The following is a 57,671-nucleotide window of genomic DNA, read 5'->3' as shown; positions in this document are numbered from 1 at the left end:
GGACGCGGGCTGATATCCAGCCTGCCGTCGTCCAGCCAAGCTTCAATATCGCTGTCGCACAGTCTCATCGTTATTTCTCCATAAGCGTTCTGGGGGTCGTAGCGCCGGCGGCGCCGTGAACCCTACCCGCCTGCGTTAGGGGGGTTATTCAAAAAACTGACTGATTTTTGCCTTCAGGATATCGATGGCAATACGGTTCTTTCCCCCGCGGGGTACAATAATATCGGCGTATTGCTTGGAAGGCTCGATAAACTGCAGGAACATCGGGCGTACCGTTTTCTGATACTGCTCCATCACCGAATCCATGGCGCGGCCCCGTTCATTGACGTCGCGCTTCATGCGCCGCAACAGGCAGATATCCAGCGGCGTATCGACGAAAATAGAAAAATTCATTTCCGTGCGCAGCCGCAGGTCGGTCAGCAGCAGTATGCCTTCCAGGATAATCACCTTCTTGGGACGCAGATGGATGGTCTCAGGCCGGCGGGTGTGCTCGACATAGCTGTAGACCGGCATTTCGATGGCCTGGCCCGCCTTGAGCATCTGCAGATGCTGGAACAGCAGGCTGTGATCCATGGCGCTGGGATGATCATAATTGGTCTTGACCCGCTCGCTCATGGTCAGGTGGCTTTGATCCTGATAATAGCTGTCTTCTGGGATAATGCCGATATGTTCGTCGCCGACCTGCTCACAAAGTTCCTGGTACAACGTGCTGGCTATCAGGCTTTTCCCGGAGGCGGAGGCGCCGGCGATGCCGATAATGACGCACTGGTGAGGCTTGTCAGTCATACAATAAATGGCCTGGTGTTATAAAGATGAAGGGCTGCGCCGGGGCGCATTTGACGCGGCAATTATAGAGTGCGGGAGAAACGGATGCCAGCAATAGCGTTTATCTGACGTGGCTTTACGCGGTTTAGGCCGATAATTACCGCGATTTATGTCACACTTTTAAGATAATTCATGCTGGAGAGGGGCCGGAAGTTTGCGTAAGGTATATACAGCGGCATTTTTAATCTACTTTTGAGCGGTATTGGATGAATTGGCATTGGTTGACGTTTTTTGGCGATAGCATGCTGTTGCTGCCCTGCGCGGTTATTATCGTTATGTTGCTGCTGTGGAAAGCCGATACCCGGCGCACCAGCCTGCAGTGGCTGCTGCTGTTCGCTACCGCGGGCGCCGTGGTCGTGATATCGAAACTGGCTTTTATGGGCTGGGGCGTCGGCAGCAGAATGTATGATTTTACCGGTTTCAGCGGCCATTCGGCGCTCTCCGCCAGTATCTGGCCGGTGATGATCTGGATTTTGACCAGCCGCGCCTCCCGCGGCTGGCGGCTGGCGGCGGTGTGTTTCGGTTATCTGCTGGCGCTGGCCGTGGGATTTTCCCGCGTGGTTATTCATGCCCATTCGGTTTCCGAAGTGATCGCCGGGCTGGCCCTGGGTTTTACCATCAGTACCTCGTTCCTGCTGATGCAGTATTCCCGCCGGACCGCTATCCGCCCCCTCTCCTACGGGCAACTGAGCGCGGTTCTGCTGCTGCCGCTGCTGCTGGTCGTCCAGGGGAAAAAAGCGCCGACCCAGGGATTGCTGGAGCAGATAGCCTTGACGGTGGCGCCCATCGAGCGGGTGTATACGCGCGCGGATTTGCACGGCAAGGGGCGGCTGGCGTTGCCGGATACCGTGCAGATCACCCCGCAGTAAGCCCTTTATCCGCTATGAAGCCCATGGCCGCATCGCCCTGGGCGGCCTGTTGCAATGCCGTTTATTCCACGTGTTCTCAGCATGAAATGCGGCTTTCATGCCACCTCGCCCGCCGGCGCTGCAGCGGCGGCAGGGTATTTCACGTTCCCTTCTGGGGTATCGGCGCGCCGTTTCATTCTTCTTCCCTGTTTATGCCTGTTCGCATCCCAGGAATTCCCCGCTGGTAATTAAATCGTGATCCGCTTCAAATTTTTATCATGAGGTGATAGATCGCCGATGGAACCGGTTCCATACTCTTCTCAGCGTATTAGCCGCGCCGGCTGCCAGGTTAGCCCTGTCCGCGCCCGCCCGGATGCCACCCTGTATTGATGTCTTGAGGAGTATCTTTTATGTCCAGCAACCCTATCCCTACTGACTACGACCAGACCCTGGACGTGGTGACCTTCGGCGAAGCGATGGCCATGTTTGTCGCCACCGCCGGCGGCGAATTGCACACGGTGAGCCAATATGTCCGCCGCGCGGCCGGCGCCGAACTGAATGTCGCTATCGGCCTGGCGCGCCTGGGGCTGAAATCCGGCTGGGTGAGCCGTCTGGGCAACGATTCTTTCGGACGTTTTATTCTGGATACCCTTGATGCGGAGCAGGTGGACCGCCGTGCGGTCACCCTGGATGCGGCCTACCCTACCGGCTTTCAGCTGAAATCCAAAGCGGAGGATGGAACCGATCCCACCGTTGAGTACTTCCGTAAGGGCTCGGCCGCCAGCCGGCTCTCCATGGCGGATTTTGATGAGCAATACTTCGGCGGCGCCCGGCATCTGCATCTCAGCGGCGTGGCGGCGGCGCTGTCGCCGGAATCTTATCAGCTGGCCGCCCATGCGGCGCAGTGGATGAGGCAGCGCGGCAAGACTATCTCCTTTGACCCCAACCTGCGCCCGGTGTTATGGCGCTCGCGGGAAGAGATGGTATCCCGCCTGAATGCGCTGGCGTTCAGCGCGGATTATGTGCTGCCGGGAATTAAGGAAGGCCTGATCCTGACCGGCCACGAAAGTCCTGAGGCGATTGCGGATTTTTACCTGGCGCACGGTGTGCGGGCGGTGGTGATCAAGACCGGCGCGGACGGCGCGTATTATAAAACCGACGCCGGTGCTGAGGGCGTGGTGCCTGCGGTGCGGGTGGTTAACGTGGTGGATACCGTGGGCGCCGGCGACGGTTTTGCGGTGGGCGTGGTTAGCGCCCTGCTGGAGGGGCTGACGCTTGATAAGGCGATTGTGCGCGGCAACCATATCGGCGCGCTGGCCATCCAGGTTATCGGCGACAGCGAAGGATTGCCGGATCGCCGGCAGCTGGCGCGGGCCATGGCAGATAGTACCGCCGGCGCACTGACGGCGTAAAGGACGTCACCAGACCGCGCGACACGCCGTGCGGCTGCCGGAGGTAATGCACCTGCGGGTCAAACCGGCCCCACCGTCGCGCCCCTGCCGCCGGGCAGGCGCCGCTGTGCCCCGGGAGCTGCCCGGGGCACAGACATACGGCTCCGTCCGGCAATCCGGGCGCGGCTGATAACCAATTGCAAAAGGAATCGTTATGAAACCCAACGTCGTCCTGTATAAAACCATTCCCGCCGATCAACTGGCGCGGCTGCAGGCTGCTTTTAACTTGACCCGATTCGACAGCATCACCGACGCCAACCGGCAAGAGGTCATAGCCGCCCTGCGCCATGCGCAGGGCCTGATTGGCGCCAGCCATCCCATCGGCAACGAATTGCTTGATGCCGCGCCCGGATTGCGCGCCATTTCCACCATTTCGGTGGGCTATGATCAGTTCAGCGTGCCGGAACTGACGCGCCGGGGCATTACCCTGATGCATACCCCGGGCGTATTGACCGAAACCACCGCCGACACCATTTTCACCCTGATCCTGACCAGCGCCCGGCGCGCCGTGGAGTTGGCGGAGCTGGTGAAGCGCGGGGAATGGCGGCGCAGCATCGGCGAGGAATATTACGGCACCGACGTCAACGGCAAGACCATCGGCATCCTCGGCATGGGCCGTATCGGGTATGCGGTGGCCAAACGCGCGCATCTGGGATTCGGCATGCCGGTGATGTATTACAATGATAAGGTGAACGAACAGGCGGAGAGCCTGCTCCATGCCCGCCGCGCTACCCTGGATCAGGTGCTGGCCGAGGCGGATTTTGTCTGCGTGGTGCTGCCGCTATTGCCGGAAACCGAGAAATTGATCGGTTACGCCGAAATCAGCAAGATGAAGCCGGGCGCCATCCTGATTAACGGTTCGCGCGGTAAAATCATCAATGAGCCGGAGCTGATACGCGCCCTGCAAGACGGCGTGATACGCGGCGCCGGGCTGGATGTGTTCGAGCAGGAGCCGCTGCCGGCCACCTCGCCGCTCCTGGCGCTGCCCAACGTGGTGGCGCTGCCGCATATCGGTTCGGCAACGCATGAAACACGCCACGCCATGGTGGCCTGCGCGGTGGACAACCTGATTGCCGCGCTGTCGGGCGATGTGACTCAAAACTGCGTTAATCCTGGGGCGTTGCGCAACGTGGCAGCTACTGGCAATGAATTTAAGGGAATGTAACGACAATCCCGATCAATCCCCGCCCCTGGCGGCGGGGCAACTGGCCGTCACAGCCAGGGATTTAATAACGTTACGCCGGTTAATCCGAAATCTTTCGTGTTGCGGGTAACAAGTGTAAGACGGTTCGTTATGGCGGTTGCTGCGATTAATGAGTCTGTCATACATTTAGGGTCAGGGACATGCATTTTGGCACAGCATAGCGCTACAGCGGCATCAACTGCCAGGATCCTGTCATGAAAACCTTTTATTACTGTATGCTCAAACCAAGACCGCAATTTGACCGCTTGCGTTAAATCTTTCCTTTCTTTTAGTAAGATACCTTTTTCAATTTCCATAATAACTAATGCGGAAGTATACATTTCATAGTGTTCGTTACTTGCCGCCCATTCCCTGACGTTGGGATCAGCTTTATCCCCCTTAAAAAGCTCGGATATCACATTGGTATCTAACAGAAACATATTAAAACTCAACAGGCCTTGCTTGAATGTGCGCGCGTTCCGTTTCTAGATCGAACGATTCACCATCGGGGGGAGACAGCGCGTCAAGAATACTTTTACGCCCCCCCGTGATACTGCGGTAGGCTTCTTCGCTCAGCAGAACATGGGTTATTTTGTTGCGGGATTTTATAAACACCGGACCTTTGACAGCATCCCGTTTTGCTTTGGTAATGTTTTGATTGAGTTCCCGACTTGATATGTAGGTTACGCTCATCTTATCACCCCCTCATAACACAGCGTATGTAGTAACATTACTACATTACCGTTACCCGGGCAAGTAAGGAAGATAGCCTCACCGGCGACGTCAAGGGCAGGAACCGTGGGTCCGGCACGTCATCCATTTTTATCACCCCGTGCCGGCCATAACACATAAGCAGGATTATTCTGCCCTTATAATGCCTTAAACGATATCTCGGTGGGGATAACCTCGCCCTGCCAGTACAGCTGCGCCGCCACCTGTCCCGCCAGTTGGCGGTAGAGCTCGGTGAACTCGCTGTCCGGCCGGCTGACCACCGTCGGCTGGCCACGGTCCAGATCTTCGCGTAGGCTGATATGCAGCGGCAGTTGCCCCAGCAGCGCGCAGTGGTACTGCTCGGCGAGTTTTTCGGCGCCGCCGGTACCGAAGATGGCCTCCAGATGGCCGCAGTGGCTGCAGATATGCACGCTCATGTTTTCCACGATGCCGAGCACCGGCACGCCGACCTTTTCAAACATCACGATACCCTTGCGCGCGTCGGCCAGCGCGATATCCTGCGGCGTGGTCACCACCAGCGCGCCGGTGACCGGGATATTCTGCGCCAGCGTCAGTTGGATATCGCCGGTGCCCGGAGGCATATCCAGCACCAGGTAATCCAGCTCCGGCCACAAGGTGTCGTTAAGCAGTTGCAGCAGCGCCTTGCTGGCCATCGGCCCGCGCCAGACCATGGCGTTATCTTCCGTTACCATATACCCGATGGAGTTGGTGGCCAGGCCGTGCGCCATGATGGGGGCCATATGCTGGCCGTCCGGCGACGTGGGGCGTTCCTCGGTGGTGCCGAGCATGGCGGGAATCGACGGGCCGTAGATATCCGCGTCCAGCAGGCCGACGCGGGCGCCCTCGGCGGCCAGCGCCAGCGCCAGGTTAACCGCGGTGCTGGATTTGCCGACGCCGCCCTTGCCGGAGCTGACGGCAATCAGGTTGCGCACGTTTTTTACCCCGGGTTGATCCTTGACCCGCTTGAGCGTGGCGATATTGTGGGCCAGCGTCCAGTCGATGGCCCGCGCCCCGGTGACGCGCAGCAGGTCCGCGCTGGCGGATTCCTTCAGCTCCTCAAAGGCGCTGTGCCAGGCGAAGGGCATGATAAGTTCGATATGCAGCGTGCCGTCCAGCAGCGCGCAGTGGTTCAGCGCCTTGAGTTCGGCCAGGCCGCGTTTGAGCGTGGGGTGCTTGAAGCGGGCGAGCACCTTGGCGACCTGGGCGCGCAGCACCTCGGGAGTAGACTGTTCGGGTGATGGAGGATTCATCACGGCTCCTTAATTTCTCATTCTGGGGGTGGTAACCGATGCCCATAGCATAACAGAACTGGCGGCGCTTGTTTACGTGAGGTGTCGCTATCGGTTACCATCGAAACTCTTTATTTCATCTGATAAAAGCACATTCCCAACATGACTCAAGTCGCGAAAAAAATATTGGTAACCTGTGCGTTACCATACGCTAACGGTTCAATTCATCTCGGCCATATGCTGGAGCATATCCAGGCAGATATTTGGGTCCGTTTTCAGCGAATGCGCGGCAATCAGGTTTATTTCATCTGCGCCGATGACGCGCACGGCACGCCGATCATGCTTAAGGCCCAGCAGCTCGGCATCGCGCCGGAAAAAATGATCGATGAAGTGAACCAGGAGCATCAGAAGGATTTTGCCGGTTTCGGCGTCAGCTATGATAACTACCACTCGACGCACAGTGATGAAAACCGCGAGCTGTCGACGCTGATTTACCATCGGCTGAAAGATAACGGCTATATCAAGACCCGCACCATTTCCCAGCTGTTCGACCCGGAAAAAGAAATGTTCCTGCCGGACCGGTTTGTCAAGGGCACCTGCCCGAAGTGCAAATCCCCCGATCAGTACGGCGACAACTGCGAAGTGTGCGGCGCCACCTACAGCCCGACCGATTTGATCGATCCTAAATCGGCGGTGTCCGGCGCCACGCCGGTGATGAAGGAGTCGGAACACTTCTTCTTCGACCTGCCGGCCTTCAGCGATATGCTGAAAGCCTGGACCCGCTCCGGCGCGCTGCAGGAGCAGGTGGCCAACAAAATGCAGGAATGGTTTGAATCCGGCCTGCAGCAGTGGGATATTTCCCGTGACGCCCCCTACTTCGGCTTTGAAGTGCCGGATGCGCCGGGCAAGTATTTCTACGTCTGGCTGGACGCGCCCATCGGTTATATGGGGTCGTTCAAGAACCTGTGCGACAAACGCGGCGACATTGATTTCAACGAATACTGGCGCGTGGGTTCCAATGCCGAGCTGTATCATTTTATCGGCAAGGATATCGTCTATTTCCATAGCCTGTTCTGGCCGGCGATGCTTGAAGGCAGCGATTTCCGCAAGCCGACCAATTTGTTTGTCCACGGCTATGTGACGGTGAACGGCGCCAAGATGTCGAAATCGCGCGGTACCTTTATCAAGGCCAGCACCTATCTTAAGCATCTTGACGCGGACTGCCTGCGTTATTATTACGCCGCCAAGCTGTCGTCGCATATCGACGACATCGACCTGAACCTGGAAGACTTCGTCCAGCGGGTTAACGCCGATATCGTCAATAAGGTGGTTAACCTGGCCTCGCGCAACGCCGGTTTTATCGCCAAGCGCTTTGACGGCCGTCTGGCCGATACCCTGGCCGACCCGGCGCTGTATCAGACCTTTACCGATGCCGCCGTCGGCATCGCCGAGGCGTTCAACGCCCGTGAATCATCGCGCGCCATCCGCGAAATCATGGCGCTGGCCGACCTGGCCAACCGCTATGTGGACGAGCAGGCGCCCTGGGTGGTGGCGAAAGCGGAGGGACGCGAAGGGGATCTGCAGGACATCTGCTCAATGGGCATTAACCTGTTCCGCGTGCTGATGACCTATCTCAAGCCGGTGCTGCCGTCGCTGGCGGAACGCGCCGAGGCGTTCCTGAACGTGCGGCTTGACTGGGACGGCATCCACACGCCGCTCACGGGCCATAGGGTTACGACCTTCAAGGCGCTGTTCAGCCGTATCGATCCCACGCACGTGGCGAATATGGTTAACGAATCCAGGGAAGAAGCGGATGCCGCCGGCGCCAAGGCCGCCGGCGCCGGTCCGCTGGCGGATGAGCCGCTGCTTGAGACCATCGCCTTTGACGATTTCGCCAAGGTGGATATGCGCATTGCGCTTATCAAGCGCGCCGAGCTGGTGGATGGATCGGATAAGCTGCTGAAGCTGACGTTGGATATCGGCGGCGAAACCCGCCAGGTGTTTTCCGGCATCCGCGCGGCCTATCCCGATCCGCAGGCGCTGGAGGGCCGCCTGACGGTGATGGTGGCCAACCTGGCGCCGCGCAAGATGCGGTTTGGCGTTTCCCAGGGCATGGTGATGGCGGCGGGACCGGGCGGCAGCGACATATTCCTGCTTAGCCCCGACGCCGGCGCCCTGCCGGGCATGGCGGTTAAATAATTCCTTAAGGCAAGGCGTATAACCGGGCCGCCAGAGTTTGCGGCGGCCCGGTAGGTTTTCCGTGTGAAAACCCCCTCTTGGCAGCAGCCTAATACCTTCATTTCGTTATCAATTTAACTCCACATGGTGCGCAATTTAGATTAAGGTTGGGTGTACGCCTTATTATTTATCATGAGAAAATTGGTCATGAAAGGATTCCCACCCATTATCCGGCTGTTGTTAATCACATCGTTAATATTAACCATCGGCCGCGGGCTGACGCTGCCGTTTATCGCCATCTACCTGTCCAGGCAGGGCGGCATGCCGCCGGGAAAAATCGGCCTGGTGCTGGGTATGGGGCTGACGCTGGGCATTATCTTTAGCCTGTATGGCGGCTATCTGGTGGACCGGTTTAATAAAAATCGCCTGATTATTTGCGCCATCATGGTATTTGCCCTGGCGTTTTTTCTGCTGCCGCTCGGCGGGGGCGCTTTGTTGCCGATGATTATACTGGTGGCGCTGATTAATTCGGCGTACAGCCTGTACTCCATTACCCTGAAGGCCAGTATTGCCGAATGGCTGACCGTTGAGCGGCGCATCAAGGCGTTTTCCGCTAATTACACCCTGATCAACGTCGGCTGGGCCATCGGCCCGCCGCTGAGCGTGTTATTGGCGAAAAGCAGCGCCGTGCTGCCGTTTTATTTATCCGGCGTCCTGGCCGCCGCGGCCACGCTGACCCTGGCAATGCTGCTGCCGCGCTATGGCCGCCCGCCGGCCCGGGCGGATGATAACGTGGCGGCGGTAACGGAAAAAATCAACTTCCGTACGACCCTGGACGTGCTGCGCCACGATAAGCGGCTGATCTTTTTTACTCTGGGCGGCGCACTCGGCAGCCTGGTATGCAGTCAGTTCGCCAGCTGTATTTCGCAATACCTGATGGTGGAGTTCGACGCTGTGTTTGCTTATCGGGTGGTGGGGATTATTCTGCCGGTCAACGCCGCTATCGTCATCACCCTGCAATATGCCGTCAGCCGTAATATCCGCCGCGAGACCCTGATGCCGTGGCTATTACTGGGCAGCCTGTTTTTTATTATTGGCCTGCTGGGCTTTATGCTGGCGGGCAATGCCCTGCCGCTATGGATGATCGCGGTTGCCCTGTTTTCGCTGGGGGAAATTATTATTATCCCGGTGGAATATATGTTTATCGACTTTATCGCGCCGGCGCATTTAAAAGGCAGTTATTACGGCATGCAAAACCTGGGTAATCTCGGGGGCGCAGCCAATCCGCTTCTCACCGGCGCTATCCTGACCTATGCACCGCCGGTCTCGCTGTTTATGGTCTTGATACTTGCCACGTTGCTTAGCCTGTGGTTATTCCACCGCGGGTTTCACCATACCCGCCGCGCCGCCGTAACAACACATTCTTTGTGATTGTGTCCCGGTCTTTGGCCGGGAGAGTGAAGAAAGCATGTGATTATCCGTCCGCCAGACCGCGCGGGCAGGCCGCAATTGAATGGTCCAGAGCTATAGCGCGGTTTTAAAGCCGGCATACAGCACGGCGACGACGGGGTTTTGTTTGCGGCATGATCTATGTCGCCCCGAGGGGCGTTTGCGCCATGGCCTATGTCGCCCCGAGGGGCGTTTGCGCCATGGCCTATGTCGCCCCGAGGGGCGTTTGCAGCATGGCCTATGTCGCCCCGAGGGGCGTTTGCAGCATGGCCTATGTCGCCCCGAGGGGCGTTTGCGCCATGGCCTATGTCGCCCCGAGGGGCGTTTGCGCCATGGCCTATGTCGCCCTGAGGGGCGTTTGCAGCATGGCCCATGTCGCCCCGAGGGGCGTTTGCAGCATGGCCCATGTCGCCCCGAGGGGGTTTCGCTTGCCATGCGTGAGGTGTTCATATGTAGCGCCGGGCGCCGGCAAGCGACAAAGAGGCCGTACCGCGACGGCCTCCTTGACCTCCGCGCGCCCGGCAGATCGCGCGTCGCTGCGCGATACCTTCCGACGCCAGTTCCCCCGTTATGCACCGGCCCGGTTAGCGCTCCCGGCGCCACCGGGCCTTTCGCCGCTCCCGGCGGCTCATGCCGGGGTCACAGGCGCCGTCAGCGCGCTTTATGCCGGTCCACATGTCGCTGTTGGCCATGCGTTTTATGAAGTGGCTGCGGCGCTGTTGCTTAGGATAGAGACTTGCGTCGGGATGGGATTGGCCATTATGGGAGGCAATGGCTATGGAATGCAGCTGACACAGAGAAAAGTTGGACATGCAGTCATGCAGTCATGCAGTCATGCAGTAAGGCGTTCATCATTCAACTTTATGCTTAAGTTTTAACAGTAAGCATTAAGCCATTAAGCCATTAGCCATTAGCCATCAAACTGTAAGCTTTAGCGCAAAATGAATACTGATACCTTTCCCGGTAAGTGCATGCCGCAAGAAACCCAAAAACGCTATTTTACTCACAGGCGATGGTGTTGACGTGGTGCCGGCATAGAGTGCGCCGGCGGCGCACATCGCGGCTGGATGAGCCGCCGGGAGCGGCGAAAGCTAAGGGCCGCGCCGGGAGCGCGTCCCGTGCGGTCCAAAAGCCGGGATGGGTGATGCCGGGAACCGCGCAGCGGCGCACGATCTGCCGGAAGCCCGGGGTCCCGGGGCGGGGGCGACTGCCCGCCCCGGGTCGATTGCCCGCACGGTGCGGCATAAAAATCCGCCTCGCATGGCAAGCGAAACCTTCTCCCATGCCAACAAACGCGCCCGCCCAAGCAAAACTTTCCCTAATGCCAACAAACGCACCCCGCCCAAGCGAAACCTTCCCCATGCCGATAAACGCGCCCGCCCAGGCAAAACCTTCTCCCATGCCAGTAAACACCCCTAGGCAAGCTCAACCCCCTGCCCAGCCGTAGTTCCACCAACCGCAATGCCCCTTAAATTACCCCGCTCCTGACCAGCGCGCTCCTTACCTTCTCCTTCAGCTCTTCCGTAAGCGGCGACGCCGGCCAAAGCGAATTCACCGAAATATCCACCCCGGTCAGCTTAATGGCGTATTTCACCACGTTATAGAACGGCAAATCATAATTATACAATTCCGGAATATACGACAGGCGCTGCTGCAGCTTGACCGCCTGGGCATAATCCTGTTCCTGCCAGGCCCGGTAGATGCCGCAGGTCAACTGCGGGGCAAAATTCGCGCTGGCCGGAATACAGCCGTCGCCGCCAAGTATCAGGGTGCCGAACAGATATTCGTCATAGCCGGAAAATACGGCAAAATCCGGACGCACGGGTTTAACCGCGTGGATGGTTTCCCGAATATGGTTAAGGGTATCCACCGTATCCTTGAGGCCGACGATATTCGCGCAGGTCTCCGCCAGGCGACGGATCACCGCCACCGGAATCGATTGGCCGGTCAGCCCCGGGAAGTTATAGATGATAATCGGCAGGCTTAGCGCGTCGGACAGATGCTTATAATGCAGATAGAGGTTTTCCTCGCTCAGCGGATTGTAAAACGGATTTACCGCCACCACCCCATCGGCGCCAATCTTCTGTGCGTGCAGGCCGTAACGGATGGCCTCGCGGGTACCGGAATGGGCAATGCCGATTAAAACCGGTTTACGCTTGTTGACGTAATTAACGCAGAACTCCGCCGTCTGCAGGCGCAACGCTTCCGACATATGGGCAAACTCACCGGCGCTTCCCAGGAAAAACAGGCCGTTGACGTCAGAGGCAATCAGACTGTCCAGCAGTTTCGCCATGCTGTCTTCATCGAGTTGCTCATCGGCGGTAAAAAGGGTGGGAACGGGCGGAATAACACCATAAAAACGTGGAATAGCCATAGTAAAAACCTCTTCTGATCGCAAACACGCCTGACGAGGATCCTTCGTCGGCAAATGAATCTACTTTGTTAACAGTTTGGCCGGGAGATTGCCGTGCGATAAGTCATACATTTAAATCCGCCTTGGTCACGGCACGATTTTTACCGGCATAGCTGATAAGCTGGCCCGGTCATTTCATCGGACGAACCGTGAGCGGTGGCACGGTGTCAGAATTAATTGTATGATAAACGCGATTAGAAATAAGGTTGAGATAATGCGCAATATCATCGTAAACGGCTGGGCCTTTATTCGCGCCTTTGCCTTGATTTACCTGTGCCTGTTCGTCGGTGATTTCCTTTCCACGCTGTTGCCGATTACCATTCCGGGCAGTATCCTGGGCATGCTGATCCTGTTTATCCTGCTCTGTCTGCAACTGCTGCCGCCGTTATGGCTCAAGCCCGGCTGTCATCTGCTGATCCGCTATATGGCGTTGTTGTTCGTGCCGATAGGCGTGGGCGTGATGAACTATTACCACGAGCTGTCGTCGCAGTTCGGCCCGCTGGTGGTGTCTTGCGTTATCAGTACCCTGATTGTCATGGTGGTGGTGGGCTATAGCTCGCATTACATCCACCGTGAACGTCCGGTGGCCGGCCAGCCGCGCCCCCCTGAGGATCAATAATGTTAGCCAATTTCTGGTGGTCGCTGCCGCTTACGCTTGCGGTATTTTTTGGCGCCAGGCGGCTGGCGGCGAAATTTCGCATGGCGCTGCTCAATCCGCTGCTGATTTCCATGGTGGTGATTATCCCGCTGCTGTTGCTCACCGGCATTCCCTACGCGCGTTATTTTGCCGGCAGTAAAATTCTCAACGACCTGCTGCAACCGGCGGTGGTGGCGTTGGCCTTCCCGCTGTATGAACAACTGCACCAGATCCGCGCGCGCTGGAAATCCATTATCAGCATCTGTTTTGTCGGCAGCGTTACCGCCATGGTCAGCGGCACCGCCATCGCGTTGTGGATGGGCGCCACGCCGGAGATTGCCGCCTCGATCCTGCCTAAATCGGTGACCACGCCGATTGCCATGGCGGTGGCGCAGTCCATTAACGGTATTCCGGCCATCAGCGCGGTATGCGTGATTTTTGTCGGTATCCTGGGCGCGGTATTCGGCCATACGCTGTTCAGGCTGCTGGGTATCACCACCAAAGCCTCCCGGGGCCTGGCCATGGGCACCGCGTCCCATGCGCTCGGCACCGCCCGCTGCGCCGAGATGGATTTTCAGGAAGGCGCGTTCAGTTCCCTGGCATTGGTGATCTGCGGCATTATCACCTCGCTTATCGCGCCGTTCCTGTTCCCGCTGCTGCTGCGGGCGTTCGGCTGATCTCGCCGCGCCGGCATCCGTCCGGGCTGATGCGATAATTTGCTTGACCCGCCGGCGACCCGTCCAGGCTGATGCGATAATGTGCTTGACCCGGTCGTCGCCGGCAACCGCCAGGCCGCACGATAAGATATTGATCATATTTATTTAAGCCTACAACGTCTAAAATGATCCCATAATAAATGCTCAGGGAATCATTATGCACGCACGGTTTACCCCCTCACTGGACGCCCTGGCACCGGCCCTGCGGTCCGCGCTGGCGCATGAACTGGACCAGGCCGATTTCAGCGGCTGGCTAAGTGCCGCCCAGGCCGCCAGCCTGATGCGGGCCGGCGGGATGGACGAAGACGCCTTATGCTTCGCGCTGCTGCCCCTGGCCGCCGCCTGCGCCCTGGCGCCGGTCTCGCGGTTTAATGTCGGGGCGGTAGCGCGCGGCGTTAGCGGTAACCTCTATTTCGGCGCCAATATGGAATTTATCGGCGCGCCGCTGCAGCAAACGGTGCATGCCGAGCAAAGCGCCATCAATCATGCCTGGCTGCGCGGTGAAAAACGCCTGCGCGGCATCAGCGTCAACTATACGCCATGCGGCCATTGCCGGCAGTTTATGAACGAGCTGAACAGCGGCACCGACCTGATGATTTACCTGCCCGACCGTTCGCCCGCCACGCTGGGCAATTATCTGCCCGACGCGTTCGGCCCGCGCGATCTGGCCATTCATACCCTGCTGATGGACGGCGTGGATCATCAGTACGGCATGATGGCGCCCAATGGGCGCGGCGCCAGGCCGGTGAAATCGCCAGGGGCGCGCGCGGATAGGCTTTACGCCGCGGCGCAAGGCGCGGACCCGGCCCAGGCGGCGTCCGGGCGGCCCGCAGCCGGCAGCCCGGGGAAAAGCGCCGATGGCGTCAACGATCCCCTGGCGCAGCAGGCGTTGCAGGCCGCAAACCAGAGCCACGCGCCTTATAGTCAGGCGCATAGTGCGGTGGCACTGCAAACGGCGGATGGGCGCATTTTTGCCGGCCGCTATGCGGAAAACGCAGCGTTTAATCCCAGCCTGCCGCCGCTGCAGTCGGCGCTGATATTACTGAATATGGCCGGCGCCGACTGCGCGACCCTGCAGCGCGCGGTACTGCTGGAGCGCGAAGGCGCGCCTTTTTCGCAATGGGACGCGACGCGATCGACGCTGACGGCGCTGGGCTGCGGCGAGATCTCCAGGTATTGGCTGACATAAGCCCCTTTCCCGCCGATAACGTCTTCGACGGCGGCGCTGCGTTGCCGCCGGGCGGCGCCGATCGGGGCCGGCTGGAGTATCCAATTATTTATAAGTTAATCATTAAATAACAAATTACCAATGAAAACATGCATCCTTCGCCACAATCTTTTATCCTTTTGGAATCTTTTGCGAAGCGATGGGAAAAGTCATGGAATTGGAACACGAAAGCAAGCGTCCCCTCTATATCCCCCATGCGGGTCCGGTACTGCTGGAATTTCCGCTACTGAATAAAGGCAGCGCGTTTACCATTGAGGAGCGCGATAACTTTAACCTGCATGGCCTGCTGCCGGAAGCGGTGGAGAGCATTGAGGAGCAAACCGAACGCGCCTGGCGGCAGTATCAGGACTTTACCAGCGATATCGATAAGCATATCTACCTGCGCAATATTCAGGATACCAATGAAACGCTGTTCTACCGTCTGCTGGACGGTCATCTGAGCGAGATGCTGCCGATTATCTACACGCCGACCGTGGGCGAGGCCTGCGAGCATTTTTCCGATATCTACCGTCGCGCCCGGGGGTTGTTCATCTCCTACGGTAACCGCGACAAAATCGATGATATGCTGCAAAACGCCACCAAACAGAATGTAAAAGTGATTGTGGTCACCGACGGCGAACGCATCCTGGGCCTGGGCGATCAGGGTATCGGCGGCATGGGCATTCCCATCGGCAAGCTGTCGCTGTACACCGCCTGCGGCGGCATCAGCCCGGCCTATACCCTGCCGGTGGTGCTGGATGCCGGCACCAACAATCCCCAGCGTCTTAACGATCCCCTATATATGGGCTGGCGCCATCCGCGCATTACCGGCGAGGAGTATGATCAGTTCGTCGACGCCTTTATCCAGGCGGTGAAGCGCCGCTGGCCCGATGTGCTGTTGCAGTTCGAGGATTTTGCCCAGAAAAACGCCACCCCCCTGCTTAACCGCTATCGCGACGAACTGTGCTGCTTTAACGATGATATCCAGGGCACCGCTGCGGTAACCCTGGGCTGCCTGCTGGCCGCCAGCCACGCCGCCGGCAGCCGTCTGCGCGATCAGACCGTGGTGTTCCTGGGCGCCGGCTCCGCCGGCTGCGGTATCGCCGAACAGATCGTCGCGGAGATGCGCACCGAGGGCCTGAGCGAGGACCAGGCGCGCGCGCGGGTGCTAATGGTCGACCGTTTCGGCTTGTTAACCGATAAGCTGGCCAACCTGCTGGATTTCCAGAGCCGCCTGGTGCAGCACAGCGACCAGATTGCCGATTGGCGACTGGACAGCGACACGATTTCGCTGATGGATGTGGTGCGCAACGCCAGGCCGACGGTGCTGATCGGTGTTTCCGGCCAGCCTGGCCTGTTCAGCGAGGAGATTATCCGCGAGATGCACGCTCACTGCCCGCGTCCCATCGTCATGCCGTTGTCCAATCCCACCTCCCGGGTAGAGGCCACGCCGGAAGACGTGATTCGCTGGACCGACGGCGCGGCGCTGGTGGCCACCGGCAGTCCGTTTGCGCCGGTGCGCTATAAAGACCGGGTTTATCCTATCGCCCAGTGCAACAACGCCTATATTTTTCCGGGCATCGGCCTGGGCGTCCTGGCCTCGGGCGCGACGCGGGTGACGGAAGCCATGCTTATCGCCGCCAGCCGCGCCCTGGCCGACTGTTCGCCGCTGGTTAACGGCGCCGATGGGGCGCTGTTGCCGGATATCAACGATATCCAGGGCGTGTCGAGAGTGATCGCCATGGAAGTCGGCAAGGCGGCGCAGGTGCACGGCGTGGCGATGGTCACGCCGGAGGAGGTGCTGTCCATCGCCATCGAGCACAATTTCTGGCATCCGCAGTATCGCCACTACCGGCGCACGCCGTTCTGACGCGCCTCAACAAATTGTCACATTGGGCGTATTCAGCCGCCACGCTCCTTGCTTCGGCCGGGCAGGTAAAGTAGCCTTGGGCAATGACTTTGCGGCAGGATAGGTTAAGGCTTACGGCATGTGGAAGCGCCTGATATATTCCCTGATTATTATCGCGGGCGTTTTGCTGTTAACGGCATTCGGACTGGATCGCTGGATCAGTTGGAAAACCGCGCCTTATATCTATGAAGATCTGCAACTGCTGCCCCACCGCCAGGTGGGCGTGGTGCTGGGTACCGCCAAATACTACCGCGCCGGCGTCATTAACCAGTATTATCTCTATCGCATCCAGGGCGCGCTTAACGTCTACAATAGCGGCAAGGCCAACTATCTGCTGCTAAGCGGCGACAACGCGCTGCAAAGCTATAACGAGCCGGTCACCATGCGCCGCGACCTGATTGCCCACGGCATGCCCGCCGGCGACATCGTGCTCGACTACGCCGGCTTTCGTACCCTTGATTCGATCATCCGCACGCGCAAGGTCTTCGACACCAACGATTTCACCATTATCACCCAGCGCTTTCATTGCGAAAGGGCGCTGTTTATCGCCATGCGCATGGGTATCCAGGCCCAGTGTTTCGCCGTGCCCTCGCCCAAGAATATGTTCTCGGTCCGGCTGCGGGAAATCGGCGCCCGCCTTGGCGCCCTGTCGGACTTGTACCTTATGAAACGCGAACCCCGCTTCCTGGGGCCGCAAATCCCCATTCCCGCGCCGCACGAAATTCCCGAGGGCACCCAAGGCTACCCGGCGGTATCACCGGAGCAACTGCTTGAAACCCAGCCCAAACCCGAACCGAACAACGATATCAGCGATCGTCTGCCGGATATGCGCTAACCGCACCAGACCCTACCTATTGGTGCGAAACGCACCTGACTGAGGGGTTGCCGCCCCGATAACGACCCGGTCCCTTGTCCTACCGCCGTAGGTTCCCGCCGGTAGGCCGATGGGTGGTTTAGCATTGAAAATGAACAAATAATCGCCAATATTCCTAAAATAAAGACCAATGGCACGGATACCTCATCAACCGGCTCGTAAACAGTCAACTCTCTGCTAGATTTTAAGATGAAAAATTCACAATCTAATTAACGTTCATCAGAGGAGATTATAATGATTAAAAATATAGTGGTTTCAGTGGTTTTCAGCTGCGCTTCGCTGTTTTTACTGACCGCCTGCTCATCCAATCAGGCGATAAAAACCACCGACGGCAGGACCATCGTCACCGATGGTAAACCACAGATTGATGATGATACCGGCCTCGTTTCTTACAAAAACGCCGAGACCGGCAAAACCGAGCAGATTAATCGCGATCAGGTTAAATCCATGGGCGAATTGGATAACTAATAGCGGAGCCGAGGTTTATATCGCCTGGGGAGGGTTTCGCGCTCGCCAGCGAAACTCTCACCGAGGGCCACAACAGCCCTTTTTGACAGCAAGCCCGGGCCGCCTTTGCCTTTTTATCATAAAATTCTGGTATTTCAGAACGACAATTCAACCGCTAAATGAACATTTCGGCAGGAATGTGAAAGCGCTCGGAGAGTGCTTTTATATGATGTACAGTCAATGCACGCCGTCCGTTCAGTATGTTGCTTACGTTGGATTTAGAACCTAATTCACTCTCAAGATCCGCCGCTTTGAGTCCAAGCTGATCCATAATCGTGCGCAAAACTGCAATTCCACCTGGTATCCCGTCAAGCGCTTTGTTTAATTCAGCGAACTCCGGCGCACTGCTCTCATATTCGGCGATTTTTGCCGCTAGCGGTTCAAACAACGGATTATCAAGCTCGTCGTGGTCGATCAGGTACTCAATCAACTCCAGCGCCTGGTGGTATTCCGTTTCACTTTTGTTGCCCGTCATCAGGGGGATAATTTTCACGACGTTCCCAAATGCGGAAATTATGCCTTCGGCACTGGCGGCATTGAGGTGATTTTTACCATAGAGCGTAGTCATTCTTTATGCTCCCGATAATATTTTGTCAATTTGTCATAGTCGGCATGACTGGCGATATGCTTGATGAAAACCTTTTGCAATTGAAAATCGATAAACGCGATGATCCGTAGCGTATTTCCTGATACATCAATCACCCACCACTTCTCCCGATACTTAAAATTGTCTAGAGAAGATATCGCCTTTTTCATCGACTCCGGGCTGCTGAAACTGCCTTTTTCCAATGTCATTAGCAGATCAACAAGTGCAGTAGCGCTATTGGGGAATTCCGCCCGCGCCTCGTTGAACGGCAGCCTGCTGATAACGTGCAATCGTTTTGCCTCCCAGCATGACGTTTTCAACTTGAAAACATTCTAGTCTCTTCGCTGTACGTTTTCAAGATGAAAATACGTAAGCGCGGGGCCATTGACAACCCCGCACCTACGCCTGAGGCTGCTATTTCTTCTTCGCGTATTTCAGTGAATCCAGCGCCACCGCAAAGATAATAATCGCCCCTTTAATAATGTACTGCCAATAAGGATTTACGCCGATATAGGTCAGCCCATAGTTGATAACCGTAAAGATAATTACCCCCGTCACCACCCCCGCCACCGTGCCGACCCCGCCGGCGAACGATACCCCGCCCACCACGCAGGCCGCAATGGCGTCCAGCTCGTACATAAAGCCCAGGTTATTGGTGGCGCTGCCGATACGCCCGGCTTCCAGCATACCGCCGAAGGCATAGAACACCCCGGACAGGGCATAAATCATAATCAGGTTCAGCGGCACATTGACGCCGGAAACCTTGGCCGCTTCCGGATTGCCGCCGATGGCGAAGATATTTTTACCGAAGCGGGTCTTGGTCCAGATCACCCAGACAAACAGAATGGCAAACACCGCGTAAAACGTAATATAGGAAAGCTTAAAATCGCCGAAGCGCAGGAACCCTTGGGTAAAGGTGGAAAAATGGGAATCAAAGCCGGCGATGGGCGAGGCGCCGACAATATCGTAATACAGCGAGTTGACGCCATACACGATGATCATAGTACCCAGAGTGGTAATAAAAGGCGTCACATTAAGATAAGCAATCACCACGCCGTTAATCAGGCCGATAAAAGCGCCGATCACGCATACCGTCAGGATAACCACCGGGATCGGCAGGGTTTGCATATCCGGAAAGACTTTATTGACGTTTTCCATTGATTGCAGCAGGGTCGCCGAGACCACCGCCGCCAGCCCCACCTGGCGCCCGGCCGACAGGTCGGTGCCCTGGGTAACAATCAGCCCCGCCACGCCGAGCGCGATAATAATACGCACCGATGATTGGGTCAGGATATTACTTAAGTTTATCAGGCTTAAAAAAGTCGGATCCTGAAAAATGATAATAGCCAGCAGTACCAATAACACCACATAAATGCCGCCCTCTTTTAAATAAGTGAGCATGCTTTTCTTATTCAACACATTCATAATAAGAACCCTATAAAATTAAAGATGCACGGAAGCAAGACGTAAAATTTCGTTTTGCGAAGTTTGTTTCGTTTCCACAATCCCCGCCATCAGACCGTTACTCATTACCAGTATCCGGTCGGTGATCCCCAGGAGTTCCGGCATCTCGGACGAAATAATAATAATGCCCTTACCGCGTTTCGCCAGCTCGGTAATTAATTGATAAATTTCAAATTTAGCCCCGACATCAATCCCGCGCGTCGGTTCGTCCAGCAGCAGGATTTCCGGTTGGGTCAATAACCAGCGGCCGATAATCACTTTTTGCTGGTTGCCGCCCGACAACGAACCGATATTGGTCTGATGGCCCGGCGTTTTTACCCGCATGGAATCGATAACCCATTGGATATCGCTTTTCATGCGCGAATTATCCAGCAGCCCGATTTTGTTTTTATAATTGCGGATATTGGAAATCAGCGAATTAAAGCCGACATCCAGATAGGCGTAGATACCGGTGGCCCGCCGCTCCTCGGTCACCAGGGCAAAACCGTTGTTGATCGCCTCGTTGGCGCTGTTGTTTTTGATGGTCTTGCCATGCAGGATGATGGTGCCGGTCACTTTTTCGCGAATGCCGAACAGGGTTTCGACAATATCGGTGCGCCGGGCGCCCACCAGGCCCGCGATGCCGAGAATCTCCCCTTTGCGCAAGTCGAAGGAGATATTGCGGATCGACGGCTGGCGCAGCGAGGTCAGGTTTTTCACCTCCAGGATCACCTCGCCCGGTTCGCCTTCGCGCGTGGGGAAGCGCTGGCTGAGCGAACGCCCCACCATCATGGAGATAATCTTGTCCATGGTCAGGCCTTCCACCTGTTGGGTGGCAATCCACTGGCCGTCGCGCAGGATGGTGATTTCATCGCACAGCTGGAAAATTTCCTCCAGCTTATGGGAAATATAAACAATGCCGCACCCGCGCGCCTTGAGCTTGCGGATAATACTGAACAGATGATTGACCTCGCGTTCGGTCAACGACGAGGTCGGTTCATCCATGATGACGATTTTGGCATTATAGGAAAACGCCTTGGCAATCTCGATCATCTGCATTTGCGACACTGACAGGGTGGCCACTTTATCATAGGGATCGATATTAATGTCCAACTCGTCAAATATGGCCTTGGTGTCGGCGTACATCTTTTTGTGATCGACAAACAGGCCTTTGCGCGGATAACGCCCAAGCCACATATTGTCCATGACGGTACGCTGTAATACCAGGTTCAGTTCCTGATGCACCATGGAAACGCCATGTTCCAGCGCCTCTTTGGAACTTTTGAAATCGATTTCCTTTCCCTGGAAAATAATACTACCGGAATCTTTTTTATAAATGCCGAACAGGCACTTCAATAACGTGGATTTACCCGCGCCGTTTTCGCCCATCAAGGCATGGACGGAGTGGGAGTGCACCTTGAGGTTCACATTATCCAATGCTTTGACGCCAGGAAATGATTTACTGATGTTGTTCATTTCCAGCAGCCATTCGCCTGGCTGTTCGGTCGTAATATCGGCCATAGTTATACCCGGCTAGGATAAGACAGAAAAATCCCCCCTCGGGCGTCAGGCCCAATGGGGGGAGTGGGGATTATTTCTTAATAAACTGCGTTAAATTATCTTTATCGACGCCGACATAGGGGATGCGGACGACTTTATTATCCAGTTTCCAGTTGGTGCCTTCCGCCGCCGGTTTGCCGTCGGCCAGGTTTTTCGCCAGGTCGAAGGTGGCCTTGGCCTGGTTGTCGGCATCGTTCAGCACGGTGCCGGCCATAGCGCCGGATTTAACCATCGCCAGCGCTTCAGGCAGGGCATCGACGCCGAATACCGGAATGGCCGATTTATTGTGGGCTTTCAGCGCTTCCACCGCGCCCATGGCCATGGCGTCGTTATTGGCGATCACCACTTCAATCTTGTTGGCGTTCGGACCCGACATCCAGGCATCGGTTTTATCCTTGGCCTGGGCGGTATCCCACATGGCGGTATCCAGCTGCAGCTGCTGTACCTTGATCTTTTCCTGGTCGGTCAGGGTCTTGACCACATAGGCGGTGCGCGCTTCGGCATCGGGATGTCCCGGCTCGCCTTTAAGCAGTACATATTGGATCACGCCGTCTTTATTCAAATCCCATTCCGGATGCGCCTTCCAGTGCTTGGCGATAAGCTCGCCCTGGATAATGCCCGACTGCTTGGATTCGGTACCGACGTAATAGGCCTTGTCATAGCTGTCCAGGTCTTTACGGCTGGGTTCTTTGTTGTAAAACACCACGGGAATATTGGCGCCGCGCGCTTTTTCGATAATCACCGGCGCGGCGGCGGGGTCGACCAGGTTAATCGCCAGGGCCTTGACGCCCTTGGCAATCAATACGTCCACCTGGTCGTTTTGTTTTGACTGGTCATTTTGCGAGTCATTCATCAGCAGTTGCACGCCTTTGGCTTCTTTGGCGTCTTTTTCTATTGCCTTGCGCACCACCGACATGAAGTTATCGTCATATTTATAAATAGTTACCCCAATGCGGGTATCGGCGGCATGAGCGGCGACGGACAGCAACAGGCCGGTTGCCAGAGCGGTAAGGGTTAATGCCTTCTTATTCATTAGTTTCTCCGGAAATAGGTAGGTTTACTCAAAGGCAGACAAATTCCTTCCGTGGTTTTACCGACATCCCTGTACGAAAAGCCCTCGCGATGATGACCTGATAGCATCGTGAGGGAATAACACCATTAGCATAGAGGGATCAATGTTAAGAAACTGTGAATATTCTCACAGTTTGGAAGCGGTTACATCTCATCTTCTGATGACGACGCGATCGCCGCCACGTTTTTCCAGGGCGCCACGGAATGGCGGCGCACCAGCGTCGGCATAAACAGGTGCGTTTGCTTCTCGTCGATGCGCCCCGCCGTGCCCAGCAGCGCCAGCTCGGTGGCGGCGACCGCCATGGCGAAGATGGGGTAGCGCACCGTGGTAAGATTGGGGCTGGTATAGCGGGAGATGGGAATATCGTCGAACCCCACCACCGAAAATTGCGTCGGCACCGCGATACCGTTTTCTTTCAGCGTCGCCAGGGCCCCCACCGCCATGCCGTCGTTATAGACAAACACCGCCGTCAGCTGCTGGTTGCGCCCCAGCAGCTCCACCATCGCCTCCTCGCCGCCCTGCAGGTCCGGCGAGCTGAACGCCTGCCAGCTTTGCGGCGGCGCGATCCCCTCCTCCGCCATGGCCTGCAGGTAGCCCTGGCGCCGCTGCCGCTCATCCTCGATGGGATGGTTGGAACCGATATAGCCAATCTGCCGGTGCCCCTGCTTGAGCAGGGTACGGGTGGCCATCAGGGCGCCGCTGACGTTGTCCAGCCCCACGCAGCGGTGCTCGAAGCCCGGCAGGATGCGGTTAATCAACACCATGCCCGGCTCGCGCACCATAAAGGGGATCATCTCTTCGTCGGACAGGATCTTGGCGTGGACCACCAGCGCGCTGCAGCGCTGGCGGATCAGCACTTCAATGGCATGGCGCTCTTTATCCGCCTGGTGGTAGCTGTTGTTGATCAGGACGTTTTTTTTATGCCGCTGCGCCACGGTGTCCACCGCTTTCACCAGCGCGCCGAAAAACGGATCGGATACGTCCATAACCACCACGCCGATGGTGTCGCTGATTTGCGTGGCCAGCGCCTGCGCATTGGCGTTAGGCCGGTAACCCAGTTCCTTGACCGCTTTCATCACCTTGTCGCGCGCTTCCTTGCTGGCGATAGCGCTATCGTTTAATACCCGTGACACCGTTGCCACCGATACCCCGGCCAACCGCGCCACATCACGAATAGTGATCATCTCATCCCCTGTTAATGGTGCTTTTCGCCCAGGTATTCTCGACCAAACCGGCGGACATTGATGGTTTATGCCCTCCTGACGCTCCTGATTGTCATAACACTTATGAAACATAAAGCGCTATCCTAACCGGTTTAATCGCAACACAGCGTGAATCAGGTCACAGGACCGGAACCGTTTACATACATTATTGGCATTTTATCTGCCAGGCACTTTCGCACGCATTGGCCGGAGGGGAAGGATCGGTGGGGGGATACTTGGTGGATGTTGTAACTATCGAGGGGCTTTTTTTTGTTATTTCACCCTATCCTATCACGAAATACTTAATCATCGCGGCGGCGGCGGTGTTTTTTCGCCCGGGAGTAAAATGACAGCGACCAGGCGCTGACCACCGAAACCAGCACAAAGGAGGCATTGATAAGCAGCACTATGTAGCAGGCGGCGGCCGGGCTGGATGCGTCGATACGGCTGAAAACCGTCGCCGCGGCGGCAAGCGTGCCCGCCAGGCTGAGGATGATATACAAAAACGCCTTATTCCACGCCAGGTGCGCGTAACCGCTGGCCAGCAACGCCAGGATAAACAGGTTATACAGCCAGGGGGCGGACGCGTCGGATAGCATGGCGGTCTCCTAGGCCGGTTCGGTTAGGAACAGGCGGGCGATGGTGCCGGAGTGGTCGTCGCGGTTGACCAGCTCGAAGCGGCCGTTGTGCAGCTGCGCAATGCGGGTGACAATACTTAATCCCAGGCCGATGCCGTTATAGCGCTGATCCATGCGCACGAATTCCTTCGTCAGTTCCACCGCTTTCGCCGGGTCGACGCCCGGCCCTTCGTCAATCACCTGAAGCTGGATGCCGTCAGCGCCGTCATGCGTGAGCCGCACAACGATAATACTGTCCGCCGGGCTGTAGCGGTGGGCGTTTTCCACCAGGTTGCGCAGCAGCAGCCGCATCAGGATGGCATTGCCCTGGAAAATGATTTCCGTTTCCGGCAGCAGCCAGCGTATCCGCTGTCCGCGCTGTTCCACCATCTCGTCCAGTTCGCTTTGCTGTGGGATGATAACGTCGTCCCTGAACCTGACCGTTTGGTAATGGCCGGAGGAAAAATCGTGGCGAATGCGCGCCAGCAGCAGCAGCTGTTCCACGGTATAGGACATATTGTCCACCCGCTCGATAAGCGGCTGGCAGTCGATACCGTACTGCTTTTCCTGTACCTCCAGGTGCAGCCGGATGCCGGAAAGCGGCGTGCGTAATTCATGGGCCACGTCGGAGGTAAACTGCCGGTCCTGCTGCAAGGTGGTATTCAGCCGGAACAACAGCTGGTTAAGGCTGCGGGTGACGGCGATCACCTCGCGGATATTGCCGAGCTCCGGCAGCGGCTCAAAGTTTTCCGCGCCGCGCGATCCCAGCGCGTCCTGCAGGCGCGAGAGCGGCTGGGTTATCCAGTTCACCGCCTGGAAGCAGAAGAACAGCGTGAACATAATCATCATCAGCGACGGCACGCTGAGCGCGGCGATGGCCTCGCGTATTTCCTGGTTAACGTGCTCGTTGCGCACGCTCTCCGCCAGGGTACGGTTGACCAGCAGGTCGATTTGTTCTTTGCTTTCGTGCCATAACCAGATAACGGTAATCAGCTGGCAACACAGCAGGATAATGCCCAGCACCACGATAAGCCGCCAGCGCATGCTGGTCATCGGACCGTCGGCGGCTTTCATGACGGTTCCCCTGCCGCGGTTTTGGTCAGCAGGTAACCGAATCCGCGCAGGGTGCGGATACGATCCTTGCCGATTTTCGCCCGCAGATTATGAATATGGACCTCAAGCGAGTTGGACGAGGGGTCGTCATCCCAGTTATACAGATCCTGATGGAGGATTTCGCGGTGGATGCGATGCCCCGCCCGCAGCATCAGCCGGGAAAGAATGGCGAATTCCTTCGGCGTCAGTTCGATAATCTTGCCGTCCAGGGTCACTTCGTGGCTGTTCAGGTCGAGTGAAATATTATCCACCCACAGCTGATTGTTACTTTTGCCCTGATGGCGGCGGATAATGGCGCGCACCCGGGCCAGCAGCTCGCTGAGGGCAAAAGGCTTGACCAGGTAATCGTCCGCCCCCAGGTTTAGACCGTGCACCCGTTCATCGATGCCATCGCGCGCGGTCAGGATCAGCACCGGCACGTCGTTTCCCGCCTTGCGCCACAGATTCAGCAGCGACATGCCGTCACCGTCCGGCAGGCCCAGGTCGAGTATTGCCAGGCTGTAGGCGGTGCTGTCCATCAGATGTTCCGCGTCGCGCAGATTACCCGCGCAGTCGCTGGCGTAGCCTTCCTGCTGCAGGGCCATTCGCAGGCCGTCCTGCAATAACTTATCGTCTTCGATGATCAGAATTTTCATTGCTGCGCATCCCGGCAAGGTTGTAAAACATCAAGATCCGGCTGATAGAGTTGCGTTTTGACATCGGTCAGTCCAAGCAACGTAGAGAAGAGATTATCGTGTGAGTAGGCCTGTCGTTTTGCCCGGTCTCGCAGGCAGTCTTCCCGGACGGCATGCGCCTGGACATAGTCGGGCGACAGCCAAATCAGCATCGGGATATGGGTTTGCTGGGCCGGCGCCACGGCGTAGGGCATGCCGTGCAGATAGATACCGTTCTCGCCCAGGGATTCGCCGTGATCTGACAGATAGACCAGGGCGGTATTGAACCTATCGCCATGAGCTTGCAGCAATTTTATGGTCTTATCAAGCATGTCGTCTATATAGACAATAGTATTGTCATAAGTGTTAACCAGCGCCTGGTTCGAACAGGTTTGAATCTCATTGGTGTCGCAGGTGGGGGCAAAGGCGGCGGCGGTTTTCGGGTAGCGCTGGTAATAAGTCGGGCCGTGGCTGCCCATGGTATGCAGCACGATAACCGTATCCTTGGTGCGCGCGTTGATGTAGCCGTCCAGGTTGCGCAGCAGGGCTTCGTCCAGGCAGACGCCTTCGGCGCAGAGTTCGGGTAGATGCCAGGTGCTGAGCTGTTCGGTGGGCACCCGAAGGCAGACATCCTTGCAGCCGCCGTCGTTTTCCCGCCACAGCACATCCACCTGCGCCCGCTGGATGATATCCAGCGCGTTGCTTTGGCTGTCGGCTTTTTCGCCGTCATACTGCCTGCGCGTCATGCCGGAAAACATGCAGGGTACCGATATCGCCGTGGCGGTGCCGCAGGACGAGGTGTCTGGAAAATAGATGACGTTGTCCGCCGCCAGCTTGGGGTTGGTCAGTTGGCCGTAGCCGCCCAGCGAAAAATCCTGCGCGCGGGAGGTCTCGCCCACCACCACGATGATCAGGTTCTTTTTATGATTGTCATGAATCGCGGGGACAATATGCGCGTCCTGGCCGCGCTCGGTGAAGGGCATTTTCTTGACGTAATCATGCTTGTAATAGGAATAGCCGCCGAGCGCCATATCGCTGGGGACCAGGTTTTTCACCAGCTGCTGGTTATTGCGCATCAGCGAAGCGTAGTCTTTATAAAAGAAAGAGGCCACCAGCGCGATAACACAGAGCGATACCAGGACATTCAGGAAATGCAGACCGATATTCGACCAGGAAAACGCCACCGGCCTGACCTTGATCCACAACACCAGCAGCGAGGGCAAAATACCGAAGACGATAAGATACAGCGCCAGGCGCGGCGTCAGCAGGGCGATGCTTTCCACAAGCGTGGTGTCAAGGGTGTTCTGGACCATGCCCCGGTCGATAATAATGCCGTACGCCTGCATAAAATACTGCGCCAGGGCGTCGCTGAAAAACAATAGGATGACGATGGGCTTGCGGATATAAGGCAGCAGGATCACGCTGAATAATACATTGAGCGCGAACAAAAGGGTAACGGGCATGCTGATAAAAAACAGTAAGTTGTAGCCTGCTGATATATCGACGAGCTGCAGGACTTTTCTAAAATAAACGATATTCTGGAAAAAAGTAATGACCAGCGCCACGATAATATTAAAAAACCACGGGCTGACCGTGGGGCGCGGCGCCGCTTTCGCAATATTAAACCACATATTCAGGTTAGCTCAGGGAAATATTAGCGCCAGTTAACCATGAAAAAATTAACCTAACCTTAAGCGGGCACATGCTTTGATGAGTGATTAGCGTAATAGCACCCTATCCCGGCAATCCCGCCTCCGCCAGGGATAATGGATGGCGATGCCCTGCCCCGGGGAAGGACCTTAGTCCGCCGCGCGCGCCGGGGCGCCGGCGGTCAGCCGGGTGAGGCGGCGCCATGTCCATTCCATCGGCCCCTGGGGGAAAAACCGCAGCCACAGGGTGGAAAACAGGATATTGGCCAGCCAGACGGGGGGCACCAGCAGCAGCAGGCCGGTGCGGCCGAAGGACATAAACAGGCCGAACTGGTTAAACACCAGGGTGCACAGCAGTGTTTGCAGCAGGTAGTTGCTCAACGCCATGCGTCCGACGTTACTCACCCAGCGCACGACGCGCAGGCCGCCGATGGCCGGCCAGAAGCCGTAGCACAGCGCCACGTAGCCGAGCGCCTGGAACGGGGCGCCCAGCTCGCGGGGAATTTGCAGCAGGAACGCGCACCAGTGATAAGCCCAGCCCGATTGCCACTGCGCCACCACCGACGGCAGGTTTATCGCCAGCCCCAGGGGAATAAGCCAGGACGCCATGGCGCGGTAGTGGGCGGGACTTCTGTTGCCCGCCAGCCAGCCGCTGCGCATCAGCCCGGCGCCAATCAGCATGGCGCCGGCCAGCAGCCAGCCGTACTGGGCCGCCAGCGACATCAGGCTCGATTGCAATAACGCCAGGCGCACGCTCCAGGCTTCGGGACCGCCGGTGGTTTGCCAGTAGTATTCGTAAATGCGATCGGCCACGCCGGGCAGCCAGAACCGCCCCGGCGCGGCGCCGGCCAACATCGCCTGCATCAGAACCAGGATGCCGAGGCCGATGGCGTACAGGGCGATGCCGGCGCCGATCAGGCGTCCGGACGATATATCGTGGCGAATGGCGCCCAGGCACAGCAGCCCCACCAGGCCGTAATCCAGCAGGATATCGCCGTCCCAGAAAAAGATGGCGTGGATCAGGCCAAAGGCCATTAGCCAAAACAGCCGCGAGCGTATCCAGCGGCCGCCGCGCGGCAGCAGCATTTGCAGGCCGGCGCCGAACAGCAGGGCGAACAGGGTCAGGAACTTGACCTGCGCCACCATGTCCATCACGGCCCAGGTCCAGGCATCGGCCAGGGAAGGCGCGCCCATAAACGCCGGATTGAGATAGGCCGCCTTCGGCAGGCCGAAGGCGGTAATATTCATCAGCAGGATGCCGAGAATCGCCATCCCCCGCGCGCAGTCCAGCATGGCGATGCGCTCGCGCATGGGCAACCTCTTTTATCAGGCGGCGCGCACCGCGCCGTAACACATATCAGCGCCGCATCAGCCGTTGTGGTGGCGTACGGCCCGTAAAAATTCCTGGCGCGTATTCTGGCTGGATTTAAACAATCCGCCCAGGGACGTGGTGGTAGTGGCGCTGGTGGCGTCGCGGATGCCGCGCGCTTTCACGCAGTAATGCACCGCGTCGATGGACACCGCCACGTTCAGGGTGCCGAGCAGGGTTTGCAGCGCCACCAGGATTTGCTGTGTCAGACGCTCCTGCACCTGCGGGCGCTGGGCGAAAAACTGCACGATGCGGTTGATTTTGGATAAGCCAATCACGCTGTCCTTCGGGATATAGGCCACGGTGGCCTTGCCGTCGATAATCACGAAGTGGTGTTCGCAGGTGCTGGTCAGGGTGATATCCCGTACCGTGACCATTTCATCCACCTTCATCTTGTTTTGAATCAGGGTGATTTTGGGGAAATTGGCGTAATCCAGGCCGGAAAAAATTTCATCAACGTACATCTTGGCAATCCGGTGCGGCGTTTCCGCCAGGCTGTCGTCGGATAAATCCAGGTTAAGCAGGTTCATTATGGCGGTCATGTGCTCGGCAATCTGCCGTTTGCGGGTTTCCCCGTCCAGCACTTCCCCGCGCAGGGGCGTTTCGAGGCCGCGCGTCATTAAGGCTTCATGCACCAATGCGGCTTCTGTTGTCAGCGATAGCATACTTTTTCTTCTCCGGCAGGCCTGGCTGCTCTTGATCTCATCACGTCAAGATGCGCCCCCACTCTAGTAGAGAGCGCCGCGTTTATCCAGTGAATGTGTTGCATGCGCCGTGAAATTTTTACCGGCTTTACCGCATCGCCGCCTGTGACTAACCGTTCAGGGCTGACGCCATGCCAGCGCGCCCGCGAGCGCCAGGGCGGCCACCGCCGTCATCAGCGCCGGCTCCAGCCGGCCGGTCAGGCTGCTGGCCAGCGCGGAGAGCATGGGGCCGATAAGCTGCCCGACCGCGTAGCCGCAGGTGAGCAGGCCGGTCATGAAGCGCATATGATCCGGCGCCTGGCGGCGGGAGCAGACCAGCGTCAATTGCACCACGCTCAAAAAGCCGCCGCCGGTGAGCACCGCGCCCGCCATCAGGCCGGCGACGCCGGGCATGGCGATCATCAGGCCGACGCCGAGCGTTTGCGCCCAGAGGGTCAGCGCCAGCCGCTGGCCGGCGCGCAGGCGATGGCGCGTCAGAATGCCGACCCCAATGCCCGCCATGCTGGCGGCGCCGAACACCGGCCAGATCCAGTGGCCGGTCTCGCTGCCGGGAAACCGCGCGGCCGCCATCTGCGCCAGAAAGGTGGCCGGCAGGATATAACCGAAACCCGCCAGGGAGTAGCTCCAGACCAGGCTTTTCAGCCGTGGCGTCAGCGCCGGCCTGGCGGCGTCCGGGCCCTGGCGCGTCAGCGCGCCGCCTCTGGGCAGATGCGCGCTGATAAGCGCCACCAGCAGCAGCGCCGTAACGCCATAGACCAGCCAGGCGCCCGCGGCGTGGATATCCAGGCGATGCATGACCAGCGCCAGCAGGCCGCTGACCATGATGCCGGCGCCGGGACCGGCGAACACCGCGGCACTGAGCGCCGGGCGACGTAGTTGTACCAGCCGGTCGCCGGTCCAGGCCGCCACCAGCACCATTGCCCATCCGCTGGCCGCGCCCGCCAGCAAACGCAGCAGGCAGTGCGCAAGCAGGCTGTGGGTAACGGCGCAGAGCAGCGTGATGGCCACCGTCCCCCACAGCCCAAGCCACAGCCGTATTTCCAGCCCCCTGCCCGCGCGCATGGCGTCATAAGCGCCCACCAGGTAGCCCAGGTAATTACAGGCCGCCACCACCCCCGCCCCGGTAAGGGTTAACTGCCCCGCGCTTATCATCAGCGGTACCTGCGGCGTAAAGGCGAAACGGCCGATACCCATCGCCACCAACAGTGCCAGAAAGCCGCTCAGGGCCACTTTTATCGCCATACCTTCTCCACAAGAAATATTCATCTTGCCAATAGCATGCACGATCACTAAACTCACGAAAAATGAATAATCAAGACCAACTTACTGACAAATCGAGAACATATGGATCTGACCCAGCTGAAAATGTTCTGCGCCGCCGCCGATACCGGTTCGCTGGCGCGCGCCGCCGAGCAGTTGCATCGCGTGCCGTCCAACCTGACCACCCGGCTGCGGCAGTTGGAGCGGGAATTGGGAACCGATCTGTTTATCCGCGAAAAACAGCGCCTGCGGCTCTCGCCCATGGGGCATAATTTCCTGGGCTACGCCACGCGGATCCTGGCGCTGAGCGAAGAGGCCATCAGCATGACCCACGCTGGGGAACCGACGGGCAATTTTGCCCTCGGCTCCATGGAAAGCACTGCGGCCATCCGCCTGCCCGCGCTGCTGGCCACCTATCATCAGCGTTTTCCCCGGGTGTCGTTGTCGCTGGCGACCGGATCCTCGGGGGAGCTGGTGGACGGCGTGCGCGCCGGCACCCTGGCCGCCGCCCTGGTGGACGGTCCGGTGAACTATGCTGAAATAGAAGGTTGCTACAGCTTCGCCGAGACGCTGGTATTGATTGCCGCGCTCGATCAGCCGCCGATCGACAGCCCGGCAGAGATTGCCGGCAAGACGTTGTTCGCCTTTCGCCCCAGCTGTTCTTACCGCCGGCGTTTTGAAGCGTGGTTTGCACAGCAGGGCGTGGCGCCCGGTCCGATCCTGGAAATTCAGTCGTATCATACCATGCTGGCCTGCGTCGCCAGCGGCGCCGGCGTAGCCATGCTGCCGCTGACGGTGCTGCGTCAATTACCGGATAGGCGGCGGGTGTCGGTGCATGAACTGCCGGCGCCCACCGCCGATGTGGCGACGTGGCTTATCTGGCGCGCCGATGCGTTCAGCCCCAACGTGGCGGCGCTGAAAAAACTGATTATCGAGCAATACCCGCCCGCGCCCGGGAACGGGTGTGCGGTTAACGATGTGGTCCTGGAGAATATGTGATGGATGCGATGCCTGAGTGTATTGATGAGCACCGGCTGTTCGGCGGCCGGCAATGCCGTTTTCGCCATCGTGCGGCGAGTACCGGCGGCCTGATGACCTATAGCCTGTTCGTGCCGCACGCCGATCGGCACGCGGCGCCGCCGCATATGGTGTTCTGGCTGTCGGGACTGACCTGCAGCGATGAGAATTTTTCGCAGAAAAGCGGCGCCCAGCGGGTGGCAGCCGAGCTGAACCTGTTGCTGGTGATGCCGGATACCAGCCCCCGAGGCGCGGATGTGCCGGATGACGAGGCGTATGATCTGGGCCAGGGCGCGGGGTTTTACGTTAACGCCACTCGGCAACCCTGGGCCGAGCAATTCCGGATGTTTGATTATGTGGCCGAAGAGTTGCCGGCGTTGGTGCGACGGCAGTTTGCGGTAAGCGGCCGGCAGGCGATCATGGGGCATTCCATGGGCGGCCACGGCGCGCTGATGCTGGCGTTGCGTTTCCCGGGGCGGTTTAGTTCGGTGTCGGCGTTTGCGCCTATTGTGAATCCGGCGGAGGTGCCCTGGGGGCGCAAGGCGTTTAGCCACTACCTGGGAGATAACGCGCAGGCGTGGCGGGAATACGATAGCTGTGTCCTGCTGGCGGGGGATGCGGCCAGGCCATTGCCGATACTGATAGATCAGGGCGATGCCGATCAGTTTCTGGCGACGCAGCTGCAGCCCGAGAAGTTTGCGGATCTGGCGCGGCGGCGGGACTGGCCGTTAACGTTGCGCATCCAGCCGGGTTATGATCACAGCTATTTTTTCATCGCCAGTTTTATCGAGGATCATCTGCGCTTTCACGCGCTGCATCTTAACCGTTAACGCCCGTCCACTGTGAATCCGCCGACAGCGAGCCTGGCGAAACGGGGGCGTCCGGTGCCCCGAAACGCCGTGGCTGCTTCGGCCTCATAGGCACGCTTTCCCTTTTACCCGCCATGCTTACGCTGCCGCACCGGCGGCGACAGCCTCGACGTCGCGCAGCGCCTGCAGCACAATAGCCTCGTTTAAAGCGATCGGCACCAGATGGATGGATTCTCCCGGCTGGAGCGTGCGGGCAATGAGCTGGCCGACGGCGTCGCGGTCGTTGATATCCACGCGCATGGCCGCCAGCGACGTCGGCAGGCCGAAGCGGCTCCAGGCGGCGCTGAGCGCGCGCAGGACGTCATGTTGTCCCAGCAGGGCGCACTGGACCAGGATGCCGTAGGCGACTTTGGTGCCATGCAAAAAGGACGCGGTGGCGGGCAGCGCCGTTAAGCCGTTATGGACCGCGTGCGCGGCGGCCACCCGCGTGTAGCGTTCGCCCAGGCCGCCCACCATGCCGCCGGCGGCGATAATGGCGTCCACCACATCAAGAAAATCCTGGCTTAGCTCGCCCCGGTCCAGCGCCGTCAGCGCCGCGGCGCTTTGGTTGAGCAGCACATCGCGCGCCGCCAGCGCGGTCTGGAGCCCCAGGCGTACGGTAAGCGGCAGTTTTTCCGGTTCGGGACTGAGCACCACCGCCTCATACCATTTCGCCAGCGTATCGCCGATGCCCGCCAGCAGGTAAGCTTTCGGCGCCGCCAGGATAATGCGCGGCTCCACCAGTACCAGGTGGTTGGCATCGGCGAAGATTTCAAAGCGCAGGGCTTGCCCGGCGTCGTCGTACCAGACCGAGAGCGGCGTCCAGGCGGCGCAGGTGGCGGCGATGGTGGGGATAGCCACCAGCGGGATGCCCAGGCGACGGGCCACCACCTTGGCGGTATCCAGCACCGCCCCGCCGCCGACGCCTATCACCACGCGGCGGTCGCCGCCGGCCCGGCGCGCCAGATCCGCAACGTCGCGCTCGCTGCAATGGCCGGCAAAACCGATGCGCACCGCGCCGGGGGCGTCAAAGGACGCCGGCAGGTAGGCGCGCGCCGCCGCCAGCGCCCGTTCGCCGTAAATCCAGACCGCGTTCGCCAGCACGTCCGCAGGATAGAAATGGACCAGCTGTTCGATGGCGCCGGGGTAGGAATAGTAATTATCGGGAGATACCTGTACACGGATTGCGTATGACATGCCTTGGCCTGTATAAAACCGCGCGCCGTGCGAACTGACCTAGCCGACCCGGCCCGCGCTGGAATGGGAAGAATATCTTATTGGGTATCCGGGCAATGGGTAAGCATTTTTTCGGCATATAAAAAGCCAATCGCGCTATAAACCCAGGCCGGCGCGCCGCCCGGGATCACCCGAGGGGACGACGCGCGCGACAGGCCGGGCGGACGGTGGGCGCATCATTCGCCGTCCCGCGGCTCAGCTCTCCGAGCGCAGGGGCGCGGGCGCTGCTGCGGCGTCCTGGCGTTCAGCGGCATCGGGCCGGGCGGGGAAAATCATCTCCCGATAAGGCACCAGGCGCGAGCCGTGGCTCCATTTGTAACCCAGCCAGATAACCAGGAACAGCGGGATGCCGATATAGGTGGCGGTGACGCTGTACCAGTCGATGCGATCCTGTAAAAACGCCTGGTAGTTTTGCCCGAGCGTGATAAGCAGGCACAGCACAAAGGCGAAAATCGGCCCCAGGGGAAAAAAGCCCGAGATATACGGCAGGTCGCTGAGCCGGCGGCCCTGGATAATATACCCTTTACGAAAGCGGTAATGGCTGATGGCGATGCCCAGCCAGGCGATAAAGCCGGTCATGCCGGAGGTATTAAGCAGCCACAGGTAGACCGTCTGGTTGCCGTACATCGAGGTCAGAAAGCACAGGCCGGCCATGATGGTGGTCAGGTAGAGCGCGTTGCGCGGCACCCCGCCCCGGGATAACTTGGCGAAGATTTTCGGCGCCTTGCCTTCGCAGGCCAGCATATACAGCATGCGGGTGGAGGCATACATGCCGGAGTTGCCGGCCGAAAGCACGGCGGTCAGGATCACCGCGTTCATTACGGCGGCGGCGGAGAGCAAACCGGCGTTGCGGAACACCAGCGTAAACGGACTGACGGTAATATCCTTGACGTCGTTGCGCAGCAGGTTCGGGTCGGTATAGGGGATGATCAGGCTGATGATCAGGATGGCCAGCACGTAGAACAGCAGGATACGCCAGAACACCTGGCGCACCGCGCGCGGAATATTCTTGCCCGGATCGGCGGACTCGCCGGCGGCGACGCCGATAAGCTCGGTGCCCTGGAAAGAGAAACCGACAATCATCGCCACCCCGATCATCGCCGGGAACCCGCCGGCGAAAGGCGCGTCCCCCACCTGCCAGTTATGCCAGCCCGCACCCTCGCCGCCGCGCAGGATACCGGCAATCATCAGTACGCCCACGGCGATAAATATCACCACCGTGACCACTTTGATCAGTGAAAACCAGTATTCCGCCTCGCCGAAGCCCTTGACCGAAATGGCGTTAAGCAAAAACATAATGGCAAGGAATATGGCGCTCCAGATCCAGCCGGGCACCGTGGGGAACCAGTAGTTCATTACCAACTGCGAGGCCACCAGATCGACGGCGATGGTCACCGCCCAGTTGTACCAGTAGTTCCAGCCCAGCGCAAAACCGAACCCTTCCTCGACGTAGCGCGCGCCGTAGGTGGCGAACGAGCCGGATACCGGCATGTAGGCCGCCAGTTCGCCCAGGCTGGTCATCAGGAAATAAACCATCAGGCCTATCAGGATATAGGAGAGCAGCGCGCCGCCGGGACCCGCCTGGGAGATGGTCGCCCCGGAGGCGACAAACAGCCCGGTGCCGATGGAGCCGCCGATGGCGATCATGGTCAGGTGGCGTGCCTTAAGTTCACGCCGCAGGCCCGGCGCGGCCTGGGGTTCGATGCGGTTTTGCAGCATGGTTGTTCAGTCTGTCCGTACAAAAATCGAGGGCGGATTGTAACAAATCAGGCGGCGGGGGATAGCGCAACGCGCCGGTTATAAGAGACCTTCATGATCGGCAGGGAATTATAAGCAATACGGCGGAAGATTGCCGCTTTTTGCCGCGGCCGCCGGTCCGGGACGGTGGCGCGACATCGCCGGACGCTCAGCGCGGGAGCATGTCGAACTGGCGGCAGTAGTCCTGGAAACGAGCCAGCGCCTGGGAAAGGTGTTTTTGCCGGTGATGCACCAGGTAAAGCGTGCGCATCAGCGGCGGCAGCGGCAGATCCAGCGTAACCAGGGTGCCGAGCGCCAGCGCCTCCGCCACCACCCGCCGCGACAGGCAACTGATGCCCAGGCCGTGGCGCACCGCGTGCTTGATGGCTTCCGAATTGCCGAGTTCCATGACCGGCAGAAAGCTTGGCAGCCGGGCCAGCAGCAGGTAATCGACGATTTCCCGGGTGCCCGATCCCTGCTCGCGCAGGATCCAGGGCGCGCCGGCCAGCTCCGCCAGCGCCAGCCGGCGTCCCGCCAGCGGATTATCCGGCGCGGCAAACGCCACCAGCTCATCCTGCAGCCAGGGCTGGGTAACCAGATCCGGATTGTGGCTCGGCCCTTCAATCAAGCCCAGGTCGACGCGAAAATCAATGACGGCATTTACCACGTCCTGGCTGTTGCCCACCTGCAGCTCCAGCGAGGTGTCGGGATAATCGCGGCGATAGCCGGCAATCAATTCCGGCAGGATATAGTTGCCGATGGTGCTGCTGGCGAACAGGCGCAGCGCGCCGTTGCCGCCATGGAACAATTGCTCGATTTCCATCACCCGCTCCAGCAGCGCCATCGCCTTGGGATACAGCAGGCGGCCGTGCTCGTTAATCGCCAGCCGTTTGCCCACCCGATCGAACAGCTGCAGGTTCAGCTGGCTTTCCAGCTCGGTCAGCGCCGCGCTGACGGCGGACTGGGACAACGCCAGCGCCAGGGCGGCCTGGATGGTGGAGCCGCTTTTAACCACTTCGGTAAAGACTTCAAGCTGGCGCAGGGTGATATGCATCAGATACGGGTTCCTTGGCGTGACGCTTAACCACTAATAACGATAGGTTATAAACATATAATCAATTTCTCTTTTATGCCAGCGCCCATTACCCTGTTTTTATCCGGGAATAGAGGAGCGAAACGATGTTATCCCTGCGCCATGAAAAGTTATTACCCCCGATCCGCCTGGCCGGGCGCCGCCTGTCCGGCCTGTTGCTGGCGGCGGCCATTACCCTGGCGGCCATACGCGCCGGCGACCTGCCCGCCGTTGCCGGCCTGGGGCTTGGCGCACTGACGCTGGCGATACTGGCGGGCATGGTGCTGGGCAATATCATCACGCCGGCCTGGCTTCATCAGTGTGACCCCGGCGTGCAGTTCGCCCGGCAGCGGCTGCTGCGCCTGGGCATTATCCTGTATGGTTTTCGCCTGACTTTCCAGCAAATCGGCGCTGTCGGCGCCACCGGGGTGGTGATTGATGTGCTGATGCTGTCCTCGACCTTTTTGCTGGCCTGCCGGCTGGGATGCCGGGGGCTGGGGCTGGACCGGCAGACCGCCATGCTTATCGGCGCCGGCAGCAGCATCTGCGGCGCGGCGGCGGTGCTGGCCACCGCGCCGGTGCTGAAAGCGGAGGCGGATAAAACCGCCGTGGCGGTGGCGACGGTGGTGCTGTTCGGCACCGCCGCCCTCTTTCTCTATCCGGCGCTGTTTGCGCTGAATGCGCATTATCACTGGCTGAGCGTCAGCGCCACCGCCTTCGGTATTTATACCGGTTCCACCCTGCACGAGGTGGCGCAGGTGGTGGCGGCGGGCCATGCCGTCGGTCCGGAGGCGGAAAACGCGGCGGTGATCAGCAAAATGATCCGGGTGATGCTGCTGGCCCCGTTCCTGCTGCTGCTGTCGGCCTGGCTGCGGCGGCGCACGCCAGGGGCCCATGGCCCGGCCGGCGCCCCCCTCGCGTTTCCCTGGTTTGCCCTGGGATTTATCGCGGTGGCCGGCGTGAACTCGTTGCAGCTGTTGCCGCCACGGCTTATCGCGGCCATCACCACCCTGGATACCTGGCTGCTGGCCATGGCAATGGCCGCCCTGGGGCTGACCACGCATATCGGGGCGCTTAAACGCGCCGGGCTGCGGCCGCTACTGCTGGCGCTGGCGTTGTTTCTCTGGCTGATGGCGGGCGGCGCCCTGGTGAACGCCGCCGTACAGCGCCTGCTGAGCTAAAAGGGATGTTTTTTTCCCTTTCGGGCGTTTTAGCGGCATTATCAGTGCGATAATAACGTCAAAAAGGAGAAGACATGAAGTATATAGGTGCCCATGTAAGCGCGGCGGGCGGCGCGGACCAGGCGGTTATCCGCGCCCACGAACTGGACGCGACGGCGTTTGCGTTATTTACCAAAAACCAGCGGCAATGGAAAGCGGCGGAACTGAGCGACGAGGATTGCGAAAAATTTCGCGCCGCCTGCGCGAAATATGATTTTTCTCCCGATCAGATCCTGCCCCACGACAGTTACCTGATTAACCTGGGACACCCGGTGGCGGACGCGCTGGAAAAATCCCGCGACGCCTTTATCGACGAACTGACCCGCTGCCAGCAGTTGGGGCTGACGCGGCTGAATTTCCATCCCGGCAGCCATTTACAGCAAATTGACGAGGAAACCTGCCTGGCGCGCATCGCCGAGTCGATTAACATCGCGCTGGAACGCACCCAGGGCGTGACGGCGGTGATCGAGAACACCGCCGGCCAGGGCAGTAACCTGGGGTTTCGCTTTGAACACCTGGCGGCGATTATCGACGGGGTAGAGGATAAAAGCCGCGTGGGCGTGTGCATCGATACCTGCCACGCCTTTGCCGCCGGCTACGATTTACGTACCGAGGATGCCTGCAGCCATACCTTTAGCCAGTTTGAGCATATCGTCGGCTTTTCCTACCTGCGCGGCATGCATCTGAACGATGCCAAAAGCGCGTTCAACAGCCGGGTGGATCGCCATCACAGCCTGGGGGAAGGCAATATCGGCAAAACCGCGTTCGAGTGGATCATGGCCGATCAGCGCTTTAACGCTATCCCGATGATCCTGGAGACCGTTGAGCCGGCGATCTGGGCGCAGGAAATCGCCTGGCTGAAATCCCTGGACCCGGATCGGCGCGAAGCCTAACGGTCCCGGCCGGCGATCGGCAATGCGCGGCGCCGGACCGCACAAGCCCGGGCGCCGGCACCGGCGAAGTTGCGTTAGCGCCGGTTGCGCACCACCTGGTAGCGCCGCGTCAGGTATTCCACCGGCGCGCTCCAGATATGCACCAGCCGGCAGAACGGAAACAGCACGAACAGCGTCATGCCGAGGATCATATGCAGCCGGTAGATAACCGCCACGCCCTCAAGGTGCGCCGACGCGCCGGGGTGGAAAGTGACCACCGCCTGCGCCCAGCCCACCAGCTTCATCATCTCCGCACCGTCCATATGCCTGCCGGATACCGGAATGGTGAGCAGCCCGAGGATCACCTGGACCACCAGCAGGGTCAGGATCAGGATATCCCCGACGCTCGAGGTGGCGCGGATGCGCGGATTAAGCAACCGGCGTTTTAACAGCAGGCCGCCGCCCACCAGGGTCAGGATGCCGCAAACGCCCCCCGCCCCCATCGCCATTTTCTGCTTTAGCGCTACGGACAAAAACGGCTCATAGACCCAGTGCGGCGTCAGCAGGCCGAACAGATGACCGAAAAAAATACCCAGGATGCCGATATGGAACAGATTGGACGCCAGGCGCATCCCTTTTTTATCCAGCATCTGGCTGGAGCCGGCGCGCCAGCTGTACTGGCCATAATCGTAGCGCAGCCAGCTGCCGGCCAGGAAGATGGTGCCGGCTACATAGGGATAGATATCAAAAAAGAACAGATTGAGAAACGACATGGCTAGTCTCCTTTCTTATCGGTGGCGCGCCGGGGCGCGTCAACCGCGGCGCCGCTGTGCGCGCGGCCGCGGGCCGGGCCGGGAGCGGCGCTGAAATCACTGCTCAGGTACTGCGGGATCACCGCGCCGGCAAACCGGCGCTGATGGCGGACCTGTTCGCCGGAGGCGCAGTCCGGCGGGGCGAGGAATTTAACCTGTTCCTCCTCCCAGACCGCGTCCAGCGCCGCCGGGGTATCGTCCCGCGCCTCAAGGGCGACGTTGTTATCCAGGCTGGCGCCGCGCAACTCGCTGCCGGAGATCGCCAGCAGCATGTCGAACAGCAGGGCATAATGGTTAGACCGCGCCCGCAGCCGGGCGCCGAGCAGCGCCAGGATGGGCGCGATATCCCCCAGACCCTCGCGGCCCGCCGCCTGGTCGCGGCTGGAGAGATATTCCAGATAGAGCGGCAGGAAATCAGGCAGTTCGCGGCTGTCCAGCGCCAGGCCGGCAGCCCGGTACTGCGCCAGCAAATCCACCATCGCCTGGCCGCGATCGCGCGATTCGCCGTGCACATGCTCGAAGAGCAGCAGCGAGGTGGCGCGGCCGCGATCGAACAGGCCGCAGTAAGCCTCCTGCGCGTCGAGCAGCGGTTGGGCGCAAAAATCGCCGATAAACCCGATCAGGCGGGCCGCCTGCCGCAGGGTTAATTCCCCGGCGCCGCCCAACGCCGCGATCAGTTCCTCCCGCGCGGCCCAAAGGGGCTCGTCCGGATAATCCAATAAACGTCCGATAATCTTCAGGCTAATCATGGGGGGTGCCGCCGGTTTTTACGCTGACGTCAATGGCGTCGATGCGCTTGCTGTTAAACAGATTAAAACGGGTATTGCTGCCGTGGCAGCCGTCGCCGAAGCTGAAACCGCAGCCCTTGCTTTCCGGGAACGCGTCGCGGGCCAGCTCGCGGTGGCTAGAGGGGATGACAAAGCGGTCCTCATAGTTGGCGATGGCCAGGTAGCGGTACATTTCCCGCGCCTGGGCCTCGGACAGGCCGACCTGCTCCAGCGCGCTGGTGTCCACCCGGCCCTCCACCGTTTCGGCGCGCTTATAGTGGCGCATCGCCAGCAGGCGGCGCAGCGCCAGCAGCACCGGAGCGGTATCGCCGGCGGTGAGCAGGTTGGCCAGGTACTGCACCGGGATGCGCAGGCTTTCCACGTCCGGCAGCACGCCGCTGTGCGGTAAGGCGCCCGCGTCGTCGGCGGACTGGATGGGCGACAGCGGCGGCACGTACCAGACCATCGGCAGCGTGCGGTATTCCGGATGCAGCGGCAGCGCCAGCTTCCAGTCTATGGCCAGCTTATAGACCGGTGATTTCTGCGCCGCCTCGATCACCCCCTGGGGAATACCGTCCGCCAACGCCTGCGCCACCACCGCCGGATCCTGCGGGTCGAGGAAGATATCCAGCTGGCTTTGGTAGAGATCCCGCTCCTGCCCGGCGGCGGCGGCCTGTTCTATCCGATCGGCGTCGTACAGCAGCACGCCCAGGTAGCGGATGCGCCCGACGCAGGTCTCCGAGCAGACGGTCGGCTGGCCGGCCTCGATGCGCGGATAGCAGAAAATGCATTTTTCCGACTTGCCGCTTTTCCAGTTGAAGTAGATTTTTTTATAGGGACAGCCGGTCAGGCACATGCGCCAGCCCCGGCAGCGCTCCTGGTCGATAAGCACGATACCGTCCTCTTCGCGCTTGTAGATGGCCCCGCTCGGGCAGGTGGCCACGCAGGCCGGGTTCAGGCAATGCTCGCACAGGCGCGGCAGGTACATCATAAAGGTGTGTTCAAACTGGCCGTACATGGCCGTTTGCATATGCTCGAAGTTTTTGTCCCTGGCGCGATGCTCGAATTCGCCGCCGAGGATTTCCTCCCAATTGGGGCCGCCGGTGATTTTTTTCATCCGCCGCCCGGTAATCAGCGAACGGGGACGGGCGACGGGCTGATGCTTGCCCGCCGCCGCGGTGTGCAGATGCTGGTAGTCGTAATCAAAGGGCTCATAATAATCGTCGATTTCCGGCGCGTGGGGATTGGCGAAAATGTTCGCCAATATGCCCACCCTGCCGCCCATGCGCGGCTGCAGCCTGCCGTTGATCTTACGGATCCAGCCACCCCGCCATTTATCCTGGTCCTCCCAGGCGTGGGGGTAACCTATGCCCGGTTTGCTTTCGACGTTATTGAACCAGGCGTATTCCATGCCTTCGCGGCTGGTCCAGACGTTTTTGCAGGTCACTGAGCAGGTGTGGCAGCCGATACATTTGTCGAGGTTCAGCACCATGCCGACCTGGGAACGGATTTTCATTGTGCTTTCTCCTGCGGGCGGTGGGTGCCGGCGAGCGCATTGCCCTGCGCATCATCGTTATGTTCGTCGTCCAGCCAGTCGATACGGTCCATTTTGCGCACCACCACGAACTCGTCGCGGTTGGAGCCGACGGTGCCGTAATAATTAAAGCCGTAGGCCAGCTGGGCATAACCGCCAATCATATGGGTGGGCTTGGGACAGACCCGCGTAACGGAGTTATGGATACCGCCGCGCTGGCCGGTGATTTCCGAGCCGGGAATATTCACGATGCGCTCCTGGGCGTGGTACATCATGGTCATGCCCGCCGGCACGCGCTGGCTGACCACCGCGCGGGCAATCAGCGCCCCGTTGGCGTTGAACGCCTCGATCCAGTCGTTATCGATGATGCTCAGCTCGCGGGCGTCGTCTTCGCTCAGCCAGACAATCGGCCCGCCGCGCGACAGGGTCAGCATCAGCAGGTTGTCGCTGAAGGTGGAGTGAATGCCCCATTTCTGGTGCGGCGTGAGGAAGTTCAGCGCTTTTTCCGGGTTGCCGTTGGGCTTGGCGTTAAGCAGCGGCGCCGCGGCGCGGGTATCAATGGGCGGGCGGTACACCAGCAGGCTTTCGCCAAAGGCGCGCATCCATTCATGATCCTGGTACAGCTGCTGGCGGCCGGAGAGCGTGCGCCAGGGGATAAGCTCATGCACATTGGTATAACCGGCGCTGTAGGAGACATGCTCATCCTCCAGCCCGGACCAAGTGGGGCTGCTGATAATCTTGCGCGGCTGGGCCTGCACGTCGCGAAAACGGATTTTCTCGTCTTCCTTGTTCAGCGCCAGATGACGGTGATCGCGCCCGGTCATGACGCCCAGCGCCGCCCAGGCTTTTACCGCCACCTGGCCGTTGGTCTCCGGCGCCAGCGATAAAATCACCTCGGCGGCGTCGATGGCGGTATTGATATTGGGACGGCCGGCGGCGGCCCCCGTGGTTTTGGTCAGGTTGAGTTTTTTCAGGAAATCAATTTCCACCTGGGTGTTCCAGCCGATGCCTTTACCGCCGTTGCCAAGCTTGTCCAGCAACGGTCCAAGGGAGGTAAAACGCTCATAGGTATTCGGGTAATCCCGTTCCACCACCATGATATGCGGCGCGGTTTTACCGGGGATCAGCTCGCATTCCCCTTTTTTCCAGTCCTCCACGCCCAGCGGCTGGGCCAGTTCGGCGGCGGAATCGTGCTGGATAGGCAGGGTCACCACGTCGGTCTCCAGGCCCAGGTGCCCCTGGCAGACGCGCGAAAACGCCGCGGCGATGCCTTTATAGATCTCCCAGTCGCTTTTCGAATCCCAGGCCGGGTCCACCGCCGCCGACAGCGGATGGATAAAGGGATGCATATCGGACGTATTCAGATCGTCTTTTTCATACCAGGTGGCGGTGGGCAGCACGATATCGGAATACAGGCAGGTGCTGGACATGCGGAAATCCAGGGTCACCACCAGATCCAGTTTGCCTTCGCCGCCCTGCTCCCGCCATTCCACTTCTTCCGGCATAACGCCGCCCTGGCGCCCCAGATCCTCGCCCTGGATGCCGTTTTCGGTGCCCAGCAGGTATTTGAGCATATATTCATGGCCCTTGCCCGACGAGCCGAGCAGGTTGGAGCGCCAGACGAACAGGTTGCGCGGGAAATTCTGCGGCGCGTCGGGCTGCTCGGCGGCAAAACGCAGCGCCCCGCTTTTCAGGCCGGCCACGGTATAGTCCACCGGCGACAGGCCGGCATCCCGCGCTTTGGCGGCGATATGCAGCGGATTGACGTTCAGCTGCGGCGCGGAAGGCAGCCAGCCCATGCGCTCGGCGCGCACGTTAAAGTCGATCAGGCTGCCGGTAAAGCGCGCGGGGTCCGCCAGCGGCGACAGCAGTTCCTGCGGCGCCAGGGTTTCATAGCGCCATTGGCTGGAGTGATTATAGAAAAACGAGGTGCTGTTCATATGGCGCGGTGGACGCTGCCAGTCCAGGCCGAACGCCAGCGGCAGCCAGCCGGTCTGCGGCCGCAGCTTTTCCTGACCGACGTAGTGCGCCCAGCCGCCGCCGCTCTGGCCCACGCAGCCGCAGAACACCAGCATATTGATCAGGCCCCGGTAGCTCATGTCCATGTGATACCAGTGATTCAGCCCGGCGCCGACGATAATCATCGAACGGCCGTGGGTTTTATCGGCGTTATCGGCGAATTCGCGCGCGATGCGGGCGATATTGTGCCGCGACACGCCGGTGATCTTCTCCGCCCAGGCCGGGGTATAGGCTTTGATATCGTCGTAATCGCGCGCGCAGTTGTCGTCGCCCAGTCCGCGATCGAGGCCGTAGTTGGCCAGCATTAAATCGTAGATGCTGGTCACCAGCGCCTCGCCGCCGCCGGCAAGCGTAAGGCGCTTGACCGGCAGTTTATGCAACAGGATATCGTTGAGCGGCACCGGGCTGAAATGCTCGCTGGGCGTGCCGCCAAAGTACGGGAACCCCACCTCCACCACCTGGTCGTGGCGGCCCAGCAGGCTGAGCTGTAATTTCACCTCCTGCCCGCTGCCGCCGTCGCGCTGCTCCAGGTTCCATTTGCCCTGCTCGCCCCAGCGAAAGCCGATCGCCCCCTGCGGCGCCGTCAGCCCGCCGGTGTTTTCATCAATGGCCACGGTCTTCCACTGCGGGTTATTGTCCTGCCCCAGGCCGTCCACCAAATCGGCGGCGCGCAGCAGGCGGCCGGCGGCGTAAAATCCCTGGGGCCGGGGTTCGAGCAGCACCAGCATCGGCAGGTCGCTGTAGCGCCTGACATAATCGAGGAAATAGCTGCTTTGCCGCTGCAGGTAAAACTCGCGCAAAATCACATGGCCCATCGCCAGCGCCATGGCGCTGTCGGTGCCCTGTTTCGGGCTGAGCCATTGGTCGCACAGCTTGGCGATTTCGGCGTAATCGGGCGTCACCGCCACGGTCTTGGTGCCTTTATAGCGGGCCTCGGTAAAAAAGTGGGCGTCCGGGGTGCGTGTTTGCGGCACGTTGGAGCCCCAGGCGATGATATACGATGAGTTATACCAGTCGGCGGATTCCGGCACGTCGGTTTGCTCGCCCCAGGTCATCGGCGAGGCTGGCGGCAGATCGCAATACCAGTCGTAGAAACTCAGGCAGACGCCGCCTATCAGGGAAAGATAGCGCGCGCCGGCGGCATAGGAAATCATCGACATGGCCGGGATCGGCGAAAAACCGATAATGCGATCCGGGCCATAGGTCTTGGCGGTATAGACATTGGCGGCGGCGATCAGCTCATTCACCTCGGCCCAGCTGGAGCGGATAAAGCCGCCGCGTCCGCGCGCCTGCTTATAGGCCCGGGTGGCCGCCGCGTCGCTCATGATGGCGGCCCAGGCGTCCACGGGATCGGCGTGCCGCGCGCGGGCTTCGCGCCAAAGGGTGAGCAGCAGCTTACGCATCAGCGGATACTTCAGCCGGTTGGCGCTGTAGAGGTACCAGGAATAGCTTGCTCCCCGGGGACAGCCGCGCGGCTCATGGTTCGGCAGGTCCGGGCGGGTGCGCGGATAATCGGTCTGCTGGGTTTCCCAGGTGACCAGCCCGCTTTTGACATAAATTTTCCAGCTGCATGAACCGGTGCAGTTTACCCCATGGGTGGAGCGCACGATCTTGTCATGCTGCCAGCGGCTGCGGTAGCCTTCCTCCCAGTCGCGATTGGTGTTCATCGCCTGGCCGTGCCCGTCGGCAAAGGTCTGGTCCAGCTGTTTGAAATAACGGAACCGGTCGAGAAAATGGCTCATCGGATGTTCTCCTGCAAGACAGGTCCCGTGGACCTGCGGTCAAAATACGAGCCCGGACGCCGCGCAATCGCCGGCGCCCAGGTCCTCAACGTGGTTTTTTGGTCGCCATGCCGCGATGGAGGTTGCGGCCGTAAACCAGCCACGTGACCAGCACGCACACCACATAAAACGCCAGGAATACTTTCATCGCGCCGGCCGGCGAACCGGTCAGGGCCAGCGAGGTGCCGAAAGCCTGGGGAATAAAAAATCCCCCCGCCGCGCCGATGGCGGAGATAAAGCCCAGCGAGGCGGCGGATTCCGTGGCCGCTTCACGCTGCGCCTCGTCGTCGCTGCCGCCCCGCGCCTTGACCCGGTCCAGGGTAAGCTTGCGCAGGATCACCGCGATCATCTGGAAGGTGGAGCCGCTGCCGAGCCCCGCCGTCAGAAACAGCAGCATAAATACGGTGAAAAAAGCGGCGAACGAGCCGTCCTGTCCATTGGACGGCAGGGTCAGGAACAGCAGAGCGGCAAACAGGGCCATCAGCACAAAGTTGACCAGGGTCACGCGGATGCCGCCCAGCCGATCGGACAGCGCTCCGCCGGCCGAACGCGCCAGCGCGCCGATCAGCGGACCAAAAAAGGCGTAATGCAGGATCTGCACCGCGGGAAACTGGGTCTTCGACAGCATGGCGAAACCGGCGGAAAAGCCGATAAACGAACCGAAGGTCGCCAGGTAGAGAAAACTCAGGACCCACATATGGCCGCGCTTGAGCACCACCATTTGCTTACTCAGGGACGCCTTGGCGGTAGCCAGATCGTTCATGCCGAACCAGGCCGCCACGGCGGCAATCAGCAGCAGCGGCACCCACATCCAGGCGGCGTTTTCCAGAAATAGCCGGCTGCCGTCCGCCAGCACCCGCCCGGTGCCGCCAAAGACGGCGAACAGCGACGTGGAGATGACCAGCGGCGCGACCAGTTGCATCACGCTGACGCCCAGGTTGCCCATGCCGCCGTTCAACCCCAGCGCCCCGCCCTGGCGGGCCTTGGGGAAAAAGAAGCTGATATTGGCCATGCTGGAGGCGAAGTTGGCGCCGGCAAAGCCGCACAGCAGGGCGATGGCGATAAATACGCCGTAGGGCGTCAGCGGGTCCTGTACCGCCACGCCCAGCCACAGGCAGGGGATCACCAGAAACAGCGTGCTGATGGCCGTCCAGCGCCGCCCGCCCGCCAAAGGCACCATAAAGGAGTAGGGCACCCGCAGAATGGCGCCCGACACCGCCGGCAGCGCGGTAAGCAGAAACAGCCGATCGGTGGAAAAATTAAATCCCACTTTATTCAGGTTGACCGCCACGGCGCTGAACAGCATCCAGACGCAAAACGACAGCAGCAGGCAATAAATGGAGATCCAGAGATTGCGGCGGGCCACCGGCTGGCCGCGGGTGCGCCAGAACTCAGGCTGTTCCGGCTGCCAATCCTCGATTACGGCGCCCCGGCGGCGTGGTGCGGCGTCTGAACGGGAAAGTAGAGTCATAAAGTCCTCGGGCATGTAGGGGGATTCGTTGTGATATCCGCCACCCTAGGCAAGGCGGGGACGGGCGAACTTGATGCAAATCAAGGGATAACCCGTTAGCCGGCGCGGCGTCCGGCCGGTCCTATCATTTGTAAGTAGTGCTTTTTTTCCGGCAAGGCCCTATGATTCATCAGGTTATGGCCCGGCCACGAAGAGAGGGGTAACCCCCGCCCCGCTCACGGCTATTTGTGGGTACTCCTAAAGGGGTATAGGGTTAACGCCGGGGATCAGGAACAATGGCCCCATCCGCCGCTCGCCTGCGCTTGACCTGGGAACGCTGCCTTATGATCAAAGCTCTTTTCGCGCCGTTATCCATCGTCCAGCAGGTGGCGCTGCTGATGCTGCTGTCGGGCATATTGGGCATCGGCGGCATGAGCCTGTCGTTATGGATGGCGCAAAGCATGCAAGGCAACGCCCATGCCATCAATAAGGCCGGCTCGCTGCGCATGCAAAGCTACCGGCTGTTGTCGCGCGTGCCGCTGGATCAAAGCAGCGACCCCTTGCTCGCCGAACTGGAACGGGACCAGTTAAGCGACGATCTGCGCCAGCCGGTGAAGCGCGAAGGCCTGACCCCGCAGTACCTGGATTTGCGCGACCATTGGCACGGCACGCTTAAGCCGCTGCTGCTGCGGGCGCAGCGCCCCGCGGACGCCGCCCGGGGCGTTGCGGAGTTCGTGCGCCGGCTGGATGCGCTGGTGTCGGATCTCGATCGCAATACCGAGCGCCGGCTGGCGCTGGTGGCCCTGGTGCAGAAAATCATCATCGCCCTGACCCTGCTGGTGCTGACCGGCACCATCCTTTACCTGCGCCGCCGGCTGCTGCGTCCCTGGCGGCACCTGCTCAACCAGGCCAGAGCGGTAAGCCGCGGCGATTTTAGCCAGCGCTATCCGCTACCGCCCGGCGCTGAACCGGGCGGATATCATGAAATGGATCAGCTGGGCTTTACCCTGAACAGTATGTCGCAGTCGCTGTCGCAGATGTATACCGAGCTGGAGCAGCGGATCGCGGACAGCACCGCCGATTTGCGGCAAAAAAACCGCGTGCTGGATTTTCTCTATCGCGCCAGCCGGCAATTGCATACCGGCGCGCCTTTGCCCGGCCGCCTGCGACCGGTGCTGGAGGAATTGCAGACCCTGATCCCCTTGCGGGAAATCCAGATCCGGCTCTATGAAAACGATCGCGATCCCGGACTGGATGGCGTCCAGGCAGACGGCGAGGCGGCGGCGAACGATGCCGCACAACCGGTAAACGACGGGGCGGCACCGCCGGATGCCGGGGCGACAGCGATACAGGGCGGGATGGCCGACACCGCGGGCGGACCCGCGCCTGTCGATACGGCGCGGATTGCCGCCCGTCCGCCGGCGCCCGACTTAAGTGAAGCCGGGACGGAGCAGCTCAGCTGGCGCCTGCACGATAAATTAGGTCAATACGGCGTGATGCTGGCGCAGTATCCGCCGCGCCACAGGCTGGATGATACGCAGCGCCGGCTGGTGGCCACGCTTGTCGAACAGCTGACCAGCACCCTGGCGCTGGAACGCCAGGCCGAGCATCAGCAGCAGCTGATGCTGATGGCCGAGCGCACGGCCATTGCCGGCGAACTGCACGACAGCATCGCCCAGTCGCTCTCCTGCCTGAAGCTGCAAATAGGCGTCCTGCAAATGCAAAATACGCACGCCGCGCCTGAAAATCAGCTGCTGATGCAGCAAATGCGCGACGAGCTTAATACCGCCTACCGCCAGCTGCGCGAGCTGCTGACCACCTTTCGCCTGCGCCAGACGGAGCCGGGCCTGCGCGCGGCGCTGCAAACCACGGTGGAGGAATTTTCGGCGCGGCTGGGGTTCGCCGTTGAGTTCATCTATCGGCTGCCGGCGCAAGCCGTCTCGTCCCATCAGGCCATCCACCTGACGCAGATCGCGCGCGAAGCGTTAACCAATATCGTCAAACACGCCGGCGCCAGCCGGGTGACGCTTACCGCCGACCTGGAGGCGGATGCGCTGGTGCTCAGCATCCGTGACAACGGCCGCGGCCTGCCGGAGGAACATCAGCGCCAGCATCATTACGGCGTGGTTATCATGCAGGATCGCGCCAGGAACCTGCACGGCGACTGCCGGGTGGCGAATCTCCCCGGCGGCGGCGCCGAAGTACGGGTAACCGTGCCGCGGCAACCGGCATCATCCTATTAACAGGAACAGACCATGAGCGAATCCGACGTCGCCACGATTTTATTGATTGACGATCACCCGATGCTGCGCAGCGGCGTGCGGGCGCTTATCGGCATGGACCCCGGCCTGAAAGTGGTTGCCGAAGCCGCCAACGGCGAGCAGGGGGTGCTGTTGGCCGAAACGCTGGATCCGGATTTGATCCTGCTCGATTTAAAGATGCCGGGCATGAGCGGGCTGGATACGCTGGACTGCCTGCGCCGGCTGCCCCTTTCCGGGCGCATCGTCGTATTCAGCGTCTCGAACCATCAGGACGATGTGATTACCGCCCTGAAACGCGGCGCCGATGGTTACCTGCTGAAAGATATGGAGCCGGAAGATCTGCTGGCGGCCATCCGCCAGGCCGCGGCGGGCAGGATGGTATTAAGCGAGGCGCTGATGCCGGTGCTGGCGGCCGGCCTGCGCGATGACCGTCCCGGCAGCGCGCGGGATAGCGGGCAGTTGACGCCGCGCGAGCGCGATATCCTGAAGCTTATCGCCCACGGCCTGCCGAATAAAACCATCGCCCGCAGGCTCGATATCAGTGAAAGTACCGTGAAGGTACATGTGAAACATCTGCTGAAAAAAATGGGGTTGAAGTCACGGGTGGAGGCGGCGGTATGGGCGCTGCAAAGCAAGGTGTTCTGACGTGGCATTATAAAAAAACGCCCCGCGCGGGGCGTAAAAGAAGCATCGGCGCCCCGGAGCATGGGGCCCCGGGATGCCGGGCCGGGTCAGGCCAGCGCTTTCGCCAGTTCGGCGTCCGGACGTTTCAGTACCGAGTACATCACGCCCAGCAATAGGGTGCCCGCCGCGATGGCGACCAGGTAACTGAGCACCGGCGTAATGGCGCCCGGGATCAGCAGCACAAACATACCGCCGTGCGGCGCCATCAGCTTGGCGCCGAAGAACATCGACAGCGCGCCGGTGACGGCGCCGGAGATCATGGCAAGCGGGATCACCCGGAACGGATCGCGCGCGGCGAAGGGTATCGCGCCTTCGGAGATAAAGCACAGCCCGAGGACAAACGCGGCCTTGCCGGCCTCCCGTTCCGGTTTATCGAACTTATTGCGCGCCAGCAGGGTGGCGACCGCGATGCCCAGCGGCGGCACCATGCCGGCGGCCATAATCGCCGCCATCGGCGCATAGGTTTGCGTACTGAGCAAGGCGACGCCAAAGGCATAGGCGGCTTTGTTGATCGGCCCGCCCATATCGCTGCACATCATGGCGCCGAGGATGGCGCCCAGCAGTACGGCGTTGGCGGTGCCCATCGACTGCAGCCAGTTGGTCAGGCCGGTCAGGATCCTGGCCACCGGCGTGCCCACCACATAGATCATCACCAGACCGGTCACCAGGCTGGCGATTAACGGTATGATCAGTATCGGTTTCAGCGCCGCCATGCTTTGCGGCAAAGGCAATTTGGTGCTGATAAGCCTGGCCACGTAGCCGGCCAGAAAACCGGCGATAATACCGCCGATAAATCCGGCGCCGGTGCTGACCGCCAGCATACCGCCCACCAGGCCCGGCGTCAGGCCCGGACGGTCGGCGATGGAGAAGGCGATAAAGCCCGCCAGCACCGGTACCATCAGGGCGAACGCCGATTTACCGCCGATGGTCATCAGCGCCGAAGCCAGGGTTCCCGGCTGTTCAAAGGCATGGATGCCGAAAACAAAGGATAACGCGATGCACAGGCCGCCGGCCACCACCATCGGCAGCATATAGGAAACACCGGTCAGCAGATGGCGATACGGACCGGGAGAGGCTTTTTTGGTCTCGCCGGATTCAGTATTGCCGCCCTGCGCGGACGGCTGGTACACCTTGGCCTCCACCACCGCCTTATCCAGTTCCTGGGCGGTTTTTTTCAGCGCCAGGCCGGTACTGGTGCGATACATCGGTTTGCCGGCGAACTTGCTCAGATCCACCTCTATATCGGCGGCCACGATCACCAGGTCCGCCTGCTGCACTTCCTCGGCGGTGATGGCATTACCCGCCCCCACCGAGCCGCGGGTTTCCACCTTCACCCACCAGCCGCGTTTTTTGGCTTCGCCATCGATGGCTTCCGCCGCCATATAGGTGTGCGCCACGCCGGTCGGGCAGGCGGTGATGGCCACCAGCCGTTTGGGTCCGGTGGCGGCAAGCGCCGCCGCGGGCGCGGTGTCCGCCGGCGCCTGGTACAGGCTGGCCTCGGTCTTGGCGCGGGCGAGGAAAGCTTCCGGCTGGCTGGCCGCCTGGGACGGTTCGCCGGTAAACACCCGCTTGCCGTTCAGGGCGGCATCGGGGGTAAGGCCGCCCACCGCCACCACCAGTTCGGCGTCGGCGGCGGAGTCAACCAGGGTCAAACCCGCTTTCGGCGCGGCATCGACCAATATTTTTTTCACCAGGTGGCATCGTGCCTGCCCCAGCGAGCTGTCTATTTTCAGCAGCGTTTTCATTGTGCCTCCAACTGGTCATTAAACGGTTTTAAATCCACTCGGGCCATCATGGCGGCCAGCTGCGGCCGATCGGTGATGCCGACATTGCTTTGACTGACCGCCAAAGCCGCCACGGCGGTCGCCAGGCGTAACGTATGTTCACTGGACTCGCGCATCAGCAGGCCATAGATCAGGCCGCCCACCATGGAATCGCCGGCGCCGACGGTGCTGACCACTTCACAGGCCGGCGGCTTGGCCAGCCAGGCGCCCGAGGCGTTGACCCACAGCGCGCCTTCGGCGCCCAGTGAAATCACCACATGGGCGATGCCCTGCTCGCGCAGCGCATGGGCGGCCACCACCACGTCGGCCAGGGTGGGCAGCTTGCGGCCGGCCCAGATTTCCAACTCGCGCCGGTTGGGCTTGACCAGCCAGGGCGCGGCTTTCAGCCCGGCCACCAGCGCTTCGCGGCTGCTGTCGAAAATAATGCAGGGGCAGTGGCTGCGCAGCTTGATCATCCATTCAGTAAAGGCTTCCGGCGGCACGCCCGCCGGCAGGCTGCCGCTGACCGCCACCATATCGAACTGGCCCAGCCAGGTCAGCGAATCGTTGACAAAGCGTTCCCAGTCCTGCGGCGTGACGTTAAATCCGGAAAAATTGAAATCGGTCACGTCTCCCTGCTTCTCGGTCAGCTTGACGTTGATGCGGGTACGCCCCTGCACGACCTGGAAACGGTTGGCAATGCCCAGATCGCTAAACAGCAGTTGGAAACCGTCCTGGTTTTCCTTGCCGAGAAAGCCGCCGACGGTGACGTCGATGCCAAGATCCTTCAACACCTTGGCTACGTTTATCCCTTTTCCCGCCGCGTGCAGTCCGGTCGTTTGCACCAGGTTAACCTCCCCGCGTTCAATTTCGGGGCAATAGCCGACCAGGTCGTAAGCCGGGTTCAGCGTAATGGTGGCGACGCGTCTGCTCATGCCGCGCCCTCCCCGAGTCCCGCGGCAATCGCCGCGCCGATGGCTTGCAGCGCCTGTTCGGCGTCGGCGCCTTCAGCGGTGAAACGCAGGCGATGGCCGCTCTTCACGCCCAGGGCCACCACTTTCATCAGGCTGCGTCCATTGGCCGGTTTGCCGGACCCGTCCAGGTTGGTGACGGTAATGACGCTGTCGAACTGTTTGATCACGTTCACCAGGGCGGTGCCGGGGCGGGCGTGCAGGCCATGCTCGTTACGCACCACGAATTCCGCGCTTAATACCCCATCCGTCGCCGCGGCTTCGCCGCTGAGCAGGGCCAGCAGGGCGGGAGCGTCGGCGGTCAGCAGGCGGCTCGCCTCGCCGGCCAGCAGCAGGTCGCCGATGACGTTCAGCACGTCAAGCGGCCGATCGTCTGCCATGGCGACGGTAATCAGCAGCGCCACGCTTTCACCGTCCTCGACAAACGCCGTCGCCGGGCGACTGATCGCCACGGCGCTGGCCAGGTTGCCGCGCGTGCTGTCGTTCAGCCAGACGCCCTGCCCCAGGTTCAGCGGGCGGCCGCTGATGATATCGCTGACGAACGCGACGTCCACCGCGCCCGCCAGCTGCAGGCGGCCGGCATTGAGCGCCTTGAGGGTGACCATGTCGCCGGCGGGGACGCCCAGGGCCATCAGGGAGATATCGAACAGGAACGGCGCCGGCTGCTTTTCACCCGTCAGCGCGGCGCGCAGTTCTTCGGCCGACGTGGTGCTCGCCAGGCGCGCCGCCACGGCATCGTCGCTTAAGACATGGGTCAGCTGGCGCAGCAGCGCGAGATGCTCGTCGGAGCGCGCGGCGATGCCGATCACCACATAAGCCGTCTGGCCCTCGCCCCAGTCAATCCCCTGCGGAAACTGAAATACCTGCACGCCGGTGTTCAGCACCAGGTCGCGGGTATCCGTGGTACCGTGCGGGATGGCGATGCCGTTGCCTAAAAAAGTGGACGTCTGCTGCTCGCGCTTCATCATGCCGTCCACATACCCGGCGTCGACATAACCTGCCTGCGTCATGGCCGCGGCGATCTGGGCGATAGCCTCCGTCTTGCTCTGCGCCTGGGCGCCGAGATGAATATCTTTTAATGACAAATCAAACATATCTCTCCTCGCTTGCTGATATTGCTAATATTGAATCGATTCAGCTTCGATACGCACCAACAGCGGGATGGTCCGGGGCATCGCCTGTCTAATCACGCTGAAACGTTTCAATAAAGTCTCCGACGTTGGCGACGTGATTGCAAGCGCCGGTCGACTATTCCTGTCGGATCTTTGAAGCGCCGCACAGTTTATCGTTATTCAGGCACGTCCCGGCCCGCCGGGACGGCTTTTGCTGACGCGCTGCTGAAGACCCCATCCCCCATGCCCGCCGCGGCCTGACCAGGGCCGCCCGCGCAGCGATCCGGCGGCGCGCCTTGCCGCCGGCCGACGTCATGCTGAAGTGGATTTATTTTCGCCGCCGGCTGTTGTTTTTCGCCAACAGGCGTATTATTCGGGCGTCCATTTGTCCTGATCCCGATGCCATTATCATGCACACGCCTATCGCCCTCCCGCGGCGCCTTCCGGATATGACCGCCCCGGCCTTTCTGGTTATCGCTTTTCTCTCCGGCATCGCCGGCGCACTGCAGTTGCCGACCCTGAGCCTGTTCCTGTCCACGGAAGTGGCGGCCCGGCCCTTTATGGTGGGCCTGTTCTATACCGGCAGCGCGGTGATAGGCATCGCGGTCAGCCAGTTCCTGGCCGGCCGGTCGGATAAAAAAGGCGATCGTAAACGGCTGATCCTGCAATGCTGCCTGCTGGGCGCGGCGGGCTGCGTGCTGTTTGCCTTTAACCGCAGTTATTTTGTCCTGCTGGCCTGCGGCGTGTTATTGACCAGCTTCGGTTCCACCGCCAACCCGCAGATGTTCGCCCTGGCGCGCGAACATGCCGAGCAGACGGGGCGCGAGGCGGTCATGTTCAGTTCGGTAATGCGCGCGCAGGTGTCCCTGGCCTGGGTCATCGGACCGCCGCTGGCCTTTGCCCTGGCGCTGGGCTTTGGTTTCAAAGTGATGTATATGATGGCCGCCGTCACCTTCGTGGCCTGCGGCGCGCTGGTCTGGCTGGCGCTGCCGTCGATGCGCAAATCGGCGCTGAAAACCGCCGCGGTGCTGGAGGCGCCCCGCCGCAACCGCCGCGACGCGATGCTGCTGTTCGCCGCCTGCACGCTGATGTGGACCTGCAACTGCATGTACCTGATCAATATGCCGCTCTATCTCATCCACGAGCTGCATCTGCCTGAAAAACTGGCCGGAATGCTGATGGGCACCGCCGCGGGCCTGGAGATCCCGACCATGCTGGTGGCCGGCTATGTGTCCAGGCGCTTTGGCAACCGGCTGCTGATGCGCATCGCCGTCGGCGCCGGGCTGCTGTTTTACCTGGGGTTGCTGGTGTTTACCGCCCCTATGGCGCTGCTGGCGCTGCAGTCGCTGAACGCGGTGTTTATCGGCATTCTGGCCGGCATCGGCATGATCTATTTTCAGGATCTGATGCCGGGCCAGGCCGGCGCCGCCACCACGCTGTTTACCAATACCGGACGGGTGGGCTGGATTATCGCCGGTTCGGCCGCCGGGCTTATTGCGGAAATCTGGCAGTACCATACGGTGTTTTTTGTGGCGCTGCTAATGATTGCCGGCGCCGGTTATTGCATGTGGCGCATTCGTGATGTAGATTCGCCGCTGCCCCGCGACACGCACTTTTCCCCCTTGCCTGAAGGCCCGGGCAACGGTAACGTGTCGCCATAGACTCCGATACAATTATACAGGTCCACTTTGATGGCTAGAGCAAACGAAATTAAGCGCGGCATGGCGGTAAATTACAACGGCAAACTCCTGCTGGTAAAAGACATTGATATCCAGAGCCCAAGCGCGCGCGGGGCCAGTACGCTGTATAAGATGCGGTTTTCCGACGTCCGCACCGGCCTGAAGGTGGAAGAGCGCTTTAAGGGCGACGATATCCTCGAGACCATCAACCTGGTGCGCCGCTCGGTGACGTTTTCCTATATCGACGGCGAAGAATATGTCTTTATGGACGACGAGGACTATACCCCGTACCTGTTCAAGAAAGACCAGATAGAAGACGAACTGCTGTTTATCCCCGAAGGCGGCATCCCCGGCATGCAGGTGCTGACCCTGGAAGGCCAGGTGCTGGCGCTGGAATTGCCGCAAACGGTGGATCTGGAGATTATCGAAACCACGCCCGGCATCAAAGGCGCGTCGGCCAGCGCCCGCACCAAGCCGGCGCTGATGAGCACCGGCCTGACCGTCTCGGTGCCGGAATACCTGAACAGCGGCGAAAAGATCCGTATTCACGTGGCGGAACGTCGCTATATGAGCCGCGCCGACTAACCATTTCCAGGCCAACGGCCAGACGGGGTGCATCATCATGGCGACCCTTGCCTCGCATCACCTTCCCGCCGGGGTGCAACAGCCCGGCTACGATCGCGGCCTGCTTAAGAGCCGCATCGTACATATCGGTTTCGGCGCGTTTCACCGCGCCCATCAGGCGGTAATGACCGATCGGGCGCTTAACGCCGTTGGCGGCGATTGGGGCATCTGCGAGGTCAGCCTGCACAGCGCCGGTTTATTGCAGGCGCTGCGCGCCCAGGATCATCTGTTTACCGTGCTGGAAAAAGACGGCGCCGGCAGGCAGGCGCACGTTATCGGCGCGGTCCGCGAGTCGGTTATCGCGGCAGAGGTTGGCATCGCGGCGGTGCTGGAAAAGCTGGCCGAGCCGCAGGTGGCCGTCGTCTCGCTGACCATTACCGAAAAAGGCTATTGCATCGAGCCGGACAGCGGCGAGCTGGACCGCGCCAATCCGCGCGTCCAGGCGGATATCCTGCATCCCGGGGCGCCTGGCACCGTGCCGGGCATTCTGGTGGAGGCGCTGCGCCTGCGCTATGCGCGCGGCCTCGCGCCGCTGACTCTGCTGTCGTGCGACAATATTCCCGGCAACGGCCAGGTGCTCAGGCGGGCGGTGCTGGGCCTGGCCCAGGCCAGGGATCCGCTGCTGGCGGCATGGATCGGGGAACAGGTGTCGTTTCCGGCCACCATGGTCGACCGTATCGTGCCCGCCGCCACGGAAGAAACGCTGGCTGAGATTGCCGCCCTTATCGGCGTGGCGGACCCCTGCGCCATCGCCTGCGAACCCTTTATCCAATGGGTTATCGAGGATAATTTTGTTGCCGGCCGGCCGGACTGGCAGGCGGCGGGC

General features: G+C 60.2%; 50 protein-coding genes (2 of these 50 cut by a window edge). 20 read left to right on the top strand and 30 right to left on the bottom strand.

Going from position 1 to position 57,671, the window contains the following annotated elements:
• Together dcd and udk are read right to left on the bottom strand one after the other, a co-directional pair.
• Nucleotides 1-68: the 5' portion of a dCTP deaminase gene (gene dcd / locus ABUK12_RS25020; RefSeq protein ID WP_410014346.1), read on the bottom strand. It extends 514 nt beyond the left edge of the window; the window shows 68 of its 582 coding nt (coding positions 1-68); it begins with the start codon at nt 66-68; the stop codon falls past the left edge of the window.
• 76 nt (nt 69-144) lie between these two features.
• A complete protein-coding gene (gene udk, locus ABUK12_RS25015) occupies nt 145-786 on the bottom strand; it encodes a uridine kinase (protein WP_410014345.1) in 642 nt (213 codons plus the stop codon).
• A gap of 245 nt (nt 787-1,031) precedes the next feature.
• On the opposite strand from udk, the gene ABUK12_RS25010 reads away from it, so the two are divergent.
• From ABUK12_RS25010 to ABUK12_RS25000, 3 genes are all read left to right on the top strand, one after another.
• Complete coding sequence (locus ABUK12_RS25010) at nt 1,032-1,694, top strand: phosphatase PAP2 family protein (protein WP_410014344.1); 663 nt, start codon at nt 1,032-1,034, stop codon at nt 1,692-1,694.
• Nucleotides 1,695-2,083: 389 nt separating this feature from the next.
• Nucleotides 2,084-3,085: a sugar kinase gene (locus ABUK12_RS25005; RefSeq protein WP_410014343.1), complete on the top strand. Its 1,002-nt coding sequence runs from the start codon at nt 2,084-2,086 to the stop codon at nt 3,083-3,085.
• A 193-nt stretch (nt 3,086-3,278) separates the two neighbouring features.
• The gene (locus ABUK12_RS25000) at nt 3,279-4,289 is read left to right on the top strand and encodes an NAD(P)-dependent oxidoreductase (protein ID WP_410014342.1); all 1,011 of its coding nucleotides are present in this window, start codon (nt 3,279-3,281) and stop codon (nt 4,287-4,289) included.
• 47 nt (nt 4,290-4,336) lie between these two features.
• On the opposite strand, the gene ABUK12_RS24995 is transcribed toward ABUK12_RS25000, so the two are convergent.
• The 3 genes from ABUK12_RS24995 to apbC all read right to left on the bottom strand — a co-directional run bounded on the left by ABUK12_RS24995 (nt 4,337) and on the right by apbC (nt 6,289).
• On the bottom strand, nt 4,337-4,747 hold the full coding sequence (locus tag ABUK12_RS24995; RefSeq protein ID WP_410014341.1) for a type II toxin-antitoxin system VapC family toxin: 411 nt from the start codon (nt 4,745-4,747) through the stop codon (nt 4,337-4,339).
• 1 nt (nt 4,748) lies between these two features.
• A complete protein-coding gene (locus ABUK12_RS24990; protein WP_410014340.1) occupies nt 4,749-5,000 on the bottom strand; it encodes a type II toxin-antitoxin system Phd/YefM family antitoxin in 252 nt (83 codons plus the stop codon).
• 176 nt (nt 5,001-5,176) lie between these two features.
• Entirely contained in the window at nt 5,177-6,289 is a 1,113-nt protein-coding gene (gene apbC / locus ABUK12_RS24985) for an iron-sulfur cluster carrier protein ApbC (protein WP_410014339.1), read from the bottom strand.
• Nucleotides 6,290-6,430: 141 nt separating this feature from the next.
• Here apbC and metG point away from each other — a divergent pair, with 141 nt between their 5' ends.
• Both metG and ABUK12_RS24975 read left to right on the top strand, forming a co-directional pair.
• On the top strand, nt 6,431-8,467 hold the full coding sequence (gene metG / locus ABUK12_RS24980) for a methionine--tRNA ligase (RefSeq protein WP_410014338.1): 2,037 nt from the start codon (nt 6,431-6,433) through the stop codon (nt 8,465-8,467).
• Nucleotides 8,468-8,653: 186 nt separating this feature from the next.
• Nucleotides 8,654-9,877: an MFS transporter gene (locus ABUK12_RS24975; RefSeq protein ID WP_410014337.1), complete on the top strand. Its 1,224-nt coding sequence runs from the start codon at nt 8,654-8,656 to the stop codon at nt 9,875-9,877.
• Nucleotides 9,878-11,363: 1,486 nt separating this feature from the next.
• Here the strand turns inward: ABUK12_RS24975 and ABUK12_RS24970 are convergent.
• Entirely contained in the window at nt 11,364-12,269 is a 906-nt protein-coding gene (locus ABUK12_RS24970; RefSeq protein WP_410014336.1) for a dihydrodipicolinate synthase family protein, read from the bottom strand.
• Nucleotides 12,270-12,522: 253 nt separating this feature from the next.
• On the opposite strand from ABUK12_RS24970, the gene ABUK12_RS24965 reads away from it, so the two are divergent.
• The 6 genes from ABUK12_RS24965 to ABUK12_RS24940 all read left to right on the top strand — a co-directional run bounded on the left by ABUK12_RS24965 (nt 12,523) and on the right by ABUK12_RS24940 (nt 18,119).
• Entirely contained in the window at nt 12,523-12,927 is a 405-nt protein-coding gene (locus ABUK12_RS24965; protein ID WP_410014335.1) for a CidA/LrgA family protein, read from the top strand.
• Nucleotides 12,927-13,622 (top strand): CidB/LrgB family autolysis modulator, encoded by a 696-nt coding sequence (locus ABUK12_RS24960; RefSeq protein WP_410014334.1) that lies wholly within the window; start codon nt 12,927-12,929, stop codon nt 13,620-13,622. Before ABUK12_RS24965 ends, ABUK12_RS24960 begins: the two co-directional genes overlap by 1 nt.
• Nucleotides 13,623-13,818: 196 nt before the next feature.
• Nucleotides 13,819-14,850, top strand: coding sequence for a cytidine deaminase (cdd, locus tag ABUK12_RS24955; protein WP_410014333.1), 1,032 nt, complete (start codon nt 13,819-13,821; stop codon nt 14,848-14,850).
• 190 nt (nt 14,851-15,040) lie between these two features.
• Nucleotides 15,041-16,738 carry an NAD-dependent malic enzyme gene (locus ABUK12_RS24950; RefSeq protein ID WP_410014332.1) on the top strand — a complete coding sequence of 566 codons (1,698 nt, stop codon included), beginning with the start codon at nt 15,041-15,043 and terminating at the stop codon, nt 16,736-16,738.
• Between the two features lie 118 nt (nt 16,739-16,856).
• Nucleotides 16,857-17,612 (top strand): outer membrane permeability protein SanA, encoded by a 756-nt coding sequence (sanA, locus tag ABUK12_RS24945; protein WP_410014331.1) that lies wholly within the window; start codon nt 16,857-16,859, stop codon nt 17,610-17,612.
• Nucleotides 17,613-17,885: 273 nt separating this feature from the next.
• The gene (locus ABUK12_RS24940; protein ID WP_410014330.1) at nt 17,886-18,119 is read left to right on the top strand and encodes a YgdI/YgdR family lipoprotein; all 234 of its coding nucleotides are present in this window, start codon (nt 17,886-17,888) and stop codon (nt 18,117-18,119) included.
• A gap of 154 nt (nt 18,120-18,273) precedes the next feature.
• Here ABUK12_RS24940 and ABUK12_RS24935 read toward each other — a convergent pair whose 3' ends face one another.
• The 13 genes from ABUK12_RS24935 to ABUK12_RS24875 all read right to left on the bottom strand — a co-directional run bounded on the left by ABUK12_RS24935 (nt 18,274) and on the right by ABUK12_RS24875 (nt 31,368).
• Nucleotides 18,274-18,726, bottom strand: coding sequence for a type II toxin-antitoxin system HigA family antitoxin (locus ABUK12_RS24935; RefSeq protein WP_410014329.1), 453 nt, complete (start codon nt 18,724-18,726; stop codon nt 18,274-18,276).
• A complete protein-coding gene (locus tag ABUK12_RS24930; RefSeq protein ID WP_410014328.1) occupies nt 18,723-19,034 on the bottom strand; it encodes a type II toxin-antitoxin system HigB family toxin in 312 nt (103 codons plus the stop codon). The genes ABUK12_RS24935 and ABUK12_RS24930 overlap by 4 nt, the downstream gene beginning before the upstream one ends.
• Before the next feature lie 124 nt (nt 19,035-19,158).
• A complete protein-coding gene (gene mglC, locus ABUK12_RS24925; protein ID WP_410014327.1) occupies nt 19,159-20,169 on the bottom strand; it encodes a galactose/methyl galactoside ABC transporter permease MglC in 1,011 nt (336 codons plus the stop codon).
• A gap of 18 nt (nt 20,170-20,187) precedes the next feature.
• Nucleotides 20,188-21,708, bottom strand: coding sequence for a galactose/methyl galactoside ABC transporter ATP-binding protein MglA (gene mglA / locus ABUK12_RS24920; protein WP_410014326.1), 1,521 nt, complete (start codon nt 21,706-21,708; stop codon nt 20,188-20,190).
• A gap of 70 nt (nt 21,709-21,778) precedes the next feature.
• Nucleotides 21,779-22,780 carry a galactose/glucose ABC transporter substrate-binding protein MglB gene (gene mglB, locus ABUK12_RS24915; protein ID WP_410014325.1) on the bottom strand — a complete coding sequence of 334 codons (1,002 nt, stop codon included), beginning with the start codon at nt 22,778-22,780 and terminating at the stop codon, nt 21,779-21,781.
• 182 nt (nt 22,781-22,962) lie between these two features.
• On the bottom strand, nt 22,963-24,003 hold the full coding sequence (gene galS / locus ABUK12_RS24910; protein WP_410014324.1) for an HTH-type transcriptional regulator GalS: 1,041 nt from the start codon (nt 24,001-24,003) through the stop codon (nt 22,963-22,965).
• Nucleotides 24,004-24,323: 320 nt separating this feature from the next.
• Entirely contained in the window at nt 24,324-24,620 is a 297-nt protein-coding gene (locus ABUK12_RS24905; RefSeq protein WP_410014323.1) for a hypothetical protein, read from the bottom strand.
• Between the two features lie 9 nt (nt 24,621-24,629).
• A complete protein-coding gene (pmrB, locus tag ABUK12_RS24900) occupies nt 24,630-25,712 on the bottom strand; it encodes a two-component system sensor histidine kinase PmrB (RefSeq protein WP_410014322.1) in 1,083 nt (360 codons plus the stop codon).
• Entirely contained in the window at nt 25,709-26,386 is a 678-nt protein-coding gene (gene pmrA, locus ABUK12_RS24895) for a two-component system response regulator PmrA (protein ID WP_410014321.1), read from the bottom strand. Before pmrA ends, pmrB begins: the two co-directional genes overlap by 4 nt.
• Entirely contained in the window at nt 26,383-28,035 is a 1,653-nt protein-coding gene (gene eptA / locus ABUK12_RS24890; protein WP_410014320.1) for a phosphoethanolamine transferase EptA, read from the bottom strand. The genes pmrA and eptA overlap by 4 nt, the downstream gene beginning before the upstream one ends.
• 168 nt (nt 28,036-28,203) lie before the next feature.
• The gene (gene yeiB / locus ABUK12_RS24885) at nt 28,204-29,364 is read right to left on the bottom strand and encodes a DUF418 domain-containing protein YeiB (RefSeq protein WP_410014319.1); all 1,161 of its coding nucleotides are present in this window, start codon (nt 29,362-29,364) and stop codon (nt 28,204-28,206) included.
• A 57-nt stretch (nt 29,365-29,421) separates the two neighbouring features.
• Nucleotides 29,422-30,087, bottom strand: coding sequence for a GTP cyclohydrolase I FolE (gene folE, locus ABUK12_RS24880; RefSeq protein ID WP_162368522.1), 666 nt, complete (start codon nt 30,085-30,087; stop codon nt 29,422-29,424).
• A gap of 156 nt (nt 30,088-30,243) precedes the next feature.
• A complete protein-coding gene (locus ABUK12_RS24875; RefSeq protein WP_410014318.1) occupies nt 30,244-31,368 on the bottom strand; it encodes a YbfB/YjiJ family MFS transporter in 1,125 nt (374 codons plus the stop codon).
• A 102-nt stretch (nt 31,369-31,470) separates the two neighbouring features.
• On the opposite strand from ABUK12_RS24875, the gene ptrR reads away from it, so the two are divergent.
• A complete protein-coding gene (gene ptrR, locus ABUK12_RS24870) occupies nt 31,471-32,385 on the top strand; it encodes a putrescine utilization regulator PtrR (protein ID WP_410014317.1) in 915 nt (304 codons plus the stop codon).
• Nucleotides 32,385-33,233, top strand: coding sequence for an S-formylglutathione hydrolase (fghA, locus tag ABUK12_RS24865; RefSeq protein ID WP_410014316.1), 849 nt, complete (start codon nt 32,385-32,387; stop codon nt 33,231-33,233). Before ptrR ends, fghA begins: the two co-directional genes overlap by 1 nt.
• Before the next feature lie 117 nt (nt 33,234-33,350).
• Here fghA and ABUK12_RS24860 read toward each other — a convergent pair whose 3' ends face one another.
• The 3 genes from ABUK12_RS24860 to yieE all read right to left on the bottom strand — a co-directional run bounded on the left by ABUK12_RS24860 (nt 33,351) and on the right by yieE (nt 37,278).
• Nucleotides 33,351-34,448: an oxidoreductase gene (locus ABUK12_RS24860; protein WP_410014315.1), complete on the bottom strand. Its 1,098-nt coding sequence runs from the start codon at nt 34,446-34,448 to the stop codon at nt 33,351-33,353.
• Between the two features lie 234 nt (nt 34,449-34,682).
• Nucleotides 34,683-36,206: an amino acid permease gene (locus ABUK12_RS24855; protein ID WP_410014314.1), complete on the bottom strand. Its 1,524-nt coding sequence runs from the start codon at nt 36,204-36,206 to the stop codon at nt 34,683-34,685.
• A 187-nt stretch (nt 36,207-36,393) separates the two neighbouring features.
• A complete protein-coding gene (gene yieE, locus ABUK12_RS24850; RefSeq protein ID WP_410014313.1) occupies nt 36,394-37,278 on the bottom strand; it encodes a DNA-binding transcriptional regulator YeiE in 885 nt (294 codons plus the stop codon).
• A gap of 125 nt (nt 37,279-37,403) precedes the next feature.
• Here yieE and ABUK12_RS24845 point away from each other — a divergent pair, with 125 nt between their 5' ends.
• A complete protein-coding gene (locus tag ABUK12_RS24845; protein WP_410014312.1) occupies nt 37,404-38,477 on the top strand; it encodes a YeiH family protein in 1,074 nt (357 codons plus the stop codon).
• A gap of 74 nt (nt 38,478-38,551) precedes the next feature.
• Entirely contained in the window at nt 38,552-39,409 is an 858-nt protein-coding gene (nfo, locus tag ABUK12_RS24840) for a deoxyribonuclease IV (protein ID WP_410014311.1), read from the top strand.
• Nucleotides 39,410-39,483: 74 nt separating this feature from the next.
• Here nfo and narI read toward each other — a convergent pair whose 3' ends face one another.
• The 5 genes from narI to ABUK12_RS24815 all read right to left on the bottom strand — a co-directional run bounded on the left by narI (nt 39,484) and on the right by ABUK12_RS24815 (nt 47,772).
• Complete coding sequence (gene narI, locus ABUK12_RS24835; RefSeq protein ID WP_410014310.1) at nt 39,484-40,161, bottom strand: respiratory nitrate reductase subunit gamma; 678 nt, start codon at nt 40,159-40,161, stop codon at nt 39,484-39,486.
• A gap of 2 nt (nt 40,162-40,163) precedes the next feature.
• Nucleotides 40,164-40,949, bottom strand: a complete 786-nt coding sequence (gene narJ / locus ABUK12_RS24830; protein WP_410014309.1) for a nitrate reductase molybdenum cofactor assembly chaperone — start codon at nt 40,947-40,949, stop codon at nt 40,164-40,166.
• Nucleotides 40,942-42,483, bottom strand: coding sequence for a nitrate reductase subunit beta (gene narH, locus ABUK12_RS24825; RefSeq protein WP_410014308.1), 1,542 nt, complete (start codon nt 42,481-42,483; stop codon nt 40,942-40,944). The genes narJ and narH overlap by 8 nt, the downstream gene beginning before the upstream one ends.
• Complete coding sequence (locus tag ABUK12_RS24820) at nt 42,480-46,262, bottom strand: nitrate reductase subunit alpha (protein ID WP_410014307.1); 3,783 nt, start codon at nt 46,260-46,262, stop codon at nt 42,480-42,482. The genes narH and ABUK12_RS24820 overlap by 4 nt, the downstream gene beginning before the upstream one ends.
• An 85-nt stretch (nt 46,263-46,347) precedes the next feature.
• Entirely contained in the window at nt 46,348-47,772 is a 1,425-nt protein-coding gene (locus ABUK12_RS24815) for a NarK family nitrate/nitrite MFS transporter (RefSeq protein WP_410014306.1), read from the bottom strand.
• Between the two features lie 326 nt (nt 47,773-48,098).
• Here ABUK12_RS24815 and ABUK12_RS24810 point away from each other — a divergent pair, with 326 nt between their 5' ends.
• Together ABUK12_RS24810 and narL are read left to right on the top strand one after the other, a co-directional pair.
• Nucleotides 48,099-49,994, top strand: a complete 1,896-nt coding sequence (locus ABUK12_RS24810; RefSeq protein ID WP_410016772.1) for an ATP-binding protein — start codon at nt 48,099-48,101, stop codon at nt 49,992-49,994.
• 12 nt (nt 49,995-50,006) lie between these two features.
• The gene (gene narL / locus ABUK12_RS24805) at nt 50,007-50,657 is read left to right on the top strand and encodes a two-component system response regulator NarL (RefSeq protein ID WP_410014305.1); all 651 of its coding nucleotides are present in this window, start codon (nt 50,007-50,009) and stop codon (nt 50,655-50,657) included.
• Between the two features lie 86 nt (nt 50,658-50,743).
• Here the strand turns inward: narL and fruA are convergent, their stop codons facing one another.
• From fruA to fruB, 3 genes are read right to left on the bottom strand one after another with little or no spacing between them, the layout of a single operon-like run.
• The gene (gene fruA, locus ABUK12_RS24800; RefSeq protein ID WP_410014304.1) at nt 50,744-52,441 is read right to left on the bottom strand and encodes a PTS fructose transporter subunit IIBC; all 1,698 of its coding nucleotides are present in this window, start codon (nt 52,439-52,441) and stop codon (nt 50,744-50,746) included.
• Nucleotides 52,438-53,394, bottom strand: coding sequence for a 1-phosphofructokinase (gene fruK, locus ABUK12_RS24795; RefSeq protein ID WP_162368505.1), 957 nt, complete (start codon nt 53,392-53,394; stop codon nt 52,438-52,440). Before fruK ends, fruA begins: the two co-directional genes overlap by 4 nt.
• Nucleotides 53,391-54,524 (bottom strand): fused PTS fructose transporter subunit IIA/HPr protein, encoded by a 1,134-nt coding sequence (gene fruB / locus ABUK12_RS24790; RefSeq protein WP_410014303.1) that lies wholly within the window; start codon nt 54,522-54,524, stop codon nt 53,391-53,393. The genes fruK and fruB overlap by 4 nt, the downstream gene beginning before the upstream one ends.
• Nucleotides 54,525-54,952: 428 nt before the next feature.
• Between fruB and ABUK12_RS24785 the strand changes: the two genes are divergently transcribed.
• The 3 genes in view from ABUK12_RS24785 to ABUK12_RS24775 are tightly spaced (at most 37 nt apart) and all read left to right on the top strand, a layout consistent with a single transcriptional unit that may run on beyond the window.
• Nucleotides 54,953-56,203, top strand: coding sequence for a sugar efflux transporter (locus ABUK12_RS24785; protein ID WP_410016771.1), 1,251 nt, complete (start codon nt 54,953-54,955; stop codon nt 56,201-56,203).
• 30 nt (nt 56,204-56,233) lie between these two features.
• Nucleotides 56,234-56,806: an elongation factor P-like protein YeiP gene (yeiP, locus tag ABUK12_RS24780; RefSeq protein ID WP_410014302.1), complete on the top strand. Its 573-nt coding sequence runs from the start codon at nt 56,234-56,236 to the stop codon at nt 56,804-56,806.
• 37 nt (nt 56,807-56,843) lie between these two features.
• Nucleotides 56,844-57,671, top strand: partial view of a mannitol dehydrogenase family protein gene (locus tag ABUK12_RS24775; RefSeq protein WP_410014301.1) — the 5' portion only. The gene runs 663 nt beyond the window's last position; only the first 828 of its 1,491 coding nucleotides appear in the window; it begins with the start codon at nt 56,844-56,846; its stop codon lies off the right edge, out of view.

It is taken from the genome of Sodalis sp. C49, from assembly GCF_046352915.1.
GTDB lineage: Bacteria > Pseudomonadota > Gammaproteobacteria > Enterobacterales > Enterobacteriaceae > Acerihabitans.
This window is presented reverse-complemented; position numbering and strand designations above follow the sequence as displayed.

Coding starts and splice junctions, on each gene's coding strand:
- ABUK12_RS24820 (WP_410014307.1), bottom strand. CDS start 46,262: ATGAGCCATTTTCTCGACCGGTTCCGTTATTTCAAACAGCTGGACCAG.
- yieE (WP_410014313.1), bottom strand. CDS start 37,278: ATGCATATCACCCTGCGCCAGCTTGAAGTCTTTACCGAAGTGGTTAAA.
- metG (WP_410014338.1), top strand. CDS start 6,431: ATGACTCAAGTCGCGAAAAAAATATTGGTAACCTGTGCGTTACCATAC.
- sanA (WP_410014331.1), top strand. CDS start 16,857: ATGTGGAAGCGCCTGATATATTCCCTGATTATTATCGCGGGCGTTTTG.
- ABUK12_RS24845 (WP_410014312.1), top strand. CDS start 37,404: ATGTTATCCCTGCGCCATGAAAAGTTATTACCCCCGATCCGCCTGGCC.
- ABUK12_RS24815 (WP_410014306.1), bottom strand. CDS start 47,772: ATGACTCTACTTTCCCGTTCAGACGCCGCACCACGCCGCCGGGGCGCC.
- galS (WP_410014324.1), bottom strand. CDS start 24,003: ATGATCACTATTCGTGATGTGGCGCGGTTGGCCGGGGTATCGGTGGCA.
- narI (WP_410014310.1), bottom strand. CDS start 40,161: ATGTCGTTTCTCAATCTGTTCTTTTTTGATATCTATCCCTATGTAGCC.
- ABUK12_RS24785 (WP_410016771.1), top strand. CDS start 54,953: ATGCACACGCCTATCGCCCTCCCGCGGCGCCTTCCGGATATGACCGCC.
- ABUK12_RS24905 (WP_410014323.1), bottom strand. CDS start 24,620: ATGCTATCCGACGCGTCCGCCCCCTGGCTGTATAACCTGTTTATCCTG.
- apbC (WP_410014339.1), bottom strand. CDS start 6,289: ATGAATCCTCCATCACCCGAACAGTCTACTCCCGAGGTGCTGCGCGCC.
- ABUK12_RS24935 (WP_410014329.1), bottom strand. CDS start 18,726: ATGACTACGCTCTATGGTAAAAATCACCTCAATGCCGCCAGTGCCGAA.
- nfo (WP_410014311.1), top strand. CDS start 38,552: ATGAAGTATATAGGTGCCCATGTAAGCGCGGCGGGCGGCGCGGACCAG.
- ABUK12_RS25000 (WP_410014342.1), top strand. CDS start 3,279: ATGAAACCCAACGTCGTCCTGTATAAAACCATTCCCGCCGATCAACTG.
- mglB (WP_410014325.1), bottom strand. CDS start 22,780: ATGAATAAGAAGGCATTAACCCTTACCGCTCTGGCAACCGGCCTGTTG.
- ABUK12_RS24965 (WP_410014335.1), top strand. CDS start 12,523: ATGCGCAATATCATCGTAAACGGCTGGGCCTTTATTCGCGCCTTTGCC.
- pmrB (WP_410014322.1), bottom strand. CDS start 25,712: ATGAAAGCCGCCGACGGTCCGATGACCAGCATGCGCTGGCGGCTTATC.
- fruB (WP_410014303.1), bottom strand. CDS start 54,524: ATGTTTGATTTGTCATTAAAAGATATTCATCTCGGCGCCCAGGCGCAG.
- ABUK12_RS24995 (WP_410014341.1), bottom strand. CDS start 4,747: ATGTTTCTGTTAGATACCAATGTGATATCCGAGCTTTTTAAGGGGGAT.
- ABUK12_RS25005 (WP_410014343.1), top strand. CDS start 2,084: ATGTCCAGCAACCCTATCCCTACTGACTACGACCAGACCCTGGACGTG.
- narJ (WP_410014309.1), bottom strand. CDS start 40,949: ATGATTAGCCTGAAGATTATCGGACGTTTATTGGATTATCCGGACGAG.
- fruK (WP_162368505.1), bottom strand. CDS start 53,394: ATGAGCAGACGCGTCGCCACCATTACGCTGAACCCGGCTTACGACCTG.
- fruA (WP_410014304.1), bottom strand. CDS start 52,441: ATGAAAACGCTGCTGAAAATAGACAGCTCGCTGGGGCAGGCACGATGC.
- ABUK12_RS24990 (WP_410014340.1), bottom strand. CDS start 5,000: ATGAGCGTAACCTACATATCAAGTCGGGAACTCAATCAAAACATTACC.
- ABUK12_RS24970 (WP_410014336.1), bottom strand. CDS start 12,269: ATGGCTATTCCACGTTTTTATGGTGTTATTCCGCCCGTTCCCACCCTT.
- mglA (WP_410014326.1), bottom strand. CDS start 21,708: ATGGCCGATATTACGACCGAACAGCCAGGCGAATGGCTGCTGGAAATG.
- cdd (WP_410014333.1), top strand. CDS start 13,819: ATGCACGCACGGTTTACCCCCTCACTGGACGCCCTGGCACCGGCCCTG.
- fghA (WP_410014316.1), top strand. CDS start 32,385: ATGGATGCGATGCCTGAGTGTATTGATGAGCACCGGCTGTTCGGCGGC.
- yeiP (WP_410014302.1), top strand. CDS start 56,234: ATGGCTAGAGCAAACGAAATTAAGCGCGGCATGGCGGTAAATTACAAC.
- ABUK12_RS24950 (WP_410014332.1), top strand. CDS start 15,041: ATGGAATTGGAACACGAAAGCAAGCGTCCCCTCTATATCCCCCATGCG.
- ABUK12_RS24855 (WP_410014314.1), bottom strand. CDS start 36,206: ATGCTGCAAAACCGCATCGAACCCCAGGCCGCGCCGGGCCTGCGGCGT.
- narL (WP_410014305.1), top strand. CDS start 50,007: ATGAGCGAATCCGACGTCGCCACGATTTTATTGATTGACGATCACCCG.
- ABUK12_RS24860 (WP_410014315.1), bottom strand. CDS start 34,448: ATGTCATACGCAATCCGTGTACAGGTATCTCCCGATAATTACTATTCC.
- folE (WP_162368522.1), bottom strand. CDS start 30,087: ATGCTATCGCTGACAACAGAAGCCGCATTGGTGCATGAAGCCTTAATG.
- ABUK12_RS24875 (WP_410014318.1), bottom strand. CDS start 31,368: ATGGCGATAAAAGTGGCCCTGAGCGGCTTTCTGGCACTGTTGGTGGCG.
- ABUK12_RS24940 (WP_410014330.1), top strand. CDS start 17,886: ATGATTAAAAATATAGTGGTTTCAGTGGTTTTCAGCTGCGCTTCGCTG.
- ABUK12_RS24960 (WP_410014334.1), top strand. CDS start 12,927: ATGTTAGCCAATTTCTGGTGGTCGCTGCCGCTTACGCTTGCGGTATTT.
- mglC (WP_410014327.1), bottom strand. CDS start 20,169: ATGAATGTGTTGAATAAGAAAAGCATGCTCACTTATTTAAAAGAGGGC.
- pmrA (WP_410014321.1), bottom strand. CDS start 26,386: ATGAAAATTCTGATCATCGAAGACGATAAGTTATTGCAGGACGGCCTG.
- narH (WP_410014308.1), bottom strand. CDS start 42,483: ATGAAAATCCGTTCCCAGGTCGGCATGGTGCTGAACCTCGACAAATGT.
- eptA (WP_410014320.1), bottom strand. CDS start 28,035: ATGTGGTTTAATATTGCGAAAGCGGCGCCGCGCCCCACGGTCAGCCCG.
- ABUK12_RS24975 (WP_410014337.1), top strand. CDS start 8,654: ATGAAAGGATTCCCACCCATTATCCGGCTGTTGTTAATCACATCGTTA.
- ABUK12_RS25010 (WP_410014344.1), top strand. CDS start 1,032: ATGAATTGGCATTGGTTGACGTTTTTTGGCGATAGCATGCTGTTGCTG.
- ptrR (WP_410014317.1), top strand. CDS start 31,471: ATGGATCTGACCCAGCTGAAAATGTTCTGCGCCGCCGCCGATACCGGT.
- udk (WP_410014345.1), bottom strand. CDS start 786: ATGACTGACAAGCCTCACCAGTGCGTCATTATCGGCATCGCCGGCGCC.
- yeiB (WP_410014319.1), bottom strand. CDS start 29,364: ATGCGCGAGCGCATCGCCATGCTGGACTGCGCGCGGGGGATGGCGATT.